At 68.3% G+C, this 44,315-nt stretch carries 70 protein-coding genes; 69 read left to right on the forward strand and 1 reads right to left on the reverse strand.

Going from position 1 to position 44,315, the window contains the following annotated elements:
• Positions 1 to 24: 24 nt before the first annotated feature.
• From HPO96_RS36925 to HPO96_RS37230, 66 genes are all read left to right on the forward strand, one after another.
• The gene (locus HPO96_RS36925; protein WP_171679143.1) at positions 25 to 1,572 is read left to right on the forward strand and encodes a recombinase family protein; all 1,548 of its coding nucleotides are present in this window, start codon (positions 25 to 27) and stop codon (positions 1,570 to 1,572) included.
• Positions 1,573 to 1,655: 83 nt separating this feature from the next.
• Complete coding sequence (locus HPO96_RS36930; protein ID WP_171679144.1) at positions 1,656 to 1,889, forward strand: hypothetical protein; 234 nt, start codon at positions 1,656 to 1,658, stop codon at positions 1,887 to 1,889.
• Between the two features lie 971 nt (positions 1,890 to 2,860).
• Complete coding sequence (locus HPO96_RS36935) at positions 2,861 to 3,301, forward strand: phage terminase small subunit (protein WP_171679145.1); 441 nt, start codon at positions 2,861 to 2,863, stop codon at positions 3,299 to 3,301.
• Positions 3,298 to 4,995: a hypothetical protein gene (locus tag HPO96_RS36940; RefSeq protein WP_202886880.1), complete on the forward strand. Its 1,698-nt coding sequence runs from the start codon at positions 3,298 to 3,300 to the stop codon at positions 4,993 to 4,995. Before HPO96_RS36935 ends, HPO96_RS36940 begins: the two co-directional genes overlap by 4 nt.
• 13 nt (positions 4,996 to 5,008) lie before the next feature.
• Positions 5,009 to 6,376, forward strand: coding sequence for a phage portal protein (locus tag HPO96_RS36945; RefSeq protein WP_171679146.1), 1,368 nt, complete (start codon positions 5,009 to 5,011; stop codon positions 6,374 to 6,376).
• Positions 6,376 to 7,125, forward strand: coding sequence for a VG15 protein (locus tag HPO96_RS36950; RefSeq protein ID WP_171679147.1), 750 nt, complete (start codon positions 6,376 to 6,378; stop codon positions 7,123 to 7,125). The genes HPO96_RS36945 and HPO96_RS36950 overlap by 1 nt, the downstream gene beginning before the upstream one ends.
• Positions 7,126 to 7,186: 61 nt before the next feature.
• Positions 7,187 to 7,738 (forward strand): hypothetical protein, encoded by a 552-nt coding sequence (locus HPO96_RS36955; protein ID WP_171679148.1) that lies wholly within the window; start codon positions 7,187 to 7,189, stop codon positions 7,736 to 7,738.
• 33 nt (positions 7,739 to 7,771) lie between these two features.
• Positions 7,772 to 8,707 (forward strand): major capsid protein, encoded by a 936-nt coding sequence (locus tag HPO96_RS36960; RefSeq protein WP_171679149.1) that lies wholly within the window; start codon positions 7,772 to 7,774, stop codon positions 8,705 to 8,707.
• 33 nt (positions 8,708 to 8,740) lie between these two features.
• A complete protein-coding gene (locus HPO96_RS36965; RefSeq protein WP_171679150.1) occupies positions 8,741 to 9,241 on the forward strand; it encodes a hypothetical protein in 501 nt (166 codons plus the stop codon).
• Complete coding sequence (locus HPO96_RS36970; protein ID WP_171679151.1) at positions 9,238 to 9,510, forward strand: hypothetical protein; 273 nt, start codon at positions 9,238 to 9,240, stop codon at positions 9,508 to 9,510. Before HPO96_RS36965 ends, HPO96_RS36970 begins: the two co-directional genes overlap by 4 nt.
• Complete coding sequence (locus HPO96_RS36975) at positions 9,510 to 9,782, forward strand: hypothetical protein (protein ID WP_171679152.1); 273 nt, start codon at positions 9,510 to 9,512, stop codon at positions 9,780 to 9,782. The genes HPO96_RS36970 and HPO96_RS36975 overlap by 1 nt, the downstream gene beginning before the upstream one ends.
• Positions 9,779 to 10,189 carry a hypothetical protein gene (locus tag HPO96_RS36980; RefSeq protein WP_171679153.1) on the forward strand — a complete coding sequence of 137 codons (411 nt, stop codon included), beginning with the start codon at positions 9,779 to 9,781 and terminating at the stop codon, positions 10,187 to 10,189. Before HPO96_RS36975 ends, HPO96_RS36980 begins: the two co-directional genes overlap by 4 nt.
• 13 nt (positions 10,190 to 10,202) lie before the next feature.
• Positions 10,203 to 10,754 carry a phage tail tube protein gene (locus HPO96_RS36985; RefSeq protein ID WP_171679154.1) on the forward strand — a complete coding sequence of 184 codons (552 nt, stop codon included), beginning with the start codon at positions 10,203 to 10,205 and terminating at the stop codon, positions 10,752 to 10,754.
• 103 nt (positions 10,755 to 10,857) lie between these two features.
• Complete coding sequence (locus tag HPO96_RS36990; protein ID WP_171679155.1) at positions 10,858 to 11,136, forward strand: hypothetical protein; 279 nt, start codon at positions 10,858 to 10,860, stop codon at positions 11,134 to 11,136.
• A gap of 340 nt (positions 11,137 to 11,476) precedes the next feature.
• A complete protein-coding gene (locus HPO96_RS36995) occupies positions 11,477 to 14,122 on the forward strand; it encodes a phage tail tape measure protein (RefSeq protein ID WP_171679156.1) in 2,646 nt (881 codons plus the stop codon).
• A gap of 1 nt (position 14,123) precedes the next feature.
• Entirely contained in the window at positions 14,124 to 14,969 is an 846-nt protein-coding gene (locus tag HPO96_RS37000) for a phage distal tail protein (protein WP_171679157.1), read from the forward strand.
• Between the two features lie 7 nt (positions 14,970 to 14,976).
• Positions 14,977 to 16,260 carry a glycine-rich domain-containing protein gene (locus tag HPO96_RS37005; protein ID WP_171679158.1) on the forward strand — a complete coding sequence of 428 codons (1,284 nt, stop codon included), beginning with the start codon at positions 14,977 to 14,979 and terminating at the stop codon, positions 16,258 to 16,260.
• 16 nt (positions 16,261 to 16,276) lie between these two features.
• On the forward strand, positions 16,277 to 17,443 hold the full coding sequence (locus HPO96_RS37010) for a hypothetical protein (protein WP_171679159.1): 1,167 nt from the start codon (positions 16,277 to 16,279) through the stop codon (positions 17,441 to 17,443).
• Positions 17,440 to 18,234, forward strand: a complete 795-nt coding sequence (locus tag HPO96_RS37015; RefSeq protein ID WP_171679160.1) for a hypothetical protein — start codon at positions 17,440 to 17,442, stop codon at positions 18,232 to 18,234. Before HPO96_RS37010 ends, HPO96_RS37015 begins: the two co-directional genes overlap by 4 nt.
• A 31-nt stretch (positions 18,235 to 18,265) precedes the next feature.
• Positions 18,266 to 19,063 carry a peptidoglycan-binding domain-containing protein gene (locus tag HPO96_RS37020; RefSeq protein WP_171679161.1) on the forward strand — a complete coding sequence of 266 codons (798 nt, stop codon included), beginning with the start codon at positions 18,266 to 18,268 and terminating at the stop codon, positions 19,061 to 19,063.
• Positions 19,064 to 19,085: 22 nt separating this feature from the next.
• Positions 19,086 to 19,319, forward strand: a complete 234-nt coding sequence (locus HPO96_RS37025; RefSeq protein WP_171679162.1) for a hypothetical protein — start codon at positions 19,086 to 19,088, stop codon at positions 19,317 to 19,319.
• A gap of 4 nt (positions 19,320 to 19,323) precedes the next feature.
• Positions 19,324 to 19,719, forward strand: coding sequence for a hypothetical protein (locus tag HPO96_RS37030; RefSeq protein WP_171679163.1), 396 nt, complete (start codon positions 19,324 to 19,326; stop codon positions 19,717 to 19,719).
• A 61-nt stretch (positions 19,720 to 19,780) separates the two neighbouring features.
• A complete protein-coding gene (locus tag HPO96_RS37035; RefSeq protein ID WP_171679164.1) occupies positions 19,781 to 20,371 on the forward strand; it encodes a deoxynucleotide monophosphate kinase family protein in 591 nt (196 codons plus the stop codon).
• 105 nt (positions 20,372 to 20,476) lie between these two features.
• Positions 20,477 to 21,040 carry a hypothetical protein gene (locus HPO96_RS37040; RefSeq protein WP_171679165.1) on the forward strand — a complete coding sequence of 188 codons (564 nt, stop codon included), beginning with the start codon at positions 20,477 to 20,479 and terminating at the stop codon, positions 21,038 to 21,040.
• 225 nt (positions 21,041 to 21,265) lie between these two features.
• On the forward strand, positions 21,266 to 22,351 hold the full coding sequence (locus HPO96_RS37045) for a hypothetical protein (RefSeq protein ID WP_171679166.1): 1,086 nt from the start codon (positions 21,266 to 21,268) through the stop codon (positions 22,349 to 22,351).
• A gap of 193 nt (positions 22,352 to 22,544) precedes the next feature.
• A complete protein-coding gene (locus HPO96_RS37050) occupies positions 22,545 to 22,940 on the forward strand; it encodes a hypothetical protein (protein WP_171679167.1) in 396 nt (131 codons plus the stop codon).
• Between the two features lie 164 nt (positions 22,941 to 23,104).
• Entirely contained in the window at positions 23,105 to 23,473 is a 369-nt protein-coding gene (locus tag HPO96_RS37055) for a hypothetical protein (RefSeq protein WP_171679168.1), read from the forward strand.
• The gene (locus HPO96_RS37060; RefSeq protein ID WP_171679169.1) at positions 23,470 to 23,607 is read left to right on the forward strand and encodes a hypothetical protein; all 138 of its coding nucleotides are present in this window, start codon (positions 23,470 to 23,472) and stop codon (positions 23,605 to 23,607) included. Before HPO96_RS37055 ends, HPO96_RS37060 begins: the two co-directional genes overlap by 4 nt.
• A complete protein-coding gene (locus HPO96_RS37065; protein WP_171679170.1) occupies positions 23,604 to 23,744 on the forward strand; it encodes a hypothetical protein in 141 nt (46 codons plus the stop codon). Before HPO96_RS37060 ends, HPO96_RS37065 begins: the two co-directional genes overlap by 4 nt.
• Positions 23,741 to 23,872: a hypothetical protein gene (locus tag HPO96_RS39440; protein WP_272954798.1), complete on the forward strand. Its 132-nt coding sequence runs from the start codon at positions 23,741 to 23,743 to the stop codon at positions 23,870 to 23,872. The genes HPO96_RS37065 and HPO96_RS39440 overlap by 4 nt, the downstream gene beginning before the upstream one ends.
• Complete coding sequence (locus tag HPO96_RS37070) at positions 23,869 to 24,234, forward strand: hypothetical protein (protein WP_171679171.1); 366 nt, start codon at positions 23,869 to 23,871, stop codon at positions 24,232 to 24,234. The genes HPO96_RS39440 and HPO96_RS37070 overlap by 4 nt, the downstream gene beginning before the upstream one ends.
• Before the next feature lies 1 nt (position 24,235).
• On the forward strand, positions 24,236 to 24,394 hold the full coding sequence (locus HPO96_RS37075; protein ID WP_171679172.1) for a hypothetical protein: 159 nt from the start codon (positions 24,236 to 24,238) through the stop codon (positions 24,392 to 24,394).
• The gene (locus HPO96_RS37080) at positions 24,387 to 24,683 is read left to right on the forward strand and encodes a hypothetical protein (protein ID WP_171679173.1); all 297 of its coding nucleotides are present in this window, start codon (positions 24,387 to 24,389) and stop codon (positions 24,681 to 24,683) included. Before HPO96_RS37075 ends, HPO96_RS37080 begins: the two co-directional genes overlap by 8 nt.
• Positions 24,680 to 25,057, forward strand: coding sequence for a hypothetical protein (locus tag HPO96_RS37085; protein WP_171679174.1), 378 nt, complete (start codon positions 24,680 to 24,682; stop codon positions 25,055 to 25,057). Before HPO96_RS37080 ends, HPO96_RS37085 begins: the two co-directional genes overlap by 4 nt.
• Before the next feature lie 9 nt (positions 25,058 to 25,066).
• Positions 25,067 to 25,627 carry an ATP-dependent Clp protease proteolytic subunit gene (locus tag HPO96_RS37090; RefSeq protein ID WP_171679175.1) on the forward strand — a complete coding sequence of 187 codons (561 nt, stop codon included), beginning with the start codon at positions 25,067 to 25,069 and terminating at the stop codon, positions 25,625 to 25,627.
• An 11-nt stretch (positions 25,628 to 25,638) separates the two neighbouring features.
• Complete coding sequence (locus tag HPO96_RS37095; RefSeq protein ID WP_171679141.1) at positions 25,639 to 25,911, forward strand: hypothetical protein; 273 nt, start codon at positions 25,639 to 25,641, stop codon at positions 25,909 to 25,911.
• Positions 25,911 to 26,291 (forward strand): hypothetical protein, encoded by a 381-nt coding sequence (locus HPO96_RS37100; protein ID WP_171679176.1) that lies wholly within the window; start codon positions 25,911 to 25,913, stop codon positions 26,289 to 26,291. Before HPO96_RS37095 ends, HPO96_RS37100 begins: the two co-directional genes overlap by 1 nt.
• A complete protein-coding gene (locus HPO96_RS37105; RefSeq protein ID WP_171679177.1) occupies positions 26,288 to 26,578 on the forward strand; it encodes a hypothetical protein in 291 nt (96 codons plus the stop codon). The genes HPO96_RS37100 and HPO96_RS37105 overlap by 4 nt, the downstream gene beginning before the upstream one ends.
• Positions 26,575 to 26,709, forward strand: coding sequence for a hypothetical protein (locus tag HPO96_RS39445; protein ID WP_272954799.1), 135 nt, complete (start codon positions 26,575 to 26,577; stop codon positions 26,707 to 26,709). Before HPO96_RS37105 ends, HPO96_RS39445 begins: the two co-directional genes overlap by 4 nt.
• Before the next feature lie 101 nt (positions 26,710 to 26,810).
• On the forward strand, positions 26,811 to 29,354 hold the full coding sequence (locus HPO96_RS37110; protein WP_171679178.1) for a phage/plasmid primase, P4 family: 2,544 nt from the start codon (positions 26,811 to 26,813) through the stop codon (positions 29,352 to 29,354).
• Positions 29,355 to 29,431: 77 nt separating this feature from the next.
• Positions 29,432 to 30,709 (forward strand): DNA cytosine methyltransferase, encoded by a 1,278-nt coding sequence (locus tag HPO96_RS37115; protein ID WP_171679179.1) that lies wholly within the window; start codon positions 29,432 to 29,434, stop codon positions 30,707 to 30,709.
• Entirely contained in the window at positions 30,706 to 32,565 is a 1,860-nt protein-coding gene (locus HPO96_RS37120) for a DNA polymerase (protein WP_171679180.1), read from the forward strand. The genes HPO96_RS37115 and HPO96_RS37120 overlap by 4 nt, the downstream gene beginning before the upstream one ends.
• A 200-nt stretch (positions 32,566 to 32,765) precedes the next feature.
• Complete coding sequence (locus HPO96_RS37125; RefSeq protein ID WP_171679181.1) at positions 32,766 to 33,062, forward strand: DUF7169 domain-containing protein; 297 nt, start codon at positions 32,766 to 32,768, stop codon at positions 33,060 to 33,062.
• On the forward strand, positions 33,059 to 33,187 hold the full coding sequence (locus HPO96_RS39450) for a hypothetical protein (RefSeq protein ID WP_272954800.1): 129 nt from the start codon (positions 33,059 to 33,061) through the stop codon (positions 33,185 to 33,187). Before HPO96_RS37125 ends, HPO96_RS39450 begins: the two co-directional genes overlap by 4 nt.
• Before the next feature lie 247 nt (positions 33,188 to 33,434).
• A complete protein-coding gene (locus tag HPO96_RS37130; protein ID WP_171679182.1) occupies positions 33,435 to 34,322 on the forward strand; it encodes a hypothetical protein in 888 nt (295 codons plus the stop codon).
• 172 nt (positions 34,323 to 34,494) lie between these two features.
• On the forward strand, positions 34,495 to 34,785 hold the full coding sequence (locus HPO96_RS37135) for a hypothetical protein (RefSeq protein ID WP_171679183.1): 291 nt from the start codon (positions 34,495 to 34,497) through the stop codon (positions 34,783 to 34,785).
• Positions 34,782 to 35,117, forward strand: a complete 336-nt coding sequence (locus HPO96_RS37140) for a hypothetical protein (RefSeq protein ID WP_171679184.1) — start codon at positions 34,782 to 34,784, stop codon at positions 35,115 to 35,117. Before HPO96_RS37135 ends, HPO96_RS37140 begins: the two co-directional genes overlap by 4 nt.
• A complete protein-coding gene (locus tag HPO96_RS37145) occupies positions 35,114 to 35,443 on the forward strand; it encodes a hypothetical protein (RefSeq protein ID WP_171679142.1) in 330 nt (109 codons plus the stop codon). The genes HPO96_RS37140 and HPO96_RS37145 overlap by 4 nt, the downstream gene beginning before the upstream one ends.
• Entirely contained in the window at positions 35,440 to 35,883 is a 444-nt protein-coding gene (locus tag HPO96_RS37150) for a DUF7448 domain-containing protein (protein WP_171679185.1), read from the forward strand. Before HPO96_RS37145 ends, HPO96_RS37150 begins: the two co-directional genes overlap by 4 nt.
• Positions 35,880 to 36,035: a hypothetical protein gene (locus HPO96_RS37155; RefSeq protein ID WP_171679186.1), complete on the forward strand. Its 156-nt coding sequence runs from the start codon at positions 35,880 to 35,882 to the stop codon at positions 36,033 to 36,035. Before HPO96_RS37150 ends, HPO96_RS37155 begins: the two co-directional genes overlap by 4 nt.
• Positions 36,032 to 36,217 (forward strand): hypothetical protein, encoded by a 186-nt coding sequence (locus HPO96_RS37160; RefSeq protein ID WP_171679187.1) that lies wholly within the window; start codon positions 36,032 to 36,034, stop codon positions 36,215 to 36,217. The genes HPO96_RS37155 and HPO96_RS37160 overlap by 4 nt, the downstream gene beginning before the upstream one ends.
• A gap of 196 nt (positions 36,218 to 36,413) precedes the next feature.
• Positions 36,414 to 36,755: a hypothetical protein gene (locus tag HPO96_RS37165; protein ID WP_171679188.1), complete on the forward strand. Its 342-nt coding sequence runs from the start codon at positions 36,414 to 36,416 to the stop codon at positions 36,753 to 36,755.
• A complete protein-coding gene (locus HPO96_RS37170) occupies positions 36,752 to 36,940 on the forward strand; it encodes a hypothetical protein (protein ID WP_171679189.1) in 189 nt (62 codons plus the stop codon). Before HPO96_RS37165 ends, HPO96_RS37170 begins: the two co-directional genes overlap by 4 nt.
• Positions 36,937 to 37,533 carry a hypothetical protein gene (locus HPO96_RS37175; RefSeq protein ID WP_171679190.1) on the forward strand — a complete coding sequence of 199 codons (597 nt, stop codon included), beginning with the start codon at positions 36,937 to 36,939 and terminating at the stop codon, positions 37,531 to 37,533. Before HPO96_RS37170 ends, HPO96_RS37175 begins: the two co-directional genes overlap by 4 nt.
• Positions 37,530 to 37,913 (forward strand): hypothetical protein, encoded by a 384-nt coding sequence (locus tag HPO96_RS37180; protein WP_171679191.1) that lies wholly within the window; start codon positions 37,530 to 37,532, stop codon positions 37,911 to 37,913. Before HPO96_RS37175 ends, HPO96_RS37180 begins: the two co-directional genes overlap by 4 nt.
• Positions 37,914 to 38,095: 182 nt before the next feature.
• Positions 38,096 to 38,539, forward strand: a complete 444-nt coding sequence (locus HPO96_RS37185; protein WP_171679192.1) for a hypothetical protein — start codon at positions 38,096 to 38,098, stop codon at positions 38,537 to 38,539.
• Between the two features lie 129 nt (positions 38,540 to 38,668).
• The gene (locus HPO96_RS37190; protein ID WP_171679193.1) at positions 38,669 to 39,118 is read left to right on the forward strand and encodes a hypothetical protein; all 450 of its coding nucleotides are present in this window, start codon (positions 38,669 to 38,671) and stop codon (positions 39,116 to 39,118) included.
• Positions 39,119 to 39,226: 108 nt separating this feature from the next.
• Positions 39,227 to 39,475: a hypothetical protein gene (locus HPO96_RS37195; RefSeq protein ID WP_171679194.1), complete on the forward strand. Its 249-nt coding sequence runs from the start codon at positions 39,227 to 39,229 to the stop codon at positions 39,473 to 39,475.
• Between the two features lie 4 nt (positions 39,476 to 39,479).
• Positions 39,480 to 39,614, forward strand: coding sequence for a hypothetical protein (locus HPO96_RS39455; RefSeq protein WP_272954801.1), 135 nt, complete (start codon positions 39,480 to 39,482; stop codon positions 39,612 to 39,614).
• 1 nt (position 39,615) lies between these two features.
• Positions 39,616 to 39,801 (forward strand): hypothetical protein, encoded by a 186-nt coding sequence (locus HPO96_RS37200; RefSeq protein ID WP_171679195.1) that lies wholly within the window; start codon positions 39,616 to 39,618, stop codon positions 39,799 to 39,801.
• A gap of 14 nt (positions 39,802 to 39,815) precedes the next feature.
• Complete coding sequence (locus HPO96_RS37205) at positions 39,816 to 40,064, forward strand: hypothetical protein (RefSeq protein WP_171679196.1); 249 nt, start codon at positions 39,816 to 39,818, stop codon at positions 40,062 to 40,064.
• 1 nt (position 40,065) lies between these two features.
• Positions 40,066 to 40,236, forward strand: coding sequence for a hypothetical protein (locus HPO96_RS37210; RefSeq protein ID WP_171679197.1), 171 nt, complete (start codon positions 40,066 to 40,068; stop codon positions 40,234 to 40,236).
• A gap of 2 nt (positions 40,237 to 40,238) precedes the next feature.
• The gene (locus tag HPO96_RS37215) at positions 40,239 to 40,478 is read left to right on the forward strand and encodes a hypothetical protein (RefSeq protein WP_171679198.1); all 240 of its coding nucleotides are present in this window, start codon (positions 40,239 to 40,241) and stop codon (positions 40,476 to 40,478) included.
• Between the two features lie 184 nt (positions 40,479 to 40,662).
• Positions 40,663 to 41,004, forward strand: coding sequence for a hypothetical protein (locus HPO96_RS37220; protein WP_171679199.1), 342 nt, complete (start codon positions 40,663 to 40,665; stop codon positions 41,002 to 41,004).
• A complete protein-coding gene (locus tag HPO96_RS37225; RefSeq protein WP_171679200.1) occupies positions 41,001 to 41,204 on the forward strand; it encodes a hypothetical protein in 204 nt (67 codons plus the stop codon). The genes HPO96_RS37220 and HPO96_RS37225 overlap by 4 nt, the downstream gene beginning before the upstream one ends.
• Positions 41,201 to 41,428, forward strand: coding sequence for a hypothetical protein (locus HPO96_RS37230; protein WP_171679201.1), 228 nt, complete (start codon positions 41,201 to 41,203; stop codon positions 41,426 to 41,428). The genes HPO96_RS37225 and HPO96_RS37230 overlap by 4 nt, the downstream gene beginning before the upstream one ends.
• Positions 41,429 to 41,432: 4 nt before the next feature.
• Here HPO96_RS37230 and HPO96_RS37235 read toward each other — a convergent pair whose 3' ends face one another.
• The gene (locus tag HPO96_RS37235) at positions 41,433 to 41,738 is read right to left on the reverse strand and encodes a hypothetical protein (RefSeq protein ID WP_171679202.1); all 306 of its coding nucleotides are present in this window, start codon (positions 41,736 to 41,738) and stop codon (positions 41,433 to 41,435) included.
• A 678-nt stretch (positions 41,739 to 42,416) separates the two neighbouring features.
• On the opposite strand from HPO96_RS37235, the gene HPO96_RS37240 reads away from it, so the two are divergent.
• The 3 genes from HPO96_RS37240 to HPO96_RS37250 all read left to right on the forward strand — a co-directional run bounded on the left by HPO96_RS37240 (position 42,417) and on the right by HPO96_RS37250 (position 44,071).
• On the forward strand, positions 42,417 to 43,178 hold the full coding sequence (locus HPO96_RS37240; RefSeq protein WP_171679203.1) for a GntR family transcriptional regulator: 762 nt from the start codon (positions 42,417 to 42,419) through the stop codon (positions 43,176 to 43,178).
• Between the two features lie 3 nt (positions 43,179 to 43,181).
• Positions 43,182 to 43,715, forward strand: coding sequence for a GNAT family N-acetyltransferase (locus tag HPO96_RS37245; RefSeq protein WP_171679204.1), 534 nt, complete (start codon positions 43,182 to 43,184; stop codon positions 43,713 to 43,715).
• Positions 43,716 to 43,777: 62 nt separating this feature from the next.
• Complete coding sequence (locus tag HPO96_RS37250; protein WP_171679205.1) at positions 43,778 to 44,071, forward strand: hypothetical protein; 294 nt, start codon at positions 43,778 to 43,780, stop codon at positions 44,069 to 44,071.
• Positions 44,072 to 44,315: the final 244 nt, after the last annotated feature.

Genomic DNA, 44,315 nt, shown 5'->3' on the forward strand with positions numbered 1-44,315 from the left:
GATGAACGGGTAATCTGCGTAACCATGACCCCTACGCGCTACGCCGACGGCGTCCCGAAGCTGCAGTCCCGACGCCCGCTCGCCTCGATCTACATCCGCCTGAGCGGCGCGGCCGACGAGGCGAACACGAGTCGAGAGGGCATGGAGGAGGACGCCCGCGGGGTCGTCGCGAATCTCGGTGCTGACGTCTACGCCGTCCACTACGACGACGGTATCTCGGGCTCGGTCCGCGACCGCCCCGAGTTCCTCGCGTGGCTCGACGACGCCCGCTCCGGGACCGCCCAGATCCTCGTCCCCTACCACGGCGACCGCATCACCCGCGAGGGCGTCAACGCCGCCGCCATGGTGCTCGACGTGATCGAGGGCAAGGACCCCGCGACCGGTGCCGTCGTGCGCCCACCCGTGCGCTTCGTCTCGGTCGACGACGGCCTCGACAGCGAGCGAGACGCCGAGTCGTTCCGCTGGCGCTTCGTCATCGCCGCCGAGGTCGGCCGCGCCGAGCTGCACCGCATCAAGCAGCGCGCCCTAGCCCGCCGGCGCCGTCTCCGCGCCAAGGGCCGCGTGCAAGGTGGCCGCCGTGGGTGGCCCTTCCGAGCTGTCCCCCGCGACGACGGCAAGGGCATGCGCTACGAGCCGATTCCCGCGCACGCCGACGCCATCCGCTGGACCCTGGAGCACCTCCGCGCGAAGGGCACCAAGGGAGACATCGTGCGGGAGTGGGTCCGGCGTGGCCTGAAGCCGAAGGGCACCAAGAAGGCCGAGAAGGAAGGGCGCGAGACCTACTGGCACATGACCCCCATCACGCGCATCCTCTCCAACCCCAACATCTACGGTGCCCAGATGCACGGTGACGACGTCATCCGCAACGAGGACGGGACCGCCCGCATCGACGAACAGCAGGCCATCCTCACGTACACCGAGTACCGCGAGCTGCAGCACCTCCTGGGCCTGCGCGCCACCCGCCGCAACCGGCCCGACCCGGACACCGAGGCGCTCGTCGACTTCTTCTACTGCTCGTCCTGCGACCGCGTCATGTACCCCCACCGTCCCGCCGCCGGCCGCACCTGGACCTACCGCTGTCGCGGCGGGGTCGGCGTCTGCCCCAACCCGGTGTCCGTCGTCATGACCTGGGCCGAGCCCTTCGTCGTGCGCGAGTTCCGAGAGCGCCTCGGCGACCTCCCCATCGATCCCGGCGGATGGGAGCCCGACGTCTACACCCCAGACCCGGCCGTCGTCGCCACCCTGACGGAAGCCATCCAGGCCGCCGACGAGCGCCTGAAGGAGGATCTAGAGGACGAGGAAGCCCTCAAGGTGGTTCGCCAGCGCCGAGACTTGCGCGCCCGCCTAGCGACCATCCAGGACGCGGCAGCGGAGTCCAGCGCCGAGGCCGTCATCCAGTACCGCGAGACCCCGCCTGGACAAACCTACTGGGAGGCCTTCCTCGCCGCCCCAACGATCCGCGAGAAGGGCGACCTTGTGGCGCTGGCCTTCAACGGCAAGGTCACCGTGCACCCTGGGCGCCCCGGCTACTGGGACCCCAAGCGTCTGGTGTGGGACGGCGACGACGACTGAGCACGCCGACAATCCTCATGGACATAACCATCAGGAGGCGTCCGCCTTCGTTCCCCACCCCACCCCATCCCTGCGAGCACTCCATGACGTCGACCCTCGACCAGATCGTCGCCCACCACCCCGACCACGAAGACCGCTACGAGATCGCCGCGCGCATTCGCGGCGAGGTCCTACGCCGCGTCCGACAAGCCCAGTCCCGCGAGGCCGAGCTGAAGCACTGCCCCGCGTGCGACACCGACAAGCCCAAGGCCGAGTTCCACCGCGACGACTCGCGGCCCGACGGCTTGAAGGCCCACTGCAAGGAGTGCCGCCGATGATCTCTTGGCCCACCCCCACACGGACATAACAACTGAGGCACCTAGAGCACGCCGCGAGCCCAAGGGGCGGCGGGTAGGTGTCCTCACCCGGCATTCCTCCGGACCTGAAATCCGGGCATTGGCACAGCCGGGCACTTAACCCGCTGCGCTCCTTCGTGGGCGTGGTTTCGGTGCGCACGACACCGTGAGCGGCAACCCCGCGTCGTGCCCCTCTTCTTCACGCACGAGGGCCTCGGGTAGATGCAGCCGCCGAGGCTTCAATGAGGCTGGGCCTGCCTCGTGCGTGAACAGCCCCGCACGGGGGCTCCTGCGATGTGAGGTCGGAAGCGCTGAGGTGGTCCAGCCACCCGCTCCCTCTCGCGGTTGAGCCCCCGTGTGGCACTCATCGAAACCCCCGGCCCTCCTCTCATTGAAGAAACCGGGGGCGTGTTCTTTGGCCCACCCCACGCCACCCCCGGAGGTCCTGTCCCATGCCATGGGAGTCCAGCGACCGCCGCTCACGCCTGCCCAGTGACTGGGCTAGGCGCCGGCTCCGCGTCCTACGGCGTGACCAGTACCGCTGCCAGGTCCGCGACGCTGCCGGACTGAAGTGTCTGGAGCGAAGCAACGAGGTCGACCACATCGTCAACAACGACGACCACGACTACGCGAATCTTCAGACCATCTGCCGCGTCCACCACGCAGCCAAGACACAAGCTGAAGCGAAAGCCGGAAGGCGAGCCAAGGCCAGGACACGGCCGCCCTCGCGCCATCCCGGCGCGCTCTGAACTTCCGCACTCGCGACCGCCGCCAGCACCCGGGGGGTGCCTCCCCTCCCCTCCCCGACAGCCTCCTCGGTTGGCATAGCGCCAGGCGGTGTGTACAGGCAGCCAGGTTCGCCCCCTGCAACATTCGCTGACTCTCAGTAGTCGGCCGCTCCACTCCGCCCAGGCGTCCAGGTGACGCCCACCGACGCGCCCCAGGAGGTCGCAATGGCTCGCGGCACCCTGAACCCCAAGAAGCCGAACAGCGTCAACCGCAACGCCTCGGCGATCACCGCGCCGGCTCACGTCCTCACCGACGATGGCCTCACCCGCGGCCCGTCCCTCGAAGACGCCACCGGCCGCGACGACTGGGACGCCGACGTCCGCCGCTGGTACGACGGATGGCGCACCGCCCCTCAGGCCCAGATCTTCACGGCGACCGACTGGCAGCGCCTCGCGCTCCTCGCCCCGCTGGTTGAGCGCTACTTCGCGGACCCTAAGCCCGCGACCATGTCGGAGATCCGGCTGAATGAGGAGCGCCTCGGCGCGACCCACGTCGACCGCCTCCGCGCCCGGATCGCTGTCACGAACGACGCCACCCCGAACGCTGCGGTCCTCTCGATCGCCCCTGACGCCGAGGACGACTCAGACGTCCTCGGTCTCCTGTGACCGGCCTGGCTGACGACGCCATACGCTCCCGCGACCTCCCCGAGATCGTCGCGGAGACCACGCTCCCGCGCTTCCCCACCGACGGTTCCGTCAAGACCCTCGGTATCGGCGTCGTCCGCTGGATTCACGCACACCTCCTGCAGCCCGACGGCGACAACGCCGGTGAGCCCTTCCGACTCACTCCGGAGCAGGTCAACTTCATCCTCTGGTGGTACGCGGTCGACGAGACCGGCCGCTTCATCTACCGCCGAGGCGTCCTCCGTCGCTCCAAGGGCTGGGGCAAGTCGCCGTTCATCGGCGCCGTCTGCCTCGCCGAGCTTGCCGGCCCGGTCCGCTTCTCGCACTTCGACGACAACGGCAAGCCCGTCGGCAAGACCCACTCCATGCCGTGGGTCGTCATCGCCGGTGTCTCCGAAACGCAGGTGGCCAACACCTTCGACGCCATCCGCGCGATGTGCGAGGAGTCCGACCTCGTCGAGACCATCGGCCTCGACGTCGGCATGACCCGCATCCTGACGCCGACCGGCGGCAAGATCGTCCCGATCACCGCGTCGTCCTCCACGCAGGAGGGCGCCCGCCCGTCGTTCGCCGTCATGGACGAGCCGCACCACTGGACCAAGTCCAACGGCGGCCACGCCCTCGCCCGCGTCATCCGGCGCAACCTCGCGAAGTCCCGCGACGGCGCCGCCCGCGCCATCGAGACGACCAACGCGCACGAGCCCGGACAAGACACGGTTGCCGAGGGCTCCTACCTCGCACACCTCGCCATCGTCGAGGGCCGTTCCAAGGCCACCGGCATTCTGTACGACTCCCGTCAGGCGCCCTCGCTCTCCACCGAGCAGATGGCCAACGAGAAGATCCTCCGCGCCGCGCTGGCCGCGACGTACGGGGACGCGACGTGGATCGACCTCGACCGTCTCGTCGAGGAGATCTACGACCCGGACACGTCCCCCGAGGACGCCCGGCGGTTCTACCTCAACGAGATCGTCGCCGCCGCCGACTCGTGGGTCGCCCCCGACGAGTGGGACGCCAACCGCTCCGACGACGTCGAGCCGCTCCGCCCCGACCAGCCCGTCACCCTCGGCTTCGACGGCGGTCTAACCGACGACTCCACCGCCCTCGTCGCGGTCCGCATCTCCGACGGCGCCCCGTTCCTCCTGGCGATCTGGGAGAAGCCCTCCGGCCCCGCCGGTGAAGGCTGGCAGGTCCCCAAGGACCAAGCCCGCGGGGCCGTCGACCACGCCTTCGGTCACCTGGACGTAGTCGCGTTCTTCTCCGACGTCGCCTACTGGGAGACCGACGTGGACGCCTGGCGCGACCAGTACGGCGAGCGCCTGTTGCTCAAGGCCACTACCCGTCACGCCGTCGCGTGGGACATGCGCGGCCACCTCGCCGACACCACCCGCGAGACGGAGACGCTCCACCGCGCCATCACCGACGTGTCCATTCCATGGGGGCCTCACCGGCTCGACGACGGCCGCGACGCCGCCGCCATCCTCCGCCGCCACGTCCTCAACGCCCGCCGGCGCCCCAACCGCTGGGGCATCTCCTTCGGCAAGGAGAGCCGCGAGTCGCCCAAGAAGGTCGACGCGCTGGCCGCACTCCTCCTCGCGCGCATGGCGCGCTCCCGCGTCCTCGGCGAAGGCGCTCTCTCCAAACGCCGCAAGTCGACGGGAACCCTGATCGGCTTCTAACCCCGGAGGCCCCGTGCCCATCTCCAACCCCGCGAAGGCCGCCGAGGCGATGATCTCCGCGCACCGCGCCGCATGGGAGCCGGGGCGGGGCGTCTTCGGCAAGGTACAGCGCTACCTCGACGGTCATCACGACCTCCCCTACATGCCGCGCGGCGCCACCGTCGAGTACCGCGACATGGCCCGGCGCTCCATCACGAACTGGCTGCCGCTCGTGTCCGACACCTTCTCCAAGGTGCTGTTCGTCGAGGGCTACCGCTCGCCGAACTCCAAGGACAACGAAGCGGCGTGGCGTCACTGGCAGGCCAACAAGCTCGACGCCCGCCAGACGATCGCTCACCGCGCCGCACTCGACTACGGCGTTGGCTACGTCGAGGTGCTGCCGTCCGACAGCGACTCCCCCTCGATCAAGCCCCTCCACCCGTCCCGCGTATGGGCCGAGTACGAGGACGAAGACGACGAGTACCCCCACCGGTATCTGGTGCGTCGCGGCAAGGACGAGGACGGCAACACGCTCTACCGCCTCGTCGACGACACGAACTCGTGGGACATCACCGCTCCGCAGACGGGCGCCGTCACCGTCGGCGAGGCTGAGGCGCACAAGATGCCCGTCCCGCCGCTGATCCGCTTCCGCGAGCGGCTCGACGTCCCGGCACACGGCATCATCCGGCCCCTGATCCGCATCCAGGATCAGATCAACGAGACGCGCTTCATGCTCGCCATGGGCCTGCAGTACGCCTCGTTCCGGCAGCGCTGGGCAACCGGCCTCGTCGTTCCCCGCAAGGACGACGGCACGCCCATCGAGCCCTTCGAGGCCGCCGTCAACCGCCTGTGGGTGACGGACAACTCGGACGCCAAGTTCGGCGACTTCGCCCAGACGCAGACACAGGACCACCTGAACGCCTACGAGTCCGGCGTGAAGACGATGGCCGCCATCGGGCAGCTCTCGCCGCACGTCTTCGCAGGCGACCTCGTCAACCTCTCTGCTGACGCCCTCGCAGCCGTCGAGGCTTCGACCGATCGCAAGATCGATCAATACGCGATGCTGTTCGGAGAGAACTGGGAGCAGGTCCTCACGCTCGCCGCCATCGCGGCCGGCGACCCCGAGCCTGACGCGTCGGCGCAAGTCCGCTGGCGTGACTCCGAGTCCCGCTCCTTCGCCCAGACGGTCGACGGCATCGTCAAGCTCATCCAGGGCGCGTCCGTTCCGGCAGAGGCCATGTGGCCCCGCATCCCCGGCGTCACGGACACGGACATCACCGAGTGGAAGGCCATGGCCGCCGCCAACCAAGACGGCATGACGGCCTTGGCCGCAGCCATCGACCGGCAGGCCGCGTCGACCACAGCACCCGCAGCGCCGCCCGCTCAACCTCCGGCGGCCTGATGGCTAGCCCGGCTGCGTTGACCGACGCCTACCGCCGGGAGCAAGGCCGCATCGCGACGAGGGCATCGTCACTCACGCTCCTCGCGTTCGACAACATCCTCGACACCGGCAACCTCGACGGGACCTTCCGCGAGTACGTCGGCACGGTCTTCCCGCTCCTCAACGGCGACCGCGTCGAGATGGGCAACGTCGCTGCCGCGTACTACGAGGCGTACCGAGGAGCTGCAGGCGTCGCGGGTCAGGAACCCGCACCTCTCCTCCCCAGCGTCCTCAACCTCGCGCAGGTGACGACCTCGCTGCTGTTCACAGGGCCGATCACCCTGCGACAACAGCTTGCCCTAGGCAACTCACTCATCACCGCCCTAGACGTCGCCCGCACCGCGACCGCAGGTGCCATCTTCCGGCACACGGCGAATGCAGGCCGAGGAACGATCTACGGCACCGCCCAACGCGACAGGCGCGCGATCGGCTACGCCCGGATCACCGACGGCAAGCCCTGCTACTTCTGCGCGATGCTCGCCAGTCGCGGGGCCGTCTACAAAAGCGAGGACAGCGCTGGCGCGCGAGGAAGCGCCCACCGCTACCACGACGGATGCGGCTGCACCGTTCAGGCGATCTACTCCCGCGACGCCGAGATCCCCGGCGACCACGCGAAGTACGACGCCCTCTGGCGCGAGTCCACCAAGGAACTCGCGCCCGGCGACACGGCGGTCAACGCCTTCCGTCGCGCCTACTCCGCGTCGCTCTGACGCGCTCTCCCCGCACGCGCAGGCCGCGTGCCCCTTTCACGTTCTCCAGGAGGGAACACCCATGGCTGACAGCACCACCGCGCCCGGCACCGAAGGCGAAGCCCCCAAGGCCGGCGAGTCCGCCGAAGCACCGAAGACCTCGGAGACCAAGACCCCCGAGGCGAAACCGGCCGTCGAGTTCGATGGCCCGTACGACGAGGACCGCGCCAAGCGCAAGATCGAAGCGCAGAAAGCGGACCTCGACAAGGCCCGCGCTCGCATCGCCGAGTACGAGAAGGCCGACAACGAGCGCCAGCAAGCGGAAATGTCCGACCTGCAGAAGGCCGTAGCCCGCGCCGAGGCCGCTGAGAAGGCCCTCGCCGAGCGTGAGGCTACTGACCTCAAGGCCAAGATCGCCGCTGACGCCGACATCCCCGTCGAGTTGCTCACGGCAACGACCGAGGACGAGCTCAAGGCACAGGCCGCCACGATCTCCGCTCTCCTCGGCGATCGCAAACCCAAGACCCCGGCACCCGGCGCGAAGCCCAAGCCGAAGCTGTCGCCCGCCTCCGGTGGCGACGCCCCCGAGTCGATCGATCACGCCGCCATCGCGCAGCGCATCCGTCGGCGCTGATCTCCCTTTCCCTCCTGAGAGGCCCATCCCCCAATGGCTAACACCCTGTACACCGCGCCGGACGTCGTCAAGCTGGCGACCGCGCTCCTGACGCAGGACCTCGTCCTCGCGCAGACCATCAACCGCGACTACGAGGACAACTACGACGGTGGCAAGGGCACAACCGTCAACGTCCGCGTTCCGGCCGCGCTGAAGGCCCGCCGGCGCGACCTGACCAACTCCGGCACCACCGGTCAGCTCGCCGCGTTCGTCGTGGACTCGCTCGCCGAGACGACCTTCCCGATCGCCCTGTCCGGCAACCCCTACAGCAAGGTCGCGCTCAACCAGCGCGAGATGACCTTCGACCTGGAGAACTTCGGGGAGCAGGTGCTCGCCCCGCAGGTCGACGCCCTCGGAGAGGACATCGAGTCCCTGGTTGCCGAGACCATGATCGCTCTGCCGGAGGCAACGACCTTCGCCTACAGCGCGACCGACCCGACCAAGCTGTTCACCGCGGTCCGTAAGGCCCTGCGCGACAACGGCGTACCGGTGACCGGGCTGCGCGCGGCCGTCGGTACCAAGGTCTGGCAGGACATGGCGGACGCCAAGGTGTTCTCCGCGAGCACGCAGGCCTCCAACCCGCTGGTCCCCGGTCAGGAGAACGTCGGCGGCTTCGCGTGCTTCGAGACCAACCGGATTGACGACGAGCAGGTCGTCTTCTACCACCGCGACAGCTTCACCCTCGCTGTCCGCGCTCCGGAGGCTCCGACCGGCGACGAGGTCTACGCCGCGTCGCTGTCGACCGGCGGCTTCTCGCTGCAGCACATCCGCGACTACGACAGCTCGATCGGTCAGCACACGTCCCTCGTGCAGACCTTCACCGGCTGCTCGTACCAGCAGTTCCGCAACATCGACCGCTCCGGCTCGACCGCGTCGATCGTGCTGGTTCCGTCCGCGTACCGCGTCGACACCGCCACCGACCCGGCCTGATCCGTCCCTCGCTAACGCCCAAGGAGGGCACCCATGGCTTTGCCCGCCCTCTCGACGGTTGCGGCGATGGAAGTACGCATGGGCCTAGAGGTCGGCTCCCTCTCCGGAGCCGACCTCGCCCGTGCACAGACCTCCCTCGACGACGCGTCAACACTGATCCGCACCGTTGCCAAGCGCAATTGGGTCGACGCCGGCGGGTCGCTCGACGACGTCCCTGACGTGGTCGCCACGATCTGCACACGCGCCGCCATTCGCGACTACCGCAACCCGGACGGAGTCAGTAACGAGGCCCTCGGCCAAGGCGCGTACAGCTACACCTACGCCGAGGGCCAGTCGACCATCTACCTCACCGAGGACGAGGTCGACCTGATCCGCGAAGCCGCGAACGCTCCGGACCCCGAGAACCCCAACGCCTGGACCGGCACCGGCTCGATCCGAACGCCTGCCGCAACGGACAACCGCGACGGTCTTGCGACGTACGGCGGCTGGCCGGACGACTGGGCGCACTGGGGCGGCTACCGGGGGCGCTGGTGAACTTCCCCGACACCTGCGAGGTCCTGCGTCCGCAGGGCTCCGATGCCTACGGCAACGACCTTGCCGACTTCTCTGACCCACTGGTCATCGAGCAGAAGTGCTTCCACGTGATCCAGGGCCGCCAGATCCTCATGCCCCGCTCGGCCGACATCCAGCAGGGCGACCGCGTCCGCATCGACGGTGAGACCTACGCAGCCGACGCCGACCCAATCCGTAGTCCGTCCGCGCTGAAGCTCTACATGCTGAAGCTGACCCGCCTGGAGGACTGATGGCCGCCAAGGTCAAGGTCAAGCTCAACCCCGCGGGCATGCAAGCCATGCTCAAAAGCCGGGGGATCGCCCAAGCGGTCCACGCCCGCGCCGAAGAGGTCGCCGCCCGCGCCCGCCAGGACGCCGCGATCGTCCGCCACGAGCTGCAAGACGCAGTCGACGTAGAAGACGTCATCACCGACAGGGCCGTCTCCATCGTCGCCATCGCGCACCCTGCCGGCCGTGGCATCGAGGGCAAACACTCCTCGCTGACCAAGGCGGTAACCGGGTGACCCTCCGAGTCAAGTTCCCCGACCCTCGCAAGGTTGCCCTAGGCATCCTTCGTGCCGAGCCGACGAGCACGTACGGCGCCACCGTGAAGTTCGGCACCGTCTTCCCGGAGGAGCGCAAGCAGGCCGCGCAAGGACTCCCCTACGTCCGCGTATCCGTGGACTCTCGATCGGGCTTCTACCCGGTCACTGCCACCGCCGCACTCCGCGTGCAGGTCTGGGCCGCGTCCGAAGACAAAGCCCAGGACCTCGCCGAGCTCCTCAAAGCGGTGCTCCTGTCCAACCCCGGCGACGCGAACCAGCGCGGTTGCTCGGAGGGCGTCGGCCCTCTACCCGCGACGGACCCCGAGTCCGGCTCGCCCTTCGCCTACTTCACTGCCGCACTCCGCTTGCGGCCTACTCCCCTCTGAGAGGTAACCCCGCATGGCCGGAGACCCGACCAAGGTTGGCCTTTGGGTCAACGCAGACGTCTACATCGGCGCCGTCGGCGTGACGATGCCGACCGATACCGCAACCCCGCTCGACGCTGGCCTCAAGGCTGTCGGCCTGCTGTCCGGCGACGAGGGCTTCACCGAGTCCCGCGACGAAGAGTCGAACTCGTACTACGCGTGGGGCGGACTACTCGTCCGGAAGCAGAAGTCGAAGCACGAGCGCAAGATCCGCTTCGTCTGCTTGGAGGACAACGCCACCACGTTCGGCCTCGTCAACCCGGGCTCGACCCGAGGTGCGGCCGATGTGGACGGCGACGTCACCTCGACCATCAAGGTCCCGACGACCTCGGAGCTAGCGATCGTCTTCGAGCTCCGCGACGGCGACAAGATCAAGCGGCGCTGCGTCAAGCGCTGCACGGTCGACGAGGTCGCCGACATCACCGACTCCGAGTCGGACATGGCCGTCTACGACATCACCGTCGCCCTCTACCCGGAGTCCGACGGGACGCTCTACACCGAGATCTCCAACGACGGCACCGTTTGATCCTCGGCCCCTGACCGGGAGCGGGCTGTACCTGCGCGGGTCCGGCCCGCTCCCTTGCCTCCAGCAACAACCTCGACCCGCGCCCTGAACAGGAGACCCGCGCATGTCCCAGAACAACTCCAACCGCAACGCCGCCCGCGCCGCCGCGACCACCGGCAAGGTGACCTTCACCCACAAGGGCAAGACCTACACCATCGAGTCCGCCGAGCACTGGGACGTCGATGTCCTCCTGCTGTTCGAGCAGGGCAAGGTCATCAGCGCCGTGAACGCCGTACTCGGTGACCGGCAGTGGGACGTCATGAAGTCGACGGGCCGCAAGGCCGCCGACGTCGGCGAAATGATGGAGGCCATCGCCAAGGCCACCGGCATGCAGGGAAACTGACCGCCCTCTGTGCTCTGATCCGGGACCACACACCGGCGCTCGAAGCGGACCTTCTCCGCTACTTCAGCATCGACCTCCTCGACCTCTGGCGGGGAGGTCTTTCGTTGCGCCGCCTGTCCGTCCTGGTCGACGCCCTCCCCCGCGAGTCCGCGACAGCCCGTGCCATGCACGGCGAGCTCGCGGACTGGAGCACAGAGGCGGTCCTTCTCGCTGACGTCTGGTCAGCCCTCACCGGCGAGCGTCACCCCGCGCTCCCCAAGAAGTCCACACGGCGCCCCGACGCCGATCAAGCCCGCGCCGCCCTCATGGCTCAACGCGCCCGTCTCCAAGAGGACCCACAGTGACCAGTGTTGGTGACGTCGGCTACGCGACCATGCCCGTTATCCCTACCGCCAAGGGATTCGGCGCCGCGCTCGCGAAGGAGATCGGCCCACACCTCGGCGTCTCCGCCAAGGAGGAGGGCGAGAAGTACTCCAAGAACTTCTCCTCCAGCATCACAAGCAAGCTCGGCACGCTCCTCAAGGCGGGTGGCGTCCTCGCCGGCGCCGCCCTCGTCGGCGGTCTGATCACCGCTGCAGGACAGGCCGACGTCGGCGCCGACATGCAAGCCTCCCTCGGCCTCGACACGAGCACCTCATCGAAGTTCGGTGCCGCTGCAGGCCTTGCCTACAAGCAGAACTACGGCGAGTCGGTCGCGCAGGTCGGCGACACCATCAAGGCCGCGTTCCAGAACGGCATCGTCGCCGCGACGGACTCCAAGGACGCAATCGCCGGAGTCGTCGCACAGATCGAGACCTACTCCAAGATCTCGGGCACCGAGGCCGTCGAGTCGACCCGCGCGGTCGCACAGATGATCAAGACGGGCCTTGCCAAGAACGCCACCGAGGCCTTCGACCTTCTCACCCGCGGCCAGCAGCTCGGCATCAACAAGTCCGAAGACCTTCTCGACACCTTCAACGAGTACGGCGTCCAGCTGAAGAAGCTGGGCATCAGCGGCCCACAGGCCCTCGGCCTCATGAATCAGGCCATCCGCGCCGGTGCGCGCGACAGCGACATCGCAGCCGACGCCCTCAAGGAATTCGCGATCCGCGCGGTCGACGGCTCGGCCTCGTCAGCTGCAGGCTTCAAGGCCCTTGGTCTGAACGCCAAGCAGATGACCGAGACCTTCGCCAAGGGTGGCCCGGCCGCCAACGCCGCGCTGCAGCTCGTCTTCGACCGGCTCAAGTCCATCAAGGACCCGGCCGCCCAGTCCGCCGCCGCCGTCAACCTCTTCGGCACGCAGGCTGAGGACCTCGGTCAGGCCCTCCTCGCGATGGACCCGAAGACCGCAGCGCAGGGTCTCGGCCAGCTCGCCGGCGCGACAGACCGTGCGAACAAGGCGCTGGGCTCCACACCCACCGCGCAGATCGAGGCCTTCACCCGCACCCTCAAGCAGGGCTTCGTCGAGATCCTCGGCGGACAGGTGCTCCCGGCCATCACGACAGCTGCCGGCGACTTCAAGTCGAAATTCGGCCCCGCGATCGCCGACGCAGGCGCCAAGCTCAAGAACGCCATCCCCTCGCTCACGGGTCTGGCCGCCCTCATCGTCACACAGGTCGTACCGGGCCTCGCGGCTGCGGTCGCCGTACTCGGCAACTTCGGTGGCTTCCTGGCCAAGCACGCCACCACCGCAAAGGTCTTCGGAATCGCGATCGCCACGATCGCCGCCGGACTCGCGGTCTACAAGGTCTCGATGGCGGCCGTCACCGCAGGCACCGCGCTCTGGTCGAACGCAACCAAGGCCTACGCCGCCGCTCAGTGGCTCATGAACTCGGCCCTGTTCGCCAGTCCACTCACGTGGATCGTGCTTGCCATCGTCGCGGTTGTCGCCGTGATCGTGCTGATCGCCACCAAGACCACTTGGTTCCAGACGATCTGGTCGAAGGCGTGGGGCGGCATCAAGGCAGCAGCCGGCGCCGTCGTCAACTTCTTCAAGGGCACCGTCGTGCCTGGCTTCACCGCAGCGTGGAACGTTGCCGCCAGCATCGTCTCGGCAGTCGTCGGAGCGATCGTCGGCTACATCCGGGGCCTCGTTGGCACCGTCGCTGCGGTCCTCGGTGCGCTGTACTCCGCGTGGCAGGCGATCTGGTCCCGCTTCGAGCCCGTCATTCGGGCCGTCTGGGGCCTCGTCTCGGCGGTCATCGGCCTTGCCATCAAGGCGATCCTCTTCGTCGTCGGCTCCCAGCTGAAAGCGATCTTCGCCGTGTGGAGCGCGGTGTGGAACGCAGTCTCCAAGGTCGTCTCGATCGTCGTAGGCAACGTCGTCAAGACCTTCACCTCGGCCCTCGCCACCACGCGCACCATCTGGAATGCGATCGGCAATGCGATCTCCGTCGTCGCTCACGCGATCTGGGGCAAGATCTCCGGCCCCATCAACACCGTGAAGTCCGGAGTCTCCTCCGCCTTCAACGCGGCGAAGACAGCTGCTGTCGGCGCCTTCAACTCGATGTATGACGCCGTCAGCGGAGTCGTCTCCAAGCTCGTCTCCAAGGTCACCGGCATCCTCGGCACGATCAAGAACGCCTTCGCCGGCGCCGGGCGCATCCTCTGGGACGCCGGAACGAGCATCATCCAAGGCCTCCTCGACGGAATCACCTCCAAGATCCACACCGTCACGGACAAGCTCAAGGAGCTCACCGACCTGATCCCCAAGGTCAAGGGTCCGATCCAGCGAGACCGCAAGCTGCTAACCCCCGCAGGCGCCGCGATCATCGACAGCCTCGTCGCAGGCTTCGCCTCGCGCTTTCCCTCGGTCTTCTCGTCCCTCGGCGGACTGACCAACAACATCGCCAACCTGCCAATCCGCCCCGCCTCCGCGTCCGGCCCTGTGCCCATGGCCGCGCTAGGTGCTGCAGGCAACGGACCGGTCATCAACGTCCACGGCGACAACGACCCCGAGGCAACCGCTCGCATCGTCGGCCGGAAGCTCGCCAACCAAGGAGTCTGACGTGATCCTCTCGAAGTACCGCGTCGGCATCGGCGGCTTGATCCTCGGTGAGTACGACGAGGAAACCGGGGCTTCCTGGATCGTCGAGGACCTCGACGGCTGGCAGCGCTCCACCTCCACAGGCACGACCACGCCACGCTCCGCAGCCCGCGGGGCCTGGCGTAGTCGCGCCTTCCAAGCCGCGAAGGGCTACACCCTGAAGGGCGTCGTCCACAGCGCCGCCGGCAACGCGCCGGACCTGATCGACCAGCTCCTCGCGGCGATCCCGCTCGACGTCCCGGAACTGATGACCGTCTACGGCGTCCACTCCGGCGACGACCGCATCACCTACGTCCGTCAAGAGGGCGACGCAGACCCGAAGATTGTCACTCCCGAGCTGGCGACCTTCTCGATCGGTCTCGTGGCCCCCGACCCGCTGACGTATTCGGCAACGCAGCACGTGGAGAGCGCGGGTCTGCCAGTCACCACCGGCGGCCTGTCGGTTCCATTCACGGTCCCGTTCTCCGTCAACGCGGTCACCGTCTCCGGAGTAGTTGCCGTTGACAACGTCGGCAAGGCCGCCGTCGCACCCCGGGTCATCTTCTACGGCCCGGTCGAGCGGCCGAAGATCACGCATCTCGGCACAGGCGAATCCCTTCAGCTGAACATGGATCTCGCATCCGGCGAGTGGTTGGACCTCGACCTGGATCGACACACAGCCATGTTGAACGGCGTCTCTTCCCGTCGTGGCTACGTCTCCGGCCAGTGGTTCGAACTTGCCCCGGGCAACAACCTCCTTGCCTTCAACTCCCCCACCTACTCCGCCGGCGCCGAAGCGCAAATCGTTTGGCGCGACGCCTGGAAGTGAGAACTCAATGACTGTCGGTACCCCGGCATGGCTGAACGCCTCCGCAGGCGACCCCACCTACGACGCCGCCGAGCTCCGCGCCATCGACACGATGTACGCCACCTACGACGGCAACAACCTCGGCGCCCGCCCTGGCGTCCGGCCCGGCGGTAACGCCGCCGTCCTATCCACCTCCTCCATGACGTGGACCGTCCAGCCCGGCATCGTCTCCGTAAGCGGTGTGTCCGCAGGCGCGTTCGGCGAGTACCGCGTGCCGATCCTCACAGCCGAGACCGGCGCCATCACCGCGCGAGACGCCACCTTCGACCGCAAGGACATCGTGTTCGTCCGCGTCTACGACGCCGACAACGGGGACGCGACGCGAGAGGCCAAGGTCGAGTACCTCGCCGGTACGCCGTCCTCCACTCCGTCGGCTCCGACGATGCCCGGCAAGTCCGTCCTCCTCGGCACCATCACCGTTCCGAAGGCAACGCCAGGCAACGCCCTGACCGTCGCCCTTCCCACCAACCGCTTCACGGTCGCCGCCGGCGCGGTGCTGCCCTGCGACACGCGCCCATCCGCCCCGTATGCCGGACAGGTCATCTTCAACCTGTCGTCCGGCGCGATGGAGTTCTACAGCGGCTCGGCATGGGTGACCTTCTCGGTCGCTGCGCCTGTCACCCAGATCTTCACCGCGAACGGCACGTGGGTTAAGCCCGCTGGCGCCAAGTGGGTAGAAGTCGAGGTCATCGGAGCTGGCGGCTCCGGCGGCGGCTCCAAGACGAGCGCCGCAGGCAACCACTCCCAAGGCGGAGGCGGCGGCGCGGGCGGCTGGTCCTGGAAGCGCTTCGACGCCTCGGCCCTCGCTGCCTCCGTCGCCGTCACGGTTGGCACCGGCGGCGCTGCCGTGTCTGGTGCCGACGGTAACCCGGGCGGCGCATCGTCCTTCGCCCACACAACCCCTGTTGCCGCGAACGGCGGCGGCGGTGGGATCAGCTCCAACACCTCCTCGGCGGCATTCGGCGTCGCGGGTGGTGGCGGCGGCACGGCTTCCGGCGGCGACATGTCCGTCACCGGTGGCGGCGGTGGCGGCGGCTTCGGCTCCACCTCCTTCGGCATGTCCGGCGCTGGTGGCAACGGCTACTACGGCGGCGGCGGTGCGGGCGTCGGCTCGGCGTCGGCTGGCTCCTCGACAGGCGTAGCCGGTGGCGCATACGGCGCTGGCGGGTCGGGTGCCTACTCCAACGCCACAACGGGTGCCGCGAGCGGCGCCGGCGCCAACGGCCGCGTCATCGTGACCACCTACTTCTGATCGGGAGCCGCCTCGCATGGCCGAGCGAAACCGCATGCTCATGGCAACGACTCGCCCAGTCCCCGCACCGGCCGAGTTGGCCTCCACCCCGACCTACACCTGGTACGGCTGCGACCTGAAGACCGGCAAGATCGTCGAGGAGATCCCGTTCGAGCCCGGCGGCTCGCTGCAACGCATCCTCGGGGCGTACTCGTCGCTCCAGGGTGCGTTCCCCGTCGCGGATGCTGCAGGCGACTGGAAGTCAGCCACCGACCCGGGCCGCACGATGCTCGTCTGCGTCCGCGACGACGACGAGATGCCCCTGTGGGCGGGGATCGTCATCGGCCGCTCCGGCGGCAGTGACGAGTACATCTCCCTGTCGCTCGTCACGCTGGAGGGCTACTACGACCGTCGCTTCGTCAAGGACCGCGTCGAGACCCACCGCGCCGGGCAACAGATCGCCGTCGACCTCGTCTTCGACGCCGACAACGTCGAGGGCATCGGCATGACGTTCCCCACGTTCTTCAACTCGGCGCCGTACCACGACCGCACCTACTCGGCCGATTCCGACCAGACCGTCTATTCCCAGCTCACTGAGCTCATGGGCGTCGAGGACGGACCCGAGTGGACCATCGACGTCATTTGGTCGGACGCCACCAAGACGGCCTTCACCAAGCGCTTCTTGGTCGACCTCTCCATCGGCAACAACTTCGACACCGGCGACAAGTCCGTCAACGCGATCTTCGACTACCCGGGCTGCATCCGCTCGTACGAGCTGAAGGAGGACTACTCCAGCTCGAAGAGTGCGACCCACGTCGAGATCTTCGGCGACGGAGAAGGCGAGACCCGCCCCTCCGGCACGCCGGGCCGCGCGGAGGCCCTCATCGCCGCCGGCTGGCCGCGCTACGAGTACCGCCGAACCATCTCCGGCGCGACACAGGCCTCCACTCTCACCGCCCACGCCAAGGAGCTCGTCGCCTGGATGGGTAGCGGCGCTCAGATCTACACCGTCGAGGCCAACGCCGCCACTGCCCCGAAGCTCGGCGCCGACTGGATGCTCGGCGCCTACGTCGGCGTCCAGATCGCCGAGTCTCCGCGCCACCCGGACGGCGTCGACATCCTCGCCCGCGCCATCGGCTGGGAGCTCGACACCGTCAACGGCACCGTCACCCCACTACTCGAAGAGGAAGACGCCGACGCATGACGAAGTTTGACCAGCGCCTCCCTGCCGGAGACGACGGCGTCATGCGCCGCCTCCAGGACCTGGAGCGGGAGGTTCGCGAACTCCGCGCCGCCCGCCGGCTGGAGGCCTCGACCATCGGCCGCGGTGGTATCACCATCAAGGGCGGCGCCATCATCCTCCAGGACACCGACGGTCGCGAGATCGCCCGAATGGGCATCCGCGAGGACATCCCTCCGGAGCCTGATGGCGACCCGCAGCCGGGCTTCATTCTCCGCCGCAACGACGGCTCTCTCGCGTTCGCCCTCGACGACCCCAACCCCAGTGAAGCCGGATACCGCCAGCTCCTGAAGATGCAAGATGCCCAGGGCAACGTCATCTTCTCCGAGGACTACATCTCCGGGTGGGGCCTCGCGACGCCGACACACAGCTACCCGCTGTACAGCGTCCAGGACGCCGCCACCTGGCCCGCCACCGTCAACGGAAGCTTCGAGACGCTCTGGCTGAACTACATACCGCTGTGGAACCCCATCCTCGAAGTGGGCGCGTCCGGCTTCGCCCCCGCGTCACATACCGGGGAGTTCCGCCTCGTCATCAACGGTACGCAGTACGGCGCCGCCAAGTCGATCGCCGGTGGCGGTGGCGGTGCCTTCGACAACGCCACGTGGACCGTGGCCGTGCCCTCGCTCCCCGGGATCGCTCCCGGCTCCGTTGTCCCGATCTCGCTGGAGGCACGGCGCACGGTCGGGTCGTCATCCGGATTCAAGGTCATGCCGACTTGGGTCTACGGCGCCGGGTCCTACGGCACTCCGTAATCCTCAACCCTGCAAGGAACCTCCGCTTCCCATGGCTACGTACATCGAATTCGAGGGCTTCCGCATGGACGCCCGCACTCGCAACATGCTCGTCGAGGCCCGGCGTATCTCCGGGCTGACGCTGCGAATCACGCAGGGCGGCTTCAACAACGGCGCCGTCAGCGCCTCAGCCGGCACCCACGACGGCGGCGGCGCGCTGGACATCAGCGCCCACTACATGACCGACGCCGAGATCGCCGAGGCGATCCGCCGCCTCCGTCAGGTCGGCTTCGCCGCGTGGCACCGCATGCCCTCTCAAGGTCCGTGGGTCGAGCACATCCACTGCATCGCGGTCGACTGCTCCTCGCTGTCCAAGGGCGCGGCCAATCAGGTCAAGGCCTACCGCAAGGGCAAGAACGGCCTTGCCAACAACGGCCCCGACGACGGCGACCAGCTCTACGTCAAGAACACCTGGGAGTCGTACCAAGCGGGCCTCGCCGCGAAGAACGGCACCCGCGTCTCCCTGAGCTCGATCGCCTACGCGGCTCGCGGCGGCTACTTCCACAGCGGCCAGAAGGTCGCCGAGGAATCGGCCCGCGCCGCCGTCCGCTGGATGAACCGTCAGAAGGTCGTCTCCGACCGCGACCTGCGGATCTGGGAGACCCGGCTCCGCGACGCCAAGGCCGCAGACACGAAGGCCGCATGGACCTACGCCGGTGAGCAGTACGCCGGGATGGTCCGCCGCTATCAGGTCCGATTCGGCCTGTTCCCCGACGGCGTCGTCGGCCCCAAGACCAAGGCCCACCTCAAGGCCATGCTCACCAAGTACTCGTTCCGCGTCGTTGCCTGACGCAACCGAAAGGACCCGCACCGTGCGTACCCTCCTGGACGCTCTCGCCCCGTACCGCAAGGCCATCGTCTCCGGCCTGATCGCTGCGGTCTTCGCCGCGTGGCCCCTCCTCGCCGACGGCGACCTCTCCTACGCCGACATCGGCATCATCGCCGCTGCGGCGGCTTCGGGCGCGGGCATCACCTTCAGGGTGCCGAACACCCCGAAGACCGACAAGGCCTACGCGGACGAGCACGCCGTACTCGGGGACGAGTGACCCCATGATCACCACCGCCACCATCATCACGGCGGCGGCCGTCGTCTCCGCGCTGGGCGTCTTCTTGGCGCTCGGCCGGAGGCTGTGGAAGCGGGGCCGCGTCCTCACGACGAAGCTCGGCGCCGCGAGTGACGCCCTCCTCGGCCGTGATGCCATCCTCCACCCGGACACCGGCGCCGAGCTGGCCCCCGCCACCCCTGGCCTCGGCATCCGCCTCGCCGGACTCGAAGAGGCCGTCGCCACGATGGCCCGCACGCAAGCCGAGTACGCCGCCCTCTCCGGGCAGGTCACCGAGCTCGCCGGCGCGCTGTCGGCGCACGTCCGCTCCGAGGACGAGCGCAACCACGAGATGTGGGCCGCGATCCGCGAACTCACTGCACGCATCCCGAAGGCCGACTGAGCACAGCCGCCGCTCCTCGCGGACATGACGGGCACACCCCCACACGAGGAGACCCGCGCATATGGCATCCCGCATCATCGGCGTACTCGGCAAGAAGCGCCACGGCAAGGACACCTTCGCCGCCCGGCTCTGCAACGAGCACGGCTTCACCCGCTTCGCCTTCGCCGACATGCTCCGCGAGGCCGCCCTCAAGCTCGATCCGCTGGTAATGGTCGAGGCCGACGAGTACCACCACTTCAGCGGGTGGGCCTTCCGTGAGCCACTGCTCTTTCGGCTCTCGTATGTCGTCCGCGATCTCGGCTGGGAGAAGGCCAAGGAACTCCGCGAGGTCCGCCGCACCCTCCAGCACATGGGCGTCGGGGTTCGCGACCTCGACGAGGACTTCTGGGTCCGCGCGGTGATGCGGCAGGTCGAAGCCCACGACGGACCGGTCGTCATCACGGACGTTCGCTTCCCCAACGAGGCCTACGCCGTCGTCAACCACTGGCGCGGACGCACCCTCCGCGTCGTCAACCCACGCATCGAGACTCCGGACGTCGAGCACATCTCGGAGATCGCACTCGACGACTACACCCCCGATCACACCGTCTTCAACGACGGCACCATCGAAGACCTCCACCGGCAAGCCGACCGCTTCGCCGCTCTCAGCTAGCCCCGCGCCCCGTCACCCCCATTCATCCGGGGTGGCGGGGCTTCTGTGCGTTCCCACACTTTGTGCTCACTTGCTCACTATCGCGCTAGCGTCTAGCGTGGTCGCATGGACACTCCCGCAACAGTGCCCGCGCTCACGGCCGAGCTGACGGACCTGATACGCCGGTACCTCGGCGGGAACAGCGACGCCCTCCCGAAGATCGCCGGGCGCGTGCTCGACCTGCGGGATCGGGTCAACGATCCCAAGGGCTCTAGCCGCGAGTACCAAGACGCCCTGATCGCCGCATACGACGGCGCCGGCGTCGACCGCAAGGAACGGCAGCGCATCCAAACAGCCGTCCGATACCACGTCAACCGGCTCCAGGAGACGCGGCTCTCCCCCGAGGAGCGTGACGCGCTGGAGTTGACGCCGGGAACCTTCCAAGGCCGCAAGAAGAAGAAGAGCGAGGACATCGCGGCGGCCCTCGCGGCGGCCGGATTCACTCCCGGCACCCTTCACGACGACCCCCTCACGGCCCTCGCACTCGCGGTGCGGCTGTTGGAGGCGGTGAACGCGGCTCCATCACTGGCTCACCTCGATCTCGTCCAGCGGACCACCGCCCGCGCCCTCGTCGACAAGATCGTCGAACACGCGGAGAGTGCGGCGGCGATCGCACAGGGCGACAACTAGCCTCCTCTGGCCCTCGCGGGGTAGCAGGTAGCAGCCGGTTACACCCTTATCCCTACTACTTTTCTGCGCGGACACGTGGAAAAGAGGTCGGATAAGGCTGTAACTACCTGCAACCTGCTACCCCGCTGCCGTTCCCCGCGTCCACCCCGCGCCGCGTGAGCGCAGAGCATCCCCTTCACGGACATCGACAGAGCACACCACCGACCGCTCTGGAGACCACCGCGCATGTCCGATCCTTTCTCCACGCCTCAAGCTGAACTCCCCCGCGACCGATGGGGCCGCCCGCTCATCACACCGCCCGAAGGCGGCGAGCCGATCGCCTACACCCGCTGCACGACGTTCGTCGGCTGCCTGGAGGACACCTACCACCTCGGCCTCTGGCAACTCCGGATGGCCGTGCTCGGGATGTCCCGCCGCAAGGACCTCATCCTCGCCGCGTCCGCGATCGACGACCCCACCGATCAGTACCAGAAGCGCAAGCTCAACGACATCGCCAAGGCCGCGAAGGACGCAGCCGCCGGCGACGCCGCCGCGAACACCGGTACGGCGATCCACTCCCTCACCGAGCGCATCGACAAGGGCGAGGGCCTCGGAGAGTTCATCCCCGAGGAGTACCTCCCGGACCTGAAGGCTTACGCCGACATCACCAACGGCCTGGAGTTCCTCGGTATCGAGGGATTCTGTGTCCGCGACGACCTCCGCGTCGGCGGCACCTACGACCGCATTCTCGGCTTCACCGAAGAGTTCCTCGACGTCTACCACACCAAGCACGGCGACGTCCTCCGCTACCCGGGCCGTGACGCCGAAGGCCGCCTCGTCCCCAACGCAGGCGATCCCGTGCAGCCCGGCGACGCCGTCATCGGCGACGTCAAGACCGGTCACGTCGACCTCGGTGCAGGCAAGATCGCCATGCAGCTCGGCGTCTACGCCAACTCCGAGGACTACGACCACAGCCTCGGCGCCCGCTCTCCGCTCCCGGGCAACCCCTCCAAGGACTGGGGCGTCGTCATCCACCTCCCCGCGGGCACCGGCACCGCCCGCCTCCTGTGGTTCGACATCCGCGCCGGCTTCGAGGCTGCCAGTTCCCTCGCCGTCGGCGTGCACGCCTGGAGGAAGCGGAAGGACCTCACCCATGCCTTCGCGTCCGCACAGTCCAACGTGAAGCCCGGCCCGACCCTCGTCGAGCAGATCGCCGCTGCGAAGTCCCCCGACGCTCTCCGCGTCCTCTTCTCCATGAACGAGCGCACCTGGACGCCCGGCCTGACCGCGCTCGCCAAAGCCCGCATCGCCGAACTTGCCGGAGGCAACTGATGGTCGAACACACCCCTTGGTACAAGCGCCTCTACTACCGCGCCGTCGTCCTCGCGACCCGCTGGCACATCCCGCGCTAGCCGCCCGAAATTCGTTGCACACAGGGCGAGCGCAGCAGCCCTGCCTCATGGACATGAGCAGCGTCCCCGGCCCTCACCGGCCGGACCTTCTCATCTCAAGGAGCAGTCCAAGCATGAGCAACGACGCTTTCAGCGACCCGAGCACCGCCACCGGCATTCAGTGGAAGGACCTCCACGGCGCGCTGGTCCTCGTCAAGGTCCACGCGATCGAGACCGGGATCAACACCGTCCACGGAGCCTCCGACGCCGTCCGCGCTGACGTCATCGTCCTCGACGGCAAGGCCGACGGCGACATCGCCGAGGGCGACGAGTTCATCGACACCCTCGTCTTCCCGAAGGTGCTGCAGTCCCAGCTCAAGTCGAAGGTCGGCGGCATGGTCCTCGGCCGCGTCTCGCAGGGCAACAAGAAGCCGGGCCAGTCGGCCCCGTGGACCCTGACCCCCGCCAACGAGGCGGACAAGGCCAAGGGCCGCGACTACCTGGCGAAGAACACCGAGGCGCCGTTCTGATCGGCGCCAGCTAGACCGCGTGGGCAGGGCCGCTAGCGCCTGCTGCGAACGGTTGCCAGGTTGACGCCTGGCAGGAGAACGCAACCTACGCATCCCCAACGCCCCCGTCGACCCCTACTCCGGTCGACGGGGGCGTTTCCCCTTTCCTGCAAGGAGACCACCCCATGCTGACGAGCGATGACACGACCGTCCATGACAACTGTGGCGACAGCCTCAGCGTTCGCGTTGAGGGCACCGTGGACGTCCGGAACACGACCGGCTACCTGATCACGTGCTACACCCCCAAGCAGGCTCGCCAGCTCGCCCGCGCCCTCAAGCGCGCCGCGAACGTTGCCGAGGGCAAGCCCGCGAAGAAGCCGAAGCCCCGCGTGATCGTCGACGGCGAGGGCGACACCTGGTACGCGGACGACGACGGCGGCTACACCCTCGGCAACACCGAAGACAACGGCTTCCGGTCCTCCTACACCCCTCACGTCCGCCAGAGCCGCAAGGCCATCCGCAAGGAGTTCGGCATCCGCGAGGAGCGCCCGTGACCACCCCCGAAGCCCTCGCCGCCATCGACCCCGACACCCTCCTCGTCCCCAACGAGGTCGTCTGCCCGGTCCACCACCTCACCCACAACCGGCACCTCCCCGAGTGCCCCGAGTGCAAGGACGCCCGCCTGTGATCTCCGCGATTCTCGCCCTCCTCATCGGATGGCTCGTCGGCAACCTCCTGGGCTGGTCCATGAACTACGGCGACCAGTTCAACTGGCGGGTCTTCTGTGGTCCCGCGCCGTACACGAAGTGGAGGTCCAAGAAGTGAGCGAACTCTTCTTCATCGCCGCCGCACTCTGCGCCCTCCTCGGCGCCACCACTGCCGGTTGGGTCCTCTTCGGATTCGGTGTCCTCTGCTGGATCATCGCTGTCGCTATCACGGCGGTGGCTGGATGAACGTCCCCGACGCCCGCTCCCTCACCTCCGTTCAATCCGCCTGGCTCGCCGGCATCCTCGACGGGGAGGGGTGCTTCGACATGACGCACTCCTCCCCGCGGCTCCGCGTAAAGATGTCCGACCACGACGTCGTCCTCCGCGCCGCCGAGCTGATGAACGCCCGCGTCCACATCGAGCCGCCGCGCCAGCAGCACCACAAGCCCTGCATGGTCGCGCAGGTCCACGGCGACGACGCCGTTGCGGTCATGCGCGCCGTCCTCCCCCACCTCGGCGCCCGACGTACCGCGAAGGTCACCGAAATCATCCTTGCCCACAGCAACCGTCAGGCTCGCCGGGCAAGCCGACACCTCAAGGCGGCGTGACATGCCCTACGTGAAGCTGGAGACCACCGCGGTATCTGGATTGTCCGGCGAGGCAGTGATCAACGTCGAATTCACCTCCGGCCACGAGGTGGACGGCATGGCCGCCCTTAACGCCGCCTACGCCGAGGCCCGCCGCCGGATCGAGGCGGGCAATGGCTGAGGACCTCCGCTACACCGAGCCCTACCGCCCCATGCGAGACCGTGGCCGCGAGACGAGCGATGCCCTCGTCGCCGTCCGGACCGTGCTTTCCCGCGCGGAGACCGCGCTCCAGGAGATCGACCGCCCGAACTACACCCGCGACGAGCAGGGTAACCCGGTGTTCGACTCCAATGGCTTCCGCATCCTCTCGCAGGACGAGGACTACGACGAGATGCGCGCCGCCCTGGAGCACGTCGTCGAGTCCCTCGAATGGTGGCGCCGCACCGGCCGACCACGGAGGCCGTCATGACCTCCGCCAACAAGGCCAAGGGCGCCCGCTGGGAGCTCGACATCGTCCGCTACCTCGCTGCCGTCTTCGGCCGCAAGGTCCGCCGCCCTCACGCCGAGGGCTTCGAGGACGTCGGCGACATCCACGTGTCGCCGTTCTGCCTGCAGGCCAAGAACTACGCCGACGTGGGCACCGCCCTCCGCGTCGGAGTAGCCGGCGCCGAGCTGCAGGCCGCACGCGCCGAAGAGAAGTACGGCGTTGCCGTCATCAAGCGTCGCGGCAAAGGGGCCGCCGACGCCTACGTCGCAATGTCCCTGGCCGCCTTCCGCGACCTCGTCGAGGAGTACCACGCCCTCGCCGAGGACGCCTGGAAGTACCGAGAACTCAGCCGCTAAGGAGGCCCCGTGATCCGCAAGACCCTCGACCGCCTCGCCAAGCGGTTTCCCCTGTCCACCAAGGACGACGAGCTCCGCACCTACTACTTCGACACCGAGGTAACCACCCGCTCGGTCTCGGCGGCCGTCAAGAAGCTCGACGACTGGGCCAAGGAGTCAGACGCTCCGATCGAGATCGTCCTCCACTCCCCCGGTGGCCTCGTCGATGCGGGCTTCTGGTTCGTCGAGGAGGTCCGCCACATCGCCAAGTCGCACGAGGTCTACACCCGCGCCGCCGGCATCACCGCGTCGATGGCGGGCCTCATGCTGCAGGCCGGAACCGAACGCATCATCGGCCACGAGTCCCGCCTCCACCTCCACCCGCCGAGCTCCGGCGTCTGGGGCAACGTCCACGAGATCCGCGAGACGTACGAGCACCTGGAGGAGACCTACTCGCGCATGTGTGAGCTCTACGCCTCGCGCGGCAAGCTCACCGCCGACGAGATCCGCGCAGAGGTCGACTCCCGCTGTGACTGGTACCTGACCCCGCAAGAGGCCCTCGACGCGGGCTTCGCCGACTCGATCTTCTGAGGAGAACTCACATGATGTTCAACCTGCCGAACGCCGAGCACGGCTCCGCGTTCCCGGTCCCCATGCTCGACGTCCCCCGCGTCCAGCTCCCCGGCGTCGACCGTGACGCCGTCGATGCCCTCCACGCCGAGATGGACGCCACCCGCGTCCTGCGCTGGCGCTACTCCCTGGCGATGGCCCGGACCGGCAAGCACGTCTACACCGGAACGGTGCCCTCAGCAACGAAGACTGCCCGGCGGCGCCGCAACAAGGCCGCGCGCGTCGCTCGACGGGCGGGCCGCTGATGGGCTCCCGTGGACGGCAGTACATCACCAGCGACACGGAATACCGCGGCCTGGTCACCGAGGTCGGAGTCCGGGCCGTCAAGGTCCAGATCTTCGACGAGACCGAGGAGGAGTTCGAAGCACGTAAGGCGTTGATCCTCGACGAACGCGAGCGCCGCTGGGCTTGGCGCAGGAGCCACTGGGAGATCACGGGCTACGAGGACTACGAACGGGTGAGCGCCCACGGCCCCTACTCATCCATGACCTCTGCGAGGCGTTCCGTGAGTCGGCTCCTCAAGTCCGGGCCGACAGAGTGGATCGACCGCGACGACCCCCGCATCCGACGTGTCACCTCCGGCAAGGTCCAGGTCGGCACTGTCACGTGGGTCGACGCCGAGTGAAGCGCAGCGAGGTCTACAAGGGCGTCGACATCATCATCGCTCGGACGTACGACGAGGCAGCCGACGCGCGGACAGCACTGGCCGCCGCCGGCATCCGCGTCGACCAGTGCTTCAGTCCCGGCGCAACGCGCGACCTTCAAGGCATGAGAGTGCGCCGAATCTACGTCGCACCAGGCGTGCCGGACGAGGCGCCGGTGCTCCTGCACGCGATCCGCTCGATGCTCGCCATGCGATCTCCGAACGTCTACACGGATGCCGCCGTGATTTTCCTGGAGAAACCGCAGTGACCGACGACCCCGAGCTCTGCGCCGTCCCCGCCTGTCGCGGCGTCGTCCGCACCGTCACCCGCGTCCTCGAAGACGGCGACCCCGAGCCCTACGGCTACTGCTCAACCTGCGGGCTACCCGTCACCAACTGAGCGCAGCCGCCCAACTTCACGGACATCCAAAGCGCCCCCGACTCCACCTGAGTCGGGGGCGCTGTCGCGTTCCCGAAAACTCCCCGGAGGCCACCGCCGATATGGCAGATCCATTCACCGACCCCGCCCCGGCCACCCCCGCCGGGAGCCTCACCTTCGCCGACTTCCTCGGCCGCTTCGACGTGGTCGACGAGGAGGCCAACGGCTACGCCGTCATCTGTCCCGCCCACGACGACGAGAAGCCCTCGCTCCGCGTGGCTTATAACGCCGACCGCAAGACCCTGATCTTACGGTGCCGCGTCGGCTGCAAGACCGCCGACGTGCTCTCCACACTCGACCTCCGGATGACCGACCTCTTCAACGTCGAACCCGGCGACATGGCCAACGTGAAGTCAGCCGGCGCGGTCCCCGAGGCAGTCTCCATCGCTCACCGCGCGGCTCTCGCGATGTACCTCAGCGCGTCAGCGGGCAAGCTGTTCCACGAGGGCGCCGACGCCGTCGACTACGCCGAGGCGCGCTTCGGGATCACCAACGACCGCGCGGATGCACTCGGTCTCGGCTACGACGACGGCACCTTGTCGTCTGGCATCGTCGGCCTGTCTCGCGACCTCTACCGAGACACCGCCCGTCTTGTCGTCCCCTTCAACGACTTCGACGGGCACCCGCACTACCTGCAGGCCCGCGCCATCGACACGGACTACTCCGGGCGCGCGAAGTGGTCCGGCCCGTTCAACCCGGAGGGCATGCGCTGGGGCGTCTATGGCTGGTTCCCCGGCGACCTGCCTTGGGACGAGGTCCTCGTCACCGAAGGTCCTGGAGACGGCCTGACCTCCGTCGGCGCGGGGTACGACACGCTTCTCATCCGCGGCGCCTCCATGGGTCTGCCCGACGACGTCCTCGCCGAGCTGGCGACCCGGTTCCCTGACCGGACCTTCGTCCTCGCAGGCGATCCGGACAAGGGCGGCCAGCGCTTCAACGAGATCGTCGGCGAGCGGCTGACGTCGGTCGGTCTCCGCGTCGCGGTCCTGCAGCTCCCCGGCGTCGACATCTCCGATTGGCGCAAGCAGGACCCGGACGCCTTCTACCCGGCGTTCACCGAGGCTGTTACCTCAGCGGCGCCATGGGAGCCCCCGGCCGCCGATGTCCAGCCGGAAAGCGCCTCTCCCTCTGTTCCCTCCATGGAGGAAGCACAGCTCGCGCACACCGAGCTCGGGAATGCCACTCGCCTCTTCCACCGGATGAACCGCATGGTCCGCCACTCCGGCGCCCTCGGCTTCCTCGTCTGGAACGGGCGCGCGTGGGAGGTCGACCTCCGTAACCGCGTCCTCGCTGAGGCCGCCAGCTCGGCCGAGGCCCTCATGGACGAGGCACTCCGCATGCCGAAGGGCGAGGAGGGCTCTCCGGCCGACAAGGCACGCAAGGCCGCTCTCCGCTGGGCGCATGACTCCCAACGCGAGCGCAACCTCAAGGCCACCGTCGAGCTCCTGAAGACTCGCCCCGGCGTCTCCGTTGCGGCCGACGAGCTCGACGCCAAGCCCGACCTCCTTGCCTGCCGCAACGGAACCGTCAACCTGCGCACCGGAGAGTTCGGTCCATCCAACCCGAACGACCTCCTCACCAAGGCGATCGACGTCGACTACGACGCCGACGCCAAGGCCCCGCGCTGGGAGTCGTTCCTCGGCGAGTGCTTCCCCGACGACGACTCGATGCCCGGCTATCTGCAGCGCCTCGTCGGCTACGGGATCACGGGCCACAACCGCGAGCAGTGCTACGTCATGCTGCACGGTCGCGGCGGCAACGGGAAGTCCGTCTTCACGACGGCGCTGTACAACACCTTCCGCGCCATCACCGAGGCCGCACCGATCGAGACGTTCCTAGCCGGCGGGACCACCGACGGCTCCTCCGCGTCCTCGGACGTCGCGATCCTCCGCAGTGCGCGGCTGGTCCTGACCTCCGAAGCCGAGTCCGGCGCGCGGATGGCGGACGCCAAGCTGAAGCGGCTCACCGGCGACGACCCCGTCACCGCCCGATTCCTCTACAAGGAGCCGTTCACCTTCACGCCCGCCTTCCTGCTGTTCATGTCGACCAACGCCATCCCGGAGAACCGCGACAACTCGGACGGAATCTGGCGGCGGCTCAAGGTCATCGAGTGGAAGCAGCAGTTCAAGGGAGCCCGCAAGGACTCCAGCCTCTCGGCCAAGCTCCGCGCCGAGCGCGCTGGCATCCTCGCGTGGGCTGTCCGGGGCGCGATGGACTGGTTCGCCCGCGGGAACCTCGGCGAACCGCAGCGGGTCACCGAGACCGTTGACGACCTCCGCAAGGAGTCGGACAAGCTCCTTGAGTTCTACCCCGGCGTGCTGGTCAACGATGACGCCGGCTGGATCGAGCGAGCCGAGCTGTACGCCCTCTATCGCGAGTGGGTAGAGCGCGAAGGCAACCACCCGTGGCAGCCCCGCACGCTCTACGACGAGCTACGCGCTCGCGGCGTCGAGCAGTCGGGCCGCAAGGGCAAGCGCGGCTTCAAAGGCATCCGCCCCGCCCGCCCCTCGGAGAAGGCTGCCGACGAGCGAGCACAGGACAACCCGCTCACGGACATCACCACCAACAGCGAGGACGCCCCCGATCTGGAGTCGTTCGAGCCCTGATCCGCACGACCACCCAAGGCCCCCGGCCCGTCATCACGACGGCGCTGGGGGCCTTTCTTCATGCCCGAGGAGGCATCGTGCCCCACTTTGACGCCGAGGTCGTCGACCTCTGCGGCGGTCCCGGCGGCTGGGACCACGCAGCCACCACCCAACTAGGTATGGACGTGACCGGCATCGAGGCCGACCCGTCCGCGTGCGAGACCCGGAACGCCGCCGGGCTCCACACCATCCAGGACGACATCCGGAACTACAGCGCCAAGGACTTCCCCAAGGCGACCGGACTCATCGCCTCGCCGCCGTGCCCGACCTTCTCGATCGCTGGCAAGGGCGCGGGACGTGCCGCGATGGAGGCCGTCCTCGGCGGCGTCCGCTCCCTCGCCGCCCGCGAGCACACCAAGTACGAGGTCATTGCCGACGACACGACGACCCTCGTCCTGGAGCCGCTCCGCTGGCTGATCGAGGCGCACGACTGGGGCCGCCCCTTCGAGTGGATCGCCCTTGAGCAGGTGCCGCCTGTGCTCCCGATCTGGGAGGCGTACGCCGAGGTCCTCCGCGAGCTTGGCTACTCCGTTGCTACCGGCAACCTCCAGGCCGAGCAGTACGGCGTACCGCAGACGCGCAAGCGCGCCATCCTCGTTGCCCGGCGCGGTGTCGACGTCGCGCTGCCGACTCCGACCCACTCGAAGTACCACAACCGCACGCCCGACCGCCTCGACGTCGGCGTCAAGAAGTGGGTCAGCATGGCGGAAGCCATCTCGTGGGGCATGACCCACCGCCCCTACCCGACCGTCGCCGCTGGTACCGCAGCGGGCGGCGCCGACCCGCAGATGATCGGCGGCTCCGGCGCCCGGAAGACGATCGCCAACGAACGCGCCGAGGGTCGCTGGATCGAGAAGGCTTGGGACCCGACGGACCTCGTCGGCTTCGCCCGTCAGGCCGACCGCGACGACGTCATCACCCTCAACGGGAACGACTACCGCGCCCGCGACCTCCGCGACGCCGACAAGCCCGCCTTCGTCGTCACCGAGAAGTCCCGGAGCTGGAGCCGCTGGCAGTACGTCAACGGCAACCAAGCGAAGTCCGCACGCCGCGACCTCGACCAGCCCGCCCCGACGGTCCACTTCGGCGCCCGGCTCAACGCCGTCGTCTGGGAGAACGCCGTACTCGACGAGTCCCAGCGTGAGCGCGAGCAGGTCCGCGTCTCCGTCCAGGAGGCGGCCGTCCTCCAGTCCTTCCCGCCGGACTACCCGTGGCGTGGCTCCCGGACCAAGCAGTTCCAGCAGGTCGGCAACGCCATCCCGCCCGTCATGGCGCAAGCCATCTTGTCCGCCGTCACCGGAAGGGAGACCGCGTGATCCGCCTGACGCACCGCGTTGCCGGTGACGAGGTCCCGATCTTCTACCCCGAGACCGACGCCGACCTGTCCGGCTTCCGCGACTTCCTCGACCGGAACGCCGGGCAGGTCGTTGCCTTCGACACCGAGACCACTGGCCTCCACATCTACGGTGCCGCGTTCGGCGTCCGCCTCGCACAGTTCGGCTCATGCGAGGAGGCATGGGTCATCCGTGTCGACCGCTTCGCCGCCACGATCCGCGAGACCCTCGCCCACCCCGGCCGCCAGTGGGTCGCCCACAACGCCCCGTACGACCTCCTCGCCGTCGACCGCGTCGGCCTCGCCCCGTTCGCCGAGCTCGGTCCCCGGATGTTCGACACCTACATCTTGGCGCACCTCGCGGACCCCCGGATGGAGTCCGAGGGCGGCACCGGACTCGGCCTGAAGCCGCTGTCTGCGGTCTACGTCGACCCCGAGGCCGAGGACACGGCGAAGGGCCTGTACGCCGTCTTCCGGTCGGAGTACAAGGCGACCAAGGAGACCGGCTGGGCGCTCATCGACATCGACCACCCGCTCTACATCCGGTACGCCGGCCTGGACGTCATCTACACCGCCCGCCTCCTCCGCGAGCTCGGCATCCTGATCAAGGGCAACGGCCTGTCCAAGCTCGCGCACTTCGAGCACCGCGTACAGCTGATCACCACGTCCATGCAGCGCCGAGGCATGCGGGTCGACGTCGACTACACGCGACAGCTGGTCGCCGAGCTCGCCGCCGAGGAGCAGCAGTACAAGGCAGTCGCCGCCCGGTTCGGCGTCGAGAACGTCAACTCCACTCGGCAGGTCACCGCCGCCCTGCAGGGCATGGGCGAGCAGTGGTCGACCAAGACCGCCACCGGCAACCTCTCGGTCGGCAAAGACGTGCTCCTCGGGATGGCGGATCTAGACCACCAGTGGACCCGCAACAACCGCCGCGACCCCAACCTTGTAGCCGACGCCGTCGTCCGCGCCAAGCGAGCCTCGAAGTGGTCGACGTCGTACGCACAGGCGTTCCTCGACCGCCGGGACGATGACGATCGCATCCACCCATCGATCAAGTCCCTCGCCGCCCGGACCGCCCGCATGTCCGTGTCGGACCCGCCGCTCCAGCAGCTCCCCTCCGGAGACTGGAAGATCCGCCGCGGGATTATCGCCGACGAGGGCATGACGATCTGGAGCGTCGACTACTCACAGGTCGAGATGAAGGTCATTGCCGCGCTGTCCGGCGACCCGAACATGCTCCGGGCCGTTGCCTCCGGCGAGGACCTCCACACCTTCACGGCCAAGCTCGTCATGGGACCGCGCTGGGCCACGATGACCGACACCGAGAAGGCCAAGGCCCGGAAGCTGTTCAAGGGCGTCGGCTTCGGCAAGGTCTACGGCGGCGGCGCTGCGGGTCTCGCCCGGCAGACCGGCATCACGTACGAGGAGGCCAAGGCCGCCACCGACGCCTACGACGCCGCCTTCCCCGGCATCAAGGCGTACGGCCGCCGGCTGCAGCGCCAAGCCCAGTTCGGCAAGTTCGAGGTCGTGACGCCGTTCGGGCGGCACCTCCCGCTCGACCGCGATCGGATGTACGCGGCAACCAACTATGTCGTCCAGTCCACCGCCCGCGACCTGCTGGCGAAGGCACTCGTTGACCTCGACAACCAAGGGCTCTCAGACCACCTGCTGCTACCCGTCCACGACGAGATCCTCGGTCAAGCTCCCGTTGCCGACGCCAACGAGTTCGCCCACGAAGTCCGCCGCGTAATGGAGTCCACGTTCCAGGGTGTCGCCATCACCGCCGACGCCGAGGTGTACGGCTCCAACTGGGGCATGGGATACGGCGCTGCGGCCTAGCGGCTAAGGCCGAAATTGCAGCTTTCGGCATGTAACGCAAGGCGAAACCTCACCCGAAGTTGCACGTACTGGCAGGTAACGCTAGTTCGTCCTGACAAAGCCCCGTTGTTATGTGATCCATCCCACATTTATCCATCCACAGTCTCCCAATCTGTGACCAAAACCGTCCTACGCCGCGCCTAGACTCACTCGGAGTAACAGTGACCACGATCCACGAGGCATACGCCGAACTGATCCAGACCCTGAAGGACCTGGAGGGAGTCCTTCGCCCCGCCGTCGCCGCCCAGTACGACGCCCCGCCAGGTGGTACTAGCGACGCCGCGCCGAACGGGATTCCGAATCCCACGCTCGACACCGTGATCGACGCCAGGCGATCCGACCTCTCAGACGAGATCCGTCGTACCGCCGCCGCATTGCTCACGGCGACGCGCGCAATTCGACCGCAAGTGCCAGCGCTGGGGGCCGCCCTTGCTCGCTGGGAGGGGGAAACACCATGACACTCGATGAACTGACACCCGAGGACGCGGAGCGTGTCCGCATCCTCACCAGCGAGTTACTCGACCTCGCCGGCGAGGCCCTCGGTCCGCTGCTTTCCCCGGTGCTCTACCTGAGCGCCGCGTAACGCTCTCCTCACCCACAGCGCCCCCGCAGACGGAAACCCCGTCGGCGGGGGCGCTGTCGTTGTTGCCGCTCGCGACCATCTGGTTGCTCTGAGCACTCACTTCCGTTGCCTGAGGCCCTCGTCAAACACTCGTTCTTGACGCGCTAGGCCTAGCGCGCTAACTTGAGGTCATCGAAGGGCGCGGCTGACCACCGCGCCGACCTCTGAATTCCAGCGCACTCGCGCCGCACACACAGGGAGATCACCCATGCCTGAGTACACTCATGCCTCCATTGCGCTAGGCCCTAGCGCGTCGACTCTCTTTGACGCGCACGCCACCGAGACCCTCGACCCCCAGACCGTCTCCCGCCTGATCGAGGCCGCCCAGGACGTGCCGGTGACCGACGACGGCGAGCGCATCACCTACGGCCGCACCCCCGAGTCGGAGGCCGCGATGGAGCGCCTCGTCATGGCCTTCCTGCCGATGCTCCACCGCGCTTCCCGGCGCGGCCAAGCCAACATGGGCAAGGAAGACGCGTTCGCAACGGCGTACGAGGCCTTCGTGCTCGCGGTCCGCCGCCACGACACCGCCGGTGACGTCCACTTCACACGAACCATCTCCACGATCGTCTACCGCACCGTCGCCGACGCCGCCCGCACGAGCGACATCGTCACGGTCACCGAGGACGTCTCCCTCCGCTACTGGCGTCTGATCCACAAGCACGGCGGCGACGTGGACGCGGCCTACGCCGAGTGCCGCGCCACCAACAACGGCTTCACGCCGTACACCTTCCTCGCCGCGCATCGCGCCATCTCCGCAACACACAGCTTCGACGCATCCCTCCCGGCCTCCGCGTACGCCGTCAGCACGCCCGGCCCCGAGGAAGCCGTCATCGAAGCCGACCTCGTCGATTGGCTGTTCGGCCTCGTCGAGGTGGACGCCGAGTCCATCCTCCGCCTCCGCTTCGGATTCCAAGACGCGTCCTCCGAGACCCTCCGCGCCACCCACGGCTACCGCGTCGGCGAGCTCCTCGACGACGCCCAGGCGGCCCACTGCCTCGGCCTCACCCGCCCCACTGCGCAGCGCAAGCGCTCCAAGGCCATCGACGCGATGCGCGTCGGGATGCAGCAGCTCGCCGACGAGGAACTCGCGTGAGCACCACTCCCCCGGCTCAGGGACATAAGCGCCACACCGAACCAGAACAAGCAAAAGGACAAGCGCAGATGAGCTACCTCGATTACGACGAACTCGACTTCGACTCCCGCGACGCCATCGACTCCCAGGACCTCGCCGACGCGCTGGACCTGCTGAACGACGGGAACGAGTGGTGAACGCCGCACAGCGCGCCGCCCTCGGCGAGTCCACGGCCGCCACCCTGCATGCCGCCGGTGCCCCCGAGCTGCCGGAGCACCACTTCTACCGCATCTCGCCGGACAAGCACTCCGACCACGTCGTGCGCGTGGAGGTGCGGAAGCTCCGCACCGGGCCGTACCTCGGGTCCGAGTGCTTGTCGTGGGCAACGTTCTCCACCCGCGAGGGCATGACTGCCGTTGGCCCGCTCGTCCGCGCCTGCATCGAAGCCCACGCCGACGCCTTCCCGAACGGAGCCAACGCGTGATTGCCCTCCTGATCGTCCTCGGCTCCGTCGCCGCCTACCTCGGGGTCGGCCACTTCCTCGCCCGATGGGACGCTCCCGCGCTCTGGGGCCGTGCACGGGGGAAGGAGTGGTCGGAGTACGGCCGCAAGTACCACCTCACCGAGGAAGGCCTCCGCAGCTACGTCACTCGCGGCACGCTGTTCACCTTGTTCGGTTGGCCCGGCCGCCTGTCGTATCTGTACGCACTGCGGCTGACGAGTGCTCTCGACCCCGAGCGTCTCATCCGCGAGCTAGAGGACGCGAAGCAGCGCACCGCCGAGCTTGAGCGCGAGCTCGGAATCGAGCGCCGGTGAGCACCCCCGGCAACGGCGACTTCGCCCGCGTCGTCTCCCCCACCTCCGGGCGCGAGTGGCTCGGCGAGGTGCTCGTCTGGGGGCCACACCGCGCGCCCCTCCTCCGCGACGCCGAGACCGCCGAGGTCCGCTGGTTCCCCGCTTCGTGGGTGAAGTCGACGATCGCCGGCCCGCCCGACTTCGACCGCGGCGAGTGCATCTGCCCGCCACTGAGTGCGCACACGCCAAACGACGGCCCCGAGCCGCTCGACCGCGCCTGTCCCCACCACGGCGACCCCGAGGTCGTCGCCTCCAACATCCTCAAGGCAGCAAGGAGCAAGCCGTGAACACCCCCTACCCGACCGAGACGCTGGACCACAACGACGACGACGGCACGATGCCGGAGAACGTCGCCACGCTGTCCGAGGCCGTCGTCGGCCACCGCATCGTCAACGTCGAGAAGGACACGAGGGTCCGGCAGAACCCTGACCCGGACAAGTTCTACTGGAACGGCAACACCGGCACCGTGATCACGCTGGACAACGGCGTCCGTGTCGGACTGATCGGCACCGGCGACTGTTGCGCCTACACCGAACTGGAGACCTTCCTCCTCCACGCCGACAAGATCGACCACATCATCACCGGCATCGGTACGACCGATGGCTACACCAAGTGGCACATCTTCGCCGACATGGGTGACGTCCTGGAGCTGACGGTGGGCTGGTCCTGCGGCAACCCGTTCTACTACGGGTACGGCTTCGAGATCGTCGTCGAGGACGCGTCATGACCCGCGAAGACCTCGAAGCCGAGCTCCGCGAACTCGCCACCCTCGCCCGCCGCAACGGCCGCGCCCACCGGCTGTACGTCTGGTGGCACGAGCAGATGAACGACCGCCTCGACGCGTGGGAGGACCTCGTCCGCCCGGCGGTGGCGCCGTGAACCGCAAGCTTTACGTGCGCCGCGACTCCCAGACCGGCCGATGGGGCGTACTCGCCTGGACGATGCGCGGCGCTGAGATCGTCTGCACCTTCGACTCGTGGCAGGCCGCGTACTGGTTCGCCCTGTGGAAGGTCGGTGCCCTGCGCAACTACCACGAGACCTCTCCGGAGGTCCCCTGCTAGTGCCCTCTCCCCCACGCCCCGCACCCCGGACTCACTGTCCCCGGTGCGGGGCGTCGCTCATTTCCACCGCCTGCCCCGTCCGTTGGCAATGCCCCGTCGACCACCCCGAAGGCTCCGCATCCCCGCGTGAGCACGGATGGCGGGCTTCACGGACATCCCCAGCAACCCCGAGACCGACCACGAAGGAGACCACCCCGTGAGCGCGTTCGACGACATCTTCTCCGGAGAGGGGAACGAGGACCTCCGCGCCGCGTTCACCGCCGCCGAGAAGGACTTCTCCGACGCGGAGAACCTGACCGGCGGTGCCTCGTCCGGCGCCATGGTATACCCGACCAGCCCCGACGACTCCGTCGGCGCAGAGAGCCGCGACGGCACTGCGTTCGGCGCCGGCTACCGCGAGCTGCCGAACGGCACCCGCGGCTACATCTTCCTGCAGATCGACGCCGCCGAAGCGTGGCTCGATCTCGACGTCGCCCGCGAGCTGCACGAGTGGCTCGGCGGACGGATCGCCCACGCCGCGAAGCGGGGCGCCAAGTGACGCCGGAACAGCACCGCGCCAAAGCCGAGGACCTCTTGGGGTCCACGCACGGCTACGCGCCCTCCCACCCGGTGCGCGTCGACAAGCTCGCCCGCGCGACGGTCCATGCGCTGTTGGCGCTGGGGCCGACCACCCGCACACCCACCCTGCGCAAGCCCGCCGCCAGCAAGGAGACCAGCAAGTGAGCCGCTTCAGCCACATCGACACCGACGGAGACCGCCTCCGCGCGTACTTCGACGATCAGGACGAGGAAGCCGTCATCTCCGCCATGCATGACGGACGCTCCCACATGGTCGCGCTGACCAAGGACGCCGCCCGCGACCTCGCCGCAAAGCTGACCGCGTGGGCCGGGCCTGCCAAGCCGGCGCCGGAGTTCAAGGTCGGCGACAGCGTCGAGGTCACGTCGATGCACTATCCGTCCTGGAACGGCATCGGCACCATCGTCAACCTCTGGGCAGATGGCGGTATCGATGTGAGGTTCGACCGCGACCTCGACCGCCAGGGCACCTTCAGCGCTACCGACGTGAGCCACTACACCCCCAACTACGCCGCCCTCGCCGCCGAGTTCAAACCCGGCGACCTGGCGATCGTCGGAAACAACCCGGGAATCGGAGCCCAGCCCGGCAACGGCTTCGTGAGCGCGGCGTACCGCGGCAAGGCCGTGAACGTTCTCCGGGTTGAGTCGGATGGCGTGCTCGTTGTCGCGCTATACGGCGACCCCGACGGCCAGTACATCCACGTCGCCCACCTCACCAAGGCGAAGGCGGTGCCGGCGTGAGCGAGAACGTCTACACCGAGATCCACGACGTCGACGGCGACGTCATGGAAGTTACGACATGGGCGACGACTAGCGCCCGCGGCATCATCGCCTCGACGGACTCCGGCGTCATGGATCTCGACCGCGAAGGCGCCGTCCACCTGATCGAGGCCCTCACCGCCGCCATCGAGGCCGCCGACGCCCGCGAGGCCAAGGAGGCGGCGAAGCTCAAGCGCGGTGACAAGGTCTCCTACCGGGGAGTCCCGGCGTCAACCCGCACGGTCATGTCCGACGAGGACGACCGTGGGCGCGTGGATGTCGTCATCACGGGCGGCGAGATGCCCCAGTTCATCGGCGATGTCCTGACGGACTGCAGAGCTCGCGACTACGTCCGCGTGTGATCCCCACCCTCTGCCTCCTCGCGCTGGCGGCGTTCTTCGCAGTCCGGGTGTACCGGCTGCGTCGGCGCCGCCTTCGTGAGCGCGCACGTACGCGAGCTCAGCTCCGCACCTCGACCTACGCCGCCCGTGTCGCGGCCGAACAAGCACACACCAACCGAAGCCACTGAAGGAGCAGCATCCATATGAATGACCAGGTCTTCTCACACGCCGACAACGACGGCGACCGCGTCCGTCTGAACAAGCCCAGCTCCGGCGACCCCACGGGCACTGTCGGGTTTATCATCGGCGGCGGCGCGTACGTCGACCGCGCCGCCGCCGTCGGTCTGATCACCGCCCTCACCGACCTCGTCGAGTCGTACGACACCGAAGAGGCGAAGAAGGCCGCCGAGGCCGCCGCGAAGGAAGCCGCCAAGCTCAAGGCCGGTGACAAGGTCCTGACCTACACCTACCCGCGAGACACGCTGTTCCTGGTGATCACCGACGAGAGCGCCAACGGCAGGGTCGACCTGGTCAGGCTGCGCGACGGCGTGATCTACCGCAATCGTCTCGCCCGCAGCTTCACCCGCCGCGCCTCCGCAGGCGGTTGGGTCGGTGCCCGCCCGACCATCAGCTCGTACCCGTTCTAACCCCACGCCCCCGCGTCCCCGGCCCCATCGCCGGCGGACGCGGGGGCGTTCTGCGTTCTCGTCTTGACGCGCTAGGCCTAGCGCGCTAAATTGGTTCTCGCGAGGCCACCCCACACCGAGGAGAACGAGATGACCGACAACACCGCACCCGCGACCGAGCTCCGCCGGGTCCGCGTCGCCTACCTCATCCCGAGCCTGTCGGCCGACCAGTACGAGACCGATGTCGTCCTCGAAGCTGGCGACACCGTGGAAGACGACATTCCCGCGATGCTCTCGGTGAAGCACTTCAGCCACAGCCGGGACGCTCGGCTGATCCGCGTGGTCGGCGTCACCGACCTCGACAACCCGGCCCCGCACGTCCCCGGTCGCGCCGACCCGATCGTCTGGACCGAGGTCGACTCCGACCTCGCGGGCAAGGAGTGGCGCTGCAACGCCTACCCCGAGATGCGCATCTCGCAGGCCAACCCCAACGGCATGTTCTGGATCTGGGCTACGAACTACCCCCGTCCGATCGGCCGGAACGCGTTCTACGACCGCGCCGTCGCTGCCGCCGAGAAGTGGGGCCGCGAGCACCGCTGACCGGTCCCCCGTCGAGCGCACCCCCGATCACGGGGCGGGGGTGCGTTCCCTCGGCCGACCGGCCACCCCACATCCACCAGAACGCAGCCCGACACGGGAGGAACCGTCATGCCCAAGCGCAAGTCACTCAAGGAACAGCGCGCCGAGCTCAACGCGGCGATCGGCTCGTTCAAGCGAGTCCCGAATACCGGCATCTTCCGCTCCGAGCTGTACCCCGGCTACGCCGTCGGCGAGTACCTCGGCCGTCAGCCGTACGCGGTGTACCGCGACGGGCGTGACGGGCTGACCACCGACACCGCCTACACCTTCGAGGGCGCGGTGGCGATTGTCGTCAACCTGTCCGCAAAGGGGCAGTGACCCCGTGGACCCCGGACGCCTCTACGACCTCGCCCCCGCGTTCTGCCTCGCGGCCGTCGCGTGGCTGGTCGTGGTCTCCCACCTCTGGAACGCCGCAACGATCGTCGACCGCCGCCGCGCGGCCCGGAAAGGACGCTGACGTGATCGTCGCCGTCCACGTCGGCGTAGCTCTCGCCCGGCCGCCTCGCGAGGACGTCATCGTCCGCGTGGTGGTGGCCGCCGAGAGCGACACCGAAGCCCGACTCGTCGCCTGCCAGCTAGCCGCCGCGAACCGCCGCGTCGCCATGCCCGTCTCCGCCGAGATCGTCTCCGTCATCTCCCTCTGAAAGGGCCACCATCCATGAAGCTCGACAAGCTAGAACGCGCCGCCGTTGCGGGCATTGTCATCCTCCTCCTCGCCGTTGGTATCGGCCTCGTCTTCGCCATCCGCGCCGGGAACGGGTGGGAGGCCCGCTGCAAGGCCGCCGGTGGCCACGTCGTCACGAACGTCTCCGTCGGCAGCGCCGTCGGGCCGAAGGGGCAGCCCATCGTCGTCACCTCGGCCGACTCCCTGTGCCTGTCCGCCGACGGCCGGATTCTGGAGGTCTGACGTGCTCCGCCGGATCGCCGCGTTCTGCGCGGGCGGGGAGGCCTTCATCGGCGCCACCGTCGCCGTCGCATTCGTTGCCCGCGACCACAACCTCACCGCCGCCGCGTGGGCCGCTCTCTACACCACCCTGCACGCCGGTGCCGCCCTACTCCTCCTCCGTTGGAAGGACTGACCATGGCCATCTTCCTCGCCGCCGTCGCCGTGCTCCTGATCGTGGCGGTCACCATCGCTCACGACCTGAAGCGCCGCGCCGGCGCCGACACCCTCGGCCTCAAGGCCGCCCGCTCGCGAGTCGTCGCGGACATGCACCGCCGCGTCTACCTGGAGAAGCGGCACGCGATGCAGGCCCACATCAACGAGGCGTGGCACCGCATCCACGTTCTCATCCAGTCCGAGCACCGGGAGGCCTCGTGAGCTTCCGCGTCTCCATGTGGATCACCTGCGACGGTGCTCCCGGCGTTGAATGCGACGCGGAGATCGTCCGCCACGGCCACGAAGCCACCGTCGCCCACCTCGGAAGTGCTGCTCGCGCCGCCGGCTGGACCGTAAGCCGCGGCCTCGCCCTCTGCCCCCTTCACTCCGGATCGGAGACCCCGCGATGACCACCAACTCCCTCCGCTTCCTCGACCGCCTCCGCACCCTCGGATTCGCCATCCCCGACGGCGCCCGCGTCGAGAGGCTCCACCCCACTCGCCGCGAGTACATGGAAGGCGCGTGGCTGTGGCGAGTCCCGCTCGCGACGGCTCCCGACGCCTCCCCGTTGTGGCTCGGCTCGCCGTACCCGCTGACCGAGCTGTCTCGCGAGCGCCTCGCGGTGTCCGGTCACAACCCCGGAAGGTGGTTGGCGCTGACCGCCCTGCCTCGCGAGACCTCCCACGGTCCGAACTTCATCGTCGAGGGCCGTCGCACGTCGACGCGAGATGAGAGGATCACGGCATGAGCGACGTCGACCCCGCGCCGGTGCGGCGCACCTTCACGCTTGAGTTCTATGACGAGATCATGGCGAACGAGTTCGAGACCGCCATCGCTCGCGGCGAGGACTCCTACGTGATCGTGCCCACGGAGCACCGCATCTTCGGCTGGGATCGCCCCCAACACCCACATCGTGTACGCCCAGCGGGCGGACGGCTAGCCCCGTGACGACCTACGCAACGCCGACGCTGCAGCCGTCCGGCAGGGGCCGTTTCAAGGTCGCCGCGACGTGGCAGCCCGACGGCTTTGCGCTCCTCGGCGAGGTGCACGACAAAGGGCCGGTGGGGTGGACCGCCTCCACCGCCACCGGCCTGCCAGTTGGTCTCTTCCCGCACCGCCAGGCCGCCGCAGAGGCCCTGCTCAAGCACGCGGGGTACGAGCTCGCGCTCTGACGACTCAGATTGAGAGCACCATGCCGACGGCCTCCAGGACCGTCCGCACCAGCGCGGGAAGCTGACGCACCATCGGACCGGCAGCCGGCTCCCACGTCAGGAGCATGATCGAGTCCGGCCGCGTCGTGTCCGGCGTGCCATCCCGTCGCACCCGTACGCCGTCGAGGTCGAGGCGCGGGCGCGCGTTCATGCTCGACCAGTGCGCTGTCATCGAGCGGACCTGCATCAGGCCGTCGTGCGACTTCCGGACGATGAACCGGTCGCTCTCGGCAAGCCGCACTTCGGTGCGGTGCCAGGTGGTCAGCTCCACCGGCCTACTGCCCCTCGTACCACGGCAGCCCAAGCTGCGACCCACCGGCGTCGATGGCGCAGTGCACAATGCGCGCCTCGCGATCTGTCGCAAGCTTCACCGGCTCGTGTCCGCGGGGACGGCCGCACACCAAGAACTGACAACCCGGCGGGGGCTTCCGCATCATTGCGCCGCAGATCGGCCCGGCATTGACGCGTTGATCCAGGGCCTCAATGAACTGATCGCGGTACCTGTTCAGGATCTCAGCGGCGGTGAGGCCACGCTCAAGCCCTGGAGGAGAGGCCACCCCCGCTCGTTGATCGCTGGCGGTCGACGCGGACCGAGCTCCGGCAACGGCCCGCTCAATGCCGTCTCCACCTCCCGAAGAATCTCGTGAGGCAGCCGGTTTGACCGCAGCGCGGCCCTTGCGCGATCCAGGCGACGGCATGAGTCGCAGACCTCCCCGTTGTGGAACACCTTGGCTCCCTTTGGAACGGCTAGGCGGTGCGGTGCGCATTCACACACCGCCTAGCCGGGCTCATCAACTGGCTTGAGCCAGTTGACCAGCACGGCCCCGCCTCTGTCAAGAACTGGCTTGAGCCAGTACAGTCGGTGTCGAGGACGAGGCAGCCGGCCTCTCCGCAGCCCCGCGGGAGGTCAGTGCCTTGGAGGAGGAATTCCGCACGGCCGCCGCCCCGCATGACCGCACCCCCAAGCCGCCAGATCGCCCGCGAGTTGCGCGGACAGATCGACCGTGGCGAGTTAGTCGCGGGCGACAAGCTTCCGTCTGAGCGCGTCCTCGCTGAGCGGTACGGCGTAGCGCGGAACACCGCCCGCGAGGCCATCCGCCTCCTCGCCGACCAGGGCCTCGTCACTGCCGAGCACGGTCGCGGCGTGTTCGTACGCGGCAAGCACCGGCTCCTCCGCTTCGGCGCCGAGCGCTACGCCCGCACCCTCCGCGAGTCGACGGGCCTTTCGCCCTTCCGTGCCGAGGTGGAGCGCCAGGGCCGCGTGCCGTCGGTGAACTGCGTCTCCATCGAGCGCGTCACACCCTCCGCCGAGATCGCCGAGCGCCTCCTCATCGACTCGGACGTCGAGACCGTCGTACGACGCGAGAACTGGTACTTCGCCGACGACGAGCCCATGCAGGTCGGCGTCACCTACAGCCCGTGGTCGATCGTCGAGGGAACGCCAGTCGCGGACTCGGCCAAGATGGGCAAGGGCAGCCTCTACGCGCGTTTCGAGGAAGTTGGTCACGCCATCACGACTATCCGCGAGGAGGTCAGCGCGCGGATGCCGACGCCGGAGGAAGCGCACGGCCTGAAGATCCCCGACGGCGTTCCGGTGCTGGAGGTCGTCCACACCGGCTGCGATCAAGACGGAGTGCCCTTCGAGGTAACCGTCTTCGTCATGAGGGCCGATTACAACGGCCTCGACTACAAGATGCCCGTGGAGGACTAACCCATGACCGACCTCAGCATCCGCCCCCGGACCGACGCCGACCTCGAAGCCGCCGGCGCGGCCCTCGTGGACGTCTACGCCACCGACGGCTACCCCGTCGAAGGCGTCGCCGACCCCGTCGCGTGGCTCACGCCCGCAGGCCTGCTGTCCTCGTGGATCGCCGTACTCGACGACGAGATCGTCGGGCACGTCGCGATCGGCGCCCCGAAGCCCGACGACGACGCGGTACGGCTGTGGCTGGAGCAGTCCGACGACACCCTCGACGACGTGGTCGTCATCGGCCGACTCTTCGTGAAGTCGTCCGCCCGGCGTCACGGCATCGGAGAGAAGCTCGCCCGCGCGGTGGTGGGCGACGACGCCGTACGCGGCAAGCGCATCGTCCTCGACGTCATGGACAAGGACAAGGACGCCATCCGGCTCTACGAGCGCCTAGGACTCAAGAAGATCGGCGTAGCGACCCACAGTTTCGGCGAGGGGCAGAGCATCACCGCGTATTGCTACGTCGTGCCGGAGGAGCTCACTCCTGCCGCCGAGTAACGGCCCCGGCCGGAATCCCGATACACACCGAGTACCACCACACACCACAGGGGGAGCGCACCATGGGATGGGTCAAGGACAAGAAGGCCGAGGAGCTGGGCCGGCAGGCCGCAGAGGCGTACGCCGACCCGGCAAAGCAGGTGTTCGCGGCGTTGCTGAACAGCCCGGCATCGCACTCCGGCATCTCCAGTGAGATCGGCGATTGGTCACAGATGGTAACCGCCATCGAGGCTGAGGGATGGCAGCTGACCCACTGGACCGCCTCCCTCGACACCAAAGGCCGCCCGCAGGCGTACCCGCTGTTCCGCCGGACCAACGCGGGGCAGGCAGGCGGCGCGCAGGTTTGGGGACACTGAGTCACCCTCGCTCACGCTCCGCAGCAATGCAGGTGTTCGGGGTAGCAGGTTGCAGGTAGTTACATCCTTATCCGACCTCTTTACCACGCACCCACGTAGAAAAGTAGTACGGATAAGGGTGTAACCGGCTGCTACCTGCTACCCGGCGCCGCCACCCCGCGTCATCACCGAAAGTCACAGCACAGCCCGTGTCTCCCCGTCGGGGGCGCGGGCTTTTTTGGTTACGGAGATTCCCATTCCAGTG

The sequence above is a fragment of the Kribbella sandramycini genome, assembly GCF_013131805.1.
Lineage (GTDB): Bacteria > Actinomycetota > Actinomycetes > Propionibacteriales > Kribbellaceae > Kribbella > Kribbella sandramycini.

Excerpts from the sequence above, each read along its gene's own strand:
- HPO96_RS36925 (WP_171679143.1), top strand. The coding sequence starts at position 25 with ATGACCCCTACGCGCTACGCCGACGGCGTCCCGAAGCTGCAGTCCCGA.
- HPO96_RS36930 (WP_171679144.1), top strand. The coding sequence starts at position 1,656 with ATGACGTCGACCCTCGACCAGATCGTCGCCCACCACCCCGACCACGAA.
- HPO96_RS36935 (WP_171679145.1), top strand. The coding sequence starts at position 2,861 with ATGGCTCGCGGCACCCTGAACCCCAAGAAGCCGAACAGCGTCAACCGC.
- HPO96_RS36950 (WP_171679147.1), top strand. The coding sequence starts at position 6,376 with ATGGCTAGCCCGGCTGCGTTGACCGACGCCTACCGCCGGGAGCAAGGC.
- HPO96_RS36955 (WP_171679148.1), top strand. The coding sequence starts at position 7,187 with ATGGCTGACAGCACCACCGCGCCCGGCACCGAAGGCGAAGCCCCCAAG.
- HPO96_RS36960 (WP_171679149.1), top strand. The coding sequence starts at position 7,772 with ATGGCTAACACCCTGTACACCGCGCCGGACGTCGTCAAGCTGGCGACC.
- HPO96_RS36965 (WP_171679150.1), top strand. The coding sequence starts at position 8,741 with ATGGCTTTGCCCGCCCTCTCGACGGTTGCGGCGATGGAAGTACGCATG.
- HPO96_RS36975 (WP_171679152.1), top strand. The coding sequence starts at position 9,510 with ATGGCCGCCAAGGTCAAGGTCAAGCTCAACCCCGCGGGCATGCAAGCC.
- HPO96_RS36985 (WP_171679154.1), top strand. The coding sequence starts at position 10,203 with ATGGCCGGAGACCCGACCAAGGTTGGCCTTTGGGTCAACGCAGACGTC.
- HPO96_RS36990 (WP_171679155.1), top strand. The coding sequence starts at position 10,858 with ATGTCCCAGAACAACTCCAACCGCAACGCCGCCCGCGCCGCCGCGACC.
- HPO96_RS37005 (WP_171679158.1), top strand. The coding sequence starts at position 14,977 with ATGACTGTCGGTACCCCGGCATGGCTGAACGCCTCCGCAGGCGACCCC.
- HPO96_RS37010 (WP_171679159.1), top strand. The coding sequence starts at position 16,277 with ATGGCCGAGCGAAACCGCATGCTCATGGCAACGACTCGCCCAGTCCCC.
- HPO96_RS37015 (WP_171679160.1), top strand. The coding sequence starts at position 17,440 with ATGACGAAGTTTGACCAGCGCCTCCCTGCCGGAGACGACGGCGTCATG.
- HPO96_RS37020 (WP_171679161.1), top strand. The coding sequence starts at position 18,266 with ATGGCTACGTACATCGAATTCGAGGGCTTCCGCATGGACGCCCGCACT.
- HPO96_RS37030 (WP_171679163.1), top strand. The coding sequence starts at position 19,324 with ATGATCACCACCGCCACCATCATCACGGCGGCGGCCGTCGTCTCCGCG.
- HPO96_RS37035 (WP_171679164.1), top strand. The coding sequence starts at position 19,781 with ATGGCATCCCGCATCATCGGCGTACTCGGCAAGAAGCGCCACGGCAAG.
- HPO96_RS37040 (WP_171679165.1), top strand. The coding sequence starts at position 20,477 with ATGGACACTCCCGCAACAGTGCCCGCGCTCACGGCCGAGCTGACGGAC.
- HPO96_RS37045 (WP_171679166.1), top strand. The coding sequence starts at position 21,266 with ATGTCCGATCCTTTCTCCACGCCTCAAGCTGAACTCCCCCGCGACCGA.
- HPO96_RS37050 (WP_171679167.1), top strand. The coding sequence starts at position 22,545 with ATGAGCAACGACGCTTTCAGCGACCCGAGCACCGCCACCGGCATTCAG.
- HPO96_RS37055 (WP_171679168.1), top strand. The coding sequence starts at position 23,105 with ATGCTGACGAGCGATGACACGACCGTCCATGACAACTGTGGCGACAGC.
- HPO96_RS37070 (WP_171679171.1), top strand. The coding sequence starts at position 23,869 with ATGAACGTCCCCGACGCCCGCTCCCTCACCTCCGTTCAATCCGCCTGG.
- HPO96_RS37075 (WP_171679172.1), top strand. The coding sequence starts at position 24,236 with ATGCCCTACGTGAAGCTGGAGACCACCGCGGTATCTGGATTGTCCGGC.
- HPO96_RS37080 (WP_171679173.1), top strand. The coding sequence starts at position 24,387 with ATGGCTGAGGACCTCCGCTACACCGAGCCCTACCGCCCCATGCGAGAC.
- HPO96_RS37085 (WP_171679174.1), top strand. The coding sequence starts at position 24,680 with ATGACCTCCGCCAACAAGGCCAAGGGCGCCCGCTGGGAGCTCGACATC.
- HPO96_RS37095 (WP_171679141.1), top strand. The coding sequence starts at position 25,639 with ATGATGTTCAACCTGCCGAACGCCGAGCACGGCTCCGCGTTCCCGGTC.
- HPO96_RS37100 (WP_171679176.1), top strand. The coding sequence starts at position 25,911 with ATGGGCTCCCGTGGACGGCAGTACATCACCAGCGACACGGAATACCGC.
- HPO96_RS37110 (WP_171679178.1), top strand. The coding sequence starts at position 26,811 with ATGGCAGATCCATTCACCGACCCCGCCCCGGCCACCCCCGCCGGGAGC.
- HPO96_RS39450 (WP_272954800.1), top strand. The coding sequence starts at position 33,059 with ATGACACTCGATGAACTGACACCCGAGGACGCGGAGCGTGTCCGCATC.
- HPO96_RS37130 (WP_171679182.1), top strand. The coding sequence starts at position 33,435 with ATGCCTGAGTACACTCATGCCTCCATTGCGCTAGGCCCTAGCGCGTCG.
- HPO96_RS37155 (WP_171679186.1), top strand. The coding sequence starts at position 35,880 with ATGACCCGCGAAGACCTCGAAGCCGAGCTCCGCGAACTCGCCACCCTC.
- HPO96_RS37185 (WP_171679192.1), top strand. The coding sequence starts at position 38,096 with ATGAATGACCAGGTCTTCTCACACGCCGACAACGACGGCGACCGCGTC.
- HPO96_RS37190 (WP_171679193.1), top strand. The coding sequence starts at position 38,669 with ATGACCGACAACACCGCACCCGCGACCGAGCTCCGCCGGGTCCGCGTC.
- HPO96_RS37195 (WP_171679194.1), top strand. The coding sequence starts at position 39,227 with ATGCCCAAGCGCAAGTCACTCAAGGAACAGCGCGCCGAGCTCAACGCG.
- HPO96_RS37205 (WP_171679196.1), top strand. The coding sequence starts at position 39,816 with ATGAAGCTCGACAAGCTAGAACGCGCCGCCGTTGCGGGCATTGTCATC.
- HPO96_RS37215 (WP_171679198.1), top strand. The coding sequence starts at position 40,239 with ATGGCCATCTTCCTCGCCGCCGTCGCCGTGCTCCTGATCGTGGCGGTC.
- HPO96_RS37220 (WP_171679199.1), top strand. The coding sequence starts at position 40,663 with ATGACCACCAACTCCCTCCGCTTCCTCGACCGCCTCCGCACCCTCGGA.
- HPO96_RS37225 (WP_171679200.1), top strand. The coding sequence starts at position 41,001 with ATGAGCGACGTCGACCCCGCGCCGGTGCGGCGCACCTTCACGCTTGAG.
- HPO96_RS37240 (WP_171679203.1), top strand. The coding sequence starts at position 42,417 with ATGACCGCACCCCCAAGCCGCCAGATCGCCCGCGAGTTGCGCGGACAG.
- HPO96_RS37245 (WP_171679204.1), top strand. The coding sequence starts at position 43,182 with ATGACCGACCTCAGCATCCGCCCCCGGACCGACGCCGACCTCGAAGCC.
- HPO96_RS37250 (WP_171679205.1), top strand. The coding sequence starts at position 43,778 with ATGGGATGGGTCAAGGACAAGAAGGCCGAGGAGCTGGGCCGGCAGGCC.